General features: G+C 68.9%; 43 protein-coding genes, 1 tRNA gene and 1 pseudogene (1 of these 45 only partly in view). 28 read left to right on the forward strand and 17 right to left on the reverse strand.

Going from position 1 to position 57,671, the window contains the following annotated elements; genetic code table 11:
• Window positions 1–189, forward strand: partial view of an SRPBCC family protein gene (locus BM252_RS19590; protein ID WP_093389366.1) — the final stretch only. The gene continues 222 nt to the left of window position 1, outside the view; 189 of the gene's 411 nt are visible here — the last part of the coding sequence; the start codon falls outside the window, past its left edge; the stop codon is at window positions 187–189.
• Window positions 190–229: 40 nt separating this feature from the next.
• On the opposite strand, the gene BM252_RS19595 is transcribed toward BM252_RS19590, so the two are convergent.
• Window positions 230–1,858 (reverse strand): M28 family peptidase, encoded by a 1,629-nt coding sequence (locus BM252_RS19595; protein ID WP_093389367.1) that lies wholly within the window; start codon window positions 1,856–1,858, stop codon window positions 230–232.
• 320 nt (window positions 1,859–2,178) lie between these two features.
• On the opposite strand from BM252_RS19595, the gene BM252_RS19600 reads away from it, so the two are divergent.
• From BM252_RS19600 to BM252_RS19635, 8 genes are all read left to right on the forward strand, one after another.
• The gene (locus tag BM252_RS19600) at window positions 2,179–2,988 is read left to right on the forward strand and encodes an SDR family oxidoreductase (protein ID WP_093389368.1); all 810 of its coding nucleotides are present in this window, start codon (window positions 2,179–2,181) and stop codon (window positions 2,986–2,988) included.
• Between the two features lie 131 nt (window positions 2,989–3,119).
• Window positions 3,120–3,491 (forward strand): hypothetical protein, encoded by a 372-nt coding sequence (locus BM252_RS19605; RefSeq protein ID WP_093389369.1) that lies wholly within the window; start codon window positions 3,120–3,122, stop codon window positions 3,489–3,491.
• Between the two features lie 227 nt (window positions 3,492–3,718).
• Complete coding sequence (locus BM252_RS19610) at window positions 3,719–5,977, forward strand: DEAD/DEAH box helicase (RefSeq protein WP_093389370.1); 2,259 nt, start codon at window positions 3,719–3,721, stop codon at window positions 5,975–5,977.
• A 300-nt stretch (window positions 5,978–6,277) separates the two neighbouring features.
• Window positions 6,278–8,113 carry a helix-turn-helix domain-containing protein gene (locus BM252_RS19615; protein WP_139236633.1) on the forward strand — a complete coding sequence of 612 codons (1,836 nt, stop codon included), beginning with the start codon at window positions 6,278–6,280 and terminating at the stop codon, window positions 8,111–8,113.
• Window positions 8,114–8,645: 532 nt separating this feature from the next.
• Complete coding sequence (locus BM252_RS19620) at window positions 8,646–10,235, forward strand: flavin monoamine oxidase family protein (protein ID WP_093389372.1); 1,590 nt, start codon at window positions 8,646–8,648, stop codon at window positions 10,233–10,235.
• Window positions 10,232–10,741, forward strand: coding sequence for a c-type cytochrome (locus BM252_RS31755; protein ID WP_245774347.1), 510 nt, complete (start codon window positions 10,232–10,234; stop codon window positions 10,739–10,741). Before BM252_RS19620 ends, BM252_RS31755 begins: the two co-directional genes overlap by 4 nt.
• 64 nt (window positions 10,742–10,805) lie before the next feature.
• The gene (locus tag BM252_RS19630) at window positions 10,806–13,271 is read left to right on the forward strand and encodes a TonB-dependent receptor plug domain-containing protein (RefSeq protein ID WP_093389373.1); all 2,466 of its coding nucleotides are present in this window, start codon (window positions 10,806–10,808) and stop codon (window positions 13,269–13,271) included.
• A 121-nt stretch (window positions 13,272–13,392) separates the two neighbouring features.
• A complete protein-coding gene (locus tag BM252_RS19635) occupies window positions 13,393–14,277 on the forward strand; it encodes an alpha/beta hydrolase (protein WP_093389374.1) in 885 nt (294 codons plus the stop codon).
• Here the strand turns inward: BM252_RS19635 and BM252_RS19640 are convergent.
• The 3 genes from BM252_RS19640 to BM252_RS19650 form a co-directional block, all read right to left on the reverse strand.
• The gene (locus BM252_RS19640; RefSeq protein ID WP_093389375.1) at window positions 14,271–14,663 is read right to left on the reverse strand and encodes a nucleotide pyrophosphohydrolase; all 393 of its coding nucleotides are present in this window, start codon (window positions 14,661–14,663) and stop codon (window positions 14,271–14,273) included. The genes BM252_RS19635 and BM252_RS19640 overlap by 7 nt on opposite strands.
• On the reverse strand, window positions 14,660–15,130 hold the full coding sequence (locus BM252_RS19645; protein WP_093389455.1) for a GNAT family N-acetyltransferase: 471 nt from the start codon (window positions 15,128–15,130) through the stop codon (window positions 14,660–14,662). Before BM252_RS19645 ends, BM252_RS19640 begins: the two co-directional genes overlap by 4 nt.
• Before the next feature lie 212 nt (window positions 15,131–15,342).
• Window positions 15,343–16,446, reverse strand: a complete 1,104-nt coding sequence (locus BM252_RS19650; protein ID WP_093389376.1) for a DUF4214 domain-containing protein — start codon at window positions 16,444–16,446, stop codon at window positions 15,343–15,345.
• Between the two features lie 213 nt (window positions 16,447–16,659).
• On the opposite strand from BM252_RS19650, the gene BM252_RS19655 reads away from it, so the two are divergent.
• On the forward strand, window positions 16,660–17,430 hold the full coding sequence (locus BM252_RS19655; protein ID WP_093389377.1) for a ParA family protein: 771 nt from the start codon (window positions 16,660–16,662) through the stop codon (window positions 17,428–17,430).
• Window positions 17,431–17,497: 67 nt separating this feature from the next.
• Here BM252_RS19655 and BM252_RS19660 read toward each other — a convergent pair whose 3' ends face one another.
• Window positions 17,498–18,706, reverse strand: a complete 1,209-nt coding sequence (locus BM252_RS19660) for a TIGR04552 family protein (RefSeq protein WP_093389378.1) — start codon at window positions 18,704–18,706, stop codon at window positions 17,498–17,500.
• 310 nt (window positions 18,707–19,016) lie between these two features.
• Window positions 19,017–20,252 (reverse strand): MFS transporter, encoded by a 1,236-nt coding sequence (locus tag BM252_RS19665; RefSeq protein WP_093389379.1) that lies wholly within the window; start codon window positions 20,250–20,252, stop codon window positions 19,017–19,019.
• 127 nt (window positions 20,253–20,379) lie between these two features.
• Between BM252_RS19665 and BM252_RS19670 the strand changes: the two genes are divergently transcribed.
• A complete protein-coding gene (locus BM252_RS19670) occupies window positions 20,380–21,294 on the forward strand; it encodes a LysR family transcriptional regulator (protein WP_093389380.1) in 915 nt (304 codons plus the stop codon).
• A 70-nt stretch (window positions 21,295–21,364) separates the two neighbouring features.
• Here BM252_RS19670 and BM252_RS19675 read toward each other — a convergent pair whose 3' ends face one another.
• On the reverse strand, window positions 21,365–22,945 hold the full coding sequence (locus BM252_RS19675; protein WP_093389381.1) for an isocitrate lyase: 1,581 nt from the start codon (window positions 22,943–22,945) through the stop codon (window positions 21,365–21,367).
• 520 nt (window positions 22,946–23,465) lie between these two features.
• Between BM252_RS19675 and BM252_RS19680 the strand changes: the two genes are divergently transcribed.
• From BM252_RS19680 to BM252_RS19695, 4 genes and pseudogenes are all read left to right on the forward strand, one after another.
• Window positions 23,466–23,732, forward strand: coding sequence for an AbrB/MazE/SpoVT family DNA-binding domain-containing protein (locus BM252_RS19680; RefSeq protein WP_093389382.1), 267 nt, complete (start codon window positions 23,466–23,468; stop codon window positions 23,730–23,732).
• Entirely contained in the window at window positions 23,716–24,111 is a 396-nt protein-coding gene (locus BM252_RS19685; protein ID WP_093389383.1) for a type II toxin-antitoxin system VapC family toxin, read from the forward strand. Before BM252_RS19680 ends, BM252_RS19685 begins: the two co-directional genes overlap by 17 nt.
• A 121-nt stretch (window positions 24,112–24,232) precedes the next feature.
• Window positions 24,233–24,429: pseudogene (locus BM252_RS19690) on the forward strand (VOC family protein); the annotation flags it as partial.
• A 218-nt stretch (window positions 24,430–24,647) separates the two neighbouring features.
• Entirely contained in the window at window positions 24,648–25,829 is a 1,182-nt protein-coding gene (locus BM252_RS19695; protein ID WP_093389384.1) for a GGDEF domain-containing protein, read from the forward strand.
• Between the two features lie 48 nt (window positions 25,830–25,877).
• Here BM252_RS19695 and BM252_RS19700 read toward each other — a convergent pair whose 3' ends face one another.
• Complete coding sequence (locus BM252_RS19700; protein ID WP_093389385.1) at window positions 25,878–26,546, reverse strand: PEP-CTERM sorting domain-containing protein; 669 nt, start codon at window positions 26,544–26,546, stop codon at window positions 25,878–25,880.
• 19 nt (window positions 26,547–26,565) lie between these two features.
• Window positions 26,566–28,743, reverse strand: coding sequence for a phosphocholine-specific phospholipase C (locus BM252_RS19705; protein WP_093389386.1), 2,178 nt, complete (start codon window positions 28,741–28,743; stop codon window positions 26,566–26,568).
• Window positions 28,744–29,222: 479 nt separating this feature from the next.
• Here BM252_RS19705 and BM252_RS19715 point away from each other — a divergent pair, with 479 nt between their 5' ends.
• Both BM252_RS19715 and BM252_RS19720 read left to right on the forward strand, forming a co-directional pair.
• Window positions 29,223–29,561, forward strand: a complete 339-nt coding sequence (locus BM252_RS19715) for a hypothetical protein (RefSeq protein WP_093389387.1) — start codon at window positions 29,223–29,225, stop codon at window positions 29,559–29,561.
• A complete protein-coding gene (locus BM252_RS19720) occupies window positions 29,548–29,856 on the forward strand; it encodes a CcdB family protein (protein WP_093389388.1) in 309 nt (102 codons plus the stop codon). Before BM252_RS19715 ends, BM252_RS19720 begins: the two co-directional genes overlap by 14 nt.
• A gap of 84 nt (window positions 29,857–29,940) precedes the next feature.
• On the opposite strand, the gene BM252_RS19725 is transcribed toward BM252_RS19720, so the two are convergent.
• Window positions 29,941–30,016, reverse strand: a tRNA-Phe gene (locus BM252_RS19725).
• A gap of 149 nt (window positions 30,017–30,165) precedes the next feature.
• On the opposite strand from BM252_RS19725, the gene BM252_RS19730 reads away from it, so the two are divergent.
• The gene (locus BM252_RS19730) at window positions 30,166–31,587 is read left to right on the forward strand and encodes a M20/M25/M40 family metallo-hydrolase (protein ID WP_093389389.1); all 1,422 of its coding nucleotides are present in this window, start codon (window positions 30,166–30,168) and stop codon (window positions 31,585–31,587) included.
• 187 nt (window positions 31,588–31,774) lie between these two features.
• Here the strand turns inward: BM252_RS19730 and BM252_RS19735 are convergent, their stop codons facing one another.
• Window positions 31,775–34,129 carry a S9 family peptidase gene (locus BM252_RS19735; protein ID WP_093389390.1) on the reverse strand — a complete coding sequence of 785 codons (2,355 nt, stop codon included), beginning with the start codon at window positions 34,127–34,129 and terminating at the stop codon, window positions 31,775–31,777.
• 132 nt (window positions 34,130–34,261) lie between these two features.
• Complete coding sequence (locus BM252_RS19740; protein ID WP_093389391.1) at window positions 34,262–35,626, reverse strand: MFS transporter; 1,365 nt, start codon at window positions 35,624–35,626, stop codon at window positions 34,262–34,264.
• Window positions 35,627–35,829: 203 nt separating this feature from the next.
• Between BM252_RS19740 and BM252_RS19745 the strand changes: the two genes are divergently transcribed.
• Together BM252_RS19745 and BM252_RS19750 are read left to right on the forward strand one after the other, a co-directional pair.
• A complete protein-coding gene (locus BM252_RS19745; protein WP_093389392.1) occupies window positions 35,830–37,371 on the forward strand; it encodes a M20 family peptidase in 1,542 nt (513 codons plus the stop codon).
• Between the two features lie 98 nt (window positions 37,372–37,469).
• Window positions 37,470–38,519: a DUF4214 domain-containing protein gene (locus BM252_RS19750; protein WP_174900591.1), complete on the forward strand. Its 1,050-nt coding sequence runs from the start codon at window positions 37,470–37,472 to the stop codon at window positions 38,517–38,519.
• Here BM252_RS19750 and BM252_RS19755 read toward each other — a convergent pair.
• Complete coding sequence (locus BM252_RS19755; RefSeq protein WP_245774348.1) at window positions 38,498–39,064, reverse strand: hemerythrin domain-containing protein; 567 nt, start codon at window positions 39,062–39,064, stop codon at window positions 38,498–38,500. The genes BM252_RS19750 and BM252_RS19755 overlap by 22 nt on opposite strands.
• 510 nt (window positions 39,065–39,574) lie before the next feature.
• Between BM252_RS19755 and BM252_RS19760 the strand changes: the two genes are divergently transcribed.
• The 7 genes from BM252_RS19760 to pepN all read left to right on the forward strand — a co-directional run bounded on the left by BM252_RS19760 (window position 39,575) and on the right by pepN (window position 49,696).
• A complete protein-coding gene (locus BM252_RS19760; RefSeq protein ID WP_093389394.1) occupies window positions 39,575–40,276 on the forward strand; it encodes a methyltransferase in 702 nt (233 codons plus the stop codon).
• Window positions 40,273–41,514 carry a sulfotransferase family protein gene (locus tag BM252_RS19765; RefSeq protein ID WP_093389395.1) on the forward strand — a complete coding sequence of 414 codons (1,242 nt, stop codon included), beginning with the start codon at window positions 40,273–40,275 and terminating at the stop codon, window positions 41,512–41,514. Before BM252_RS19760 ends, BM252_RS19765 begins: the two co-directional genes overlap by 4 nt.
• On the forward strand, window positions 41,511–42,347 hold the full coding sequence (locus BM252_RS19770; protein ID WP_093389396.1) for an arginase family protein: 837 nt from the start codon (window positions 41,511–41,513) through the stop codon (window positions 42,345–42,347). Before BM252_RS19765 ends, BM252_RS19770 begins: the two co-directional genes overlap by 4 nt.
• A gap of 92 nt (window positions 42,348–42,439) precedes the next feature.
• Window positions 42,440–43,474 carry a MerR family transcriptional regulator gene (locus BM252_RS19775; RefSeq protein ID WP_093389397.1) on the forward strand — a complete coding sequence of 345 codons (1,035 nt, stop codon included), beginning with the start codon at window positions 42,440–42,442 and terminating at the stop codon, window positions 43,472–43,474.
• Window positions 43,475–43,546: 72 nt separating this feature from the next.
• On the forward strand, window positions 43,547–44,563 hold the full coding sequence (locus tag BM252_RS19780) for an NAD(P)/FAD-dependent oxidoreductase (protein ID WP_093389398.1): 1,017 nt from the start codon (window positions 43,547–43,549) through the stop codon (window positions 44,561–44,563).
• Window positions 44,564–44,753: 190 nt separating this feature from the next.
• Complete coding sequence (locus tag BM252_RS19785; RefSeq protein ID WP_093389399.1) at window positions 44,754–46,838, forward strand: S9 family peptidase; 2,085 nt, start codon at window positions 44,754–44,756, stop codon at window positions 46,836–46,838.
• 134 nt (window positions 46,839–46,972) lie between these two features.
• A complete protein-coding gene (gene pepN / locus BM252_RS19790; protein ID WP_093389400.1) occupies window positions 46,973–49,696 on the forward strand; it encodes an aminopeptidase N in 2,724 nt (907 codons plus the stop codon).
• Window positions 49,697–49,906: 210 nt separating this feature from the next.
• On the opposite strand, the gene BM252_RS19795 is transcribed toward pepN, so the two are convergent.
• The 3 genes from BM252_RS19795 to BM252_RS19805 all read right to left on the reverse strand — a co-directional run bounded on the left by BM252_RS19795 (window position 49,907) and on the right by BM252_RS19805 (window position 55,012).
• Entirely contained in the window at window positions 49,907–53,137 is a 3,231-nt protein-coding gene (locus BM252_RS19795; RefSeq protein ID WP_093389401.1) for a S8 family serine peptidase, read from the reverse strand.
• 30 nt (window positions 53,138–53,167) lie between these two features.
• Window positions 53,168–53,935: an NF038120 family PEP-CTERM protein gene (locus BM252_RS19800; protein WP_217429935.1), complete on the reverse strand. Its 768-nt coding sequence runs from the start codon at window positions 53,933–53,935 to the stop codon at window positions 53,168–53,170.
• Between the two features lie 642 nt (window positions 53,936–54,577).
• The gene (locus BM252_RS19805; protein ID WP_093389402.1) at window positions 54,578–55,012 is read right to left on the reverse strand and encodes a hypothetical protein; all 435 of its coding nucleotides are present in this window, start codon (window positions 55,010–55,012) and stop codon (window positions 54,578–54,580) included.
• Between the two features lie 304 nt (window positions 55,013–55,316).
• On the opposite strand from BM252_RS19805, the gene BM252_RS19810 reads away from it, so the two are divergent.
• Complete coding sequence (locus BM252_RS19810) at window positions 55,317–55,991, forward strand: acetyltransferase (protein ID WP_093389403.1); 675 nt, start codon at window positions 55,317–55,319, stop codon at window positions 55,989–55,991.
• On the opposite strand, the gene BM252_RS31440 is transcribed toward BM252_RS19810, so the two are convergent.
• Window positions 55,969–57,555, reverse strand: a complete 1,587-nt coding sequence (locus tag BM252_RS31440) for a glycosyltransferase family protein (RefSeq protein ID WP_093389404.1) — start codon at window positions 57,553–57,555, stop codon at window positions 55,969–55,971. The genes BM252_RS19810 and BM252_RS31440 overlap by 23 nt on opposite strands.
• Window positions 57,556–57,671: the final 116 nt, after the last annotated feature.

Consider the following 57,671-nt stretch of genomic DNA (forward strand, 5'->3'; position numbering starts at 1 on the left):
GTCGCCTCGCCACTGCCGGTGACCAACTACCAGGCCACCGTGCAGGTCGGCCCCGGCGAGGCCGGCTGCCTGGTCGAATGGTCGAGCACCTTCTACGCGGCGGCCGAGGACGAGGAGCGCATCGGCGCCGCGCTGCGGCAGATCTACCAGGGCGGCCTGGACGACCTCAAGCGCGCGCTCGGCGCCTGAGGCGGGCGCGCCTCGGCTCTTCGGCTACTCACTCAGCTATTCAGCGCTTGACCTTGCCGAAGGCGTCGCCCGCCTTCCAGCTCGGCCGGGTCGCGCCGTTGGCCAGCGCGTAGCCCAGGTTGAGGGTGAACTGGGCCTGCTGCAGCATGCCGCTCAAGTCCCAGTCGGCGTGGTACTCGTCGCTGACCTGGTGGTAGTCGTTCTTGAAGGCGACCAGGCGGGCGGCCGACTTTTGCGGCGCGTCGACGAAGTCGAAGTGGCCGTCGCCGGAGAACACCGCCGAGCCGACGTTGAAGGCCGGCACGCCGGCCTTGGCGAAGTTGAAGTGGTCGGCGCGGAAGTAGGCGCCCGACAGGTCGGGAATGGTCGGCGCCAGCTTCAGCCCCATCTTCTTGGCCACCAGGCCGGCGCTGGCGTACAGGCTGCTGCGCTCGGCGCCGGCGACGCCGATGTCGCGCGTCTTGCCGACGAAGTTCATGCTGTCCAGGTTCAGGTCGGCCAGGGTGTCCTTCAGCGGCCAGGCCGGCCGCGCCACATAGGCCGCGCTACCCAGCAGGCCCTGCTCCTCGGCCGCCGGCCACAGGAAGATCTGGCTGCGCTTGGCCGGGCGCTTGACCGCCTCGGCGGCCATGGCCAGCAGCGCCGCCGCGCCGGAGGCGTTGTCGATGGCGCCGTTCCAGGTGTGGTCGCTGGCGTCGTCGCGCCGCGTGCCCTCGTCCATGCCGAGGTGGTCCCAGTGCGCCGAGTACACCACCGCCTCGTGTTTCAGCCTGGCGTCGCTGCCGGGCACCACGCCGAGCACGTTGAACTGCTCGACCTGGCGGATGGTGCTGCGCAGCTCGGCGTGCACGGCGATGTTCAGTTCGACCGGGGTGAACTCGCGCGTTTCGGCGCGCGCCCGCATGGCGTCGAGGTCGTGGCCGGCGGCGGCGAACAGGGCGCGCGCGGCGTCCTCCTGCAGCCAGCCCTCGAGCGGGTTGCCGGCGCCGGCCAGGTGGAAGCGCTCGTGGCTGAAGCCGTTGGCCGGCACGCTCCACGGGTAGCTGGCCGAGGCCGTGGTGTGGATCAGCAGCACGCCGGCGGCGCCCTGGCGCACCGCCTCCTCGAACTTGTACAGCCAGCGGCCGTAGTAGGTGTAGGCCTTGCCGGCGAAGCGGTTCGGCTCGGCCTCGGTCGGCTGCGGGTCGTTGACCATCATGACCAGGATCTTGCCCTTCAGGTCGACGCCCTTGTAGTCGTCCCAGCGCTCCTCCTCGGCGCGCACGCCGTAGCCGACGAAGACCAGCGGCGCGTCGAGCCGCACGTCGCTCTTGCCGCCGGCGGTGCCGAAGACGATCTCCTTGCCGGGCAGCGGCGTGATGCTTTGGCGGCCGGCCTGGAAGGTGACCGCGCTGCCGGCCAGCAGCTTGCTGCCCTCGATGCGCACCGCCTGGCGGTAGCCGCCGGCCAGCAGCGGCTTGAGGCCGATCAGCGCCGCCTGGGTCTCCAGGTAGCGCACCGCCAAATCGCCGCCGCGCTGGCCGGTGCCGCGTCCCTCGAACAGGTCGTCGGCCAGCAGCGACAGGTGGGCGCGCAGCGGCGCCTCGCTCAGCGCGGGGGCTTGCTGGGCCAGGACGGCGCTGCTGGACAGGGTCAGGCCGACGGCGAGGGCTAACAGGGAAGGGCGCATGGGGACTCCGAGATGTGTGGTTGGCGAACGGCGGCCGACGGGGCCGCGACGGGTTTGTCGATTGCCGCCCCGGTGCCGTGACCGTGGTGGCGCGCCTATATTACTGCATTCGGGCCGCTTGTCGGGCGCCCTGGCCACCCGCCGTTCTTCACCCCTACCCCGGGACGCGGAAGCCGGGGTCTGACCCCTTTCGGGGTCAGACCCCTCTGCTGGAGGGGTTCGGCTCGCCATCCAATCAGAATGTGAAGAAACCGATAATCCGCACCGCCGCGGGCGATTCGGGTAGCATCGGACGATCATTATTCGACACGGGGGAGAGCATGCGCGTCATCGTCATCACGGGAAGTTCGGACGGCATCGGCGCCGAAATGGCGCGCCAGCTGGCGCGCCGCCACGGCGCCGGCGTGGCGCTGGTGCTGGCGGCGCGCAATCTGGAACTGCTGCAGCGGGTCGCCGCCGACTGCGCCGCCGCCGGCGCGCAGACGTTGGTGGTGCCGACCGACGTGTCGGTGCAGGCGCAGTGCGTGGCGCTGGTCGCCGCCACGGTGGCGCGCTTCGGCCGCATCGACGCGCTGGTCAACAACGCCGGCCGCTCGGCCCACGCGCTGTTCGAGGAGGTGCGGGACCTGGGCTGGTACGAGGAGCTGATGCGCATCAACCTGTGGGGCAGCGTCTGGTGCACCCACGCCGCGCTGCCCTACTTGAAGCAGTCGCGCGGCAGCATCGTCGCGGTCTCCTCGCTGGCCGGCCTGATCGGCGTGCCCGGCCGCACCGCCTACAACGCCAGCAAGTTCGCCATGGCCGGCTTCTTCGAGGGCCTGCGCGCCGAGCTCAAGCCGGCCGGCGTCAGCGTCACCATCGCCTACCCCGGCGTGGTGGCGACGCAGATCCGCCACCGCGGCTTCAACGCCGCCGGCGGCGCGCTGGGCAGCAGCAGCCTGAAGGAGGACAAGGCCATGTCGGTGGAGCAGTGCGCCGGCTTGATCATCGCCGGCATGCAGGCGCGCCGGCGCGAGGTGGTGATGTCGGCCAAGGGCAAGCTGGGACGCTGGCTCAAGCTGATCGCCCCCGGCCTGGTGGAGAACATGGCGCTGGCGGCGCTGAAGGACGACGTCAAACCGCAGGCCTGAGCCAGTTGTAAGCGGATGTAAGACTCGGTAAGCGGATGTAAGCCTCGTCAACGCGGTCCCTGTGGGCCGCGTTTTTCGCTCATGACACGGGAATTGTCCCGGCCACTCAACAACAGACAAGGATTACCACCATGAGCAAAATCATCGCTACCCTGATCGCCTCCCTGTTCGCCACCGCCGCCTTCGCTCAAGCGCCAGCCGCCAGCGCACCGGCCGCCAGCGCACCGGCCGCCAGCACCCCGGCCGTGGCCAAGGCCCAGGCCAAGGAGACCAAGGCTGTGGCCAAGGCCGACGCCAAGGAAACCAAAGCCGTGGTGAACGCCGAGGCGAAAGAAGCCAAGACCGTCGCCAGCGCCAAGGAAGACGTGGCCGGCGCCAAGGCCGACGAGAAGGTCGCCAAGGTGAAGGCGCACAGCAAGGCCAAGAAAGCCAAGGCCAAGGCCCACGCCGAAGCCGCCAGCGCCGAAGCCAAAGCCGCACCGGCAGCCGCTCCAGCCAAGTAATCCAGCGCTTGTGAATCGAGCAGACAGGGTCCCGCGAGGGTCCCTGTTTTTTCTTGTGGCGGGCTCGGCGAGCGGTGTCGACCTGCCAATTCTGCTGTTTTGATAGCAAAATAGGCGGAAAAACGGCGTTTTCTGGCGAACTTTGCGCCTGTTTGGCCGGGAGAGAGTAAACTACGCACAAATTTCTTTCGCAATTAGGCGATTCGAACATACTTGTGAGTGACGCCATGTCTGAAACACCCATTTCCCTTTTCTCCGACCTCAACCTCAGCGAGCCGCTCATCAAGGCCCTGAAGGATGTCGGCTACGAGTCGCCGTCGCCGATCCAGGCCGCGACCATCCCTCTGCTGCTGGACAACCTGGACGTGCTCGGCCAGGCGCAAACCGGCACCGGCAAAACCGCCGCCTTCGCGCTGCCGATCCTGTCGCGCATCGACATCAAGCAAACCTCGCCGCAGGCGCTGGTGCTGGCGCCGACCCGCGAACTGGCGATTCAGGTGGCCGAGGCCTTCCAGACCTACGCCGCGCACATCCCCGGCTTCCACGTGCTGCCGATCTACGGCGGCCAGAGCTACGGCCCGCAACTGTCGGCGCTGCGCCGTGGCGTGCACGTCGTGGTCGGTACCCCGGGCCGCGTCATCGACCACCTCGACAAGGGTTCGCTCGACCTGTCCAAGCTGAAAACGCTGGTGCTCGACGAGGCCGACGAGATGCTGCGCATGGGCTTCATCGACGACGTCGAACGCATCCTGCAGGAGACCCCGGACTCGCGCCAAACCGCGCTGTTCTCGGCCACCATGCCGTCGGCCATCCGCCGCATCGCCAACACCTACCTGCGCAACCCGAAGGAAATCACGGTGGCCGCCAAGACCGGCACCGCCGAGAACATCCGCCAGCGCTACTGGCTGGTGTCGGGCATGCACAAGCTCGACGCGCTGACCCGCATCCTCGAGGCCGAGAACTTCGACGGCATGATCATCTTCTCGCGCACCAAGCTGGGCACCGAGGAACTGGCCAGCAAGCTGCAGGCGCGCGGCTTCTCCGCCGCCGCCATCAACGGCGACATCCAGCAGGCGCAGCGCGAGCGCACCATCCAGCAGCTCAAGGACGGCAAGATCGACATCCTGGTGGCGACCGACGTGGCCGCGCGCGGCCTGGACGTCGAACGCATCAGCCACGTGGTCAACTACGACGTGCCGCATGATCCGGAAAGCTACACCCACCGCATCGGCCGCACCGGCCGCGCCGGCCGCAGCGGCGAGGCGATCCTGTTCATCACCCCGCGCGAGAAAAACCTGCTGAAGGCGATCGAACGCTCGACCCGCCAGCCGATCAGCATGCTCGAACTGCCGTCGATCCAGGCCGTCAACGACGTCCGCATCGCCAAGTTCAAATCGCAGATCAGCGACACGCTGGCGCTGGGCGAGCTGGAACAGTTCCAGTCGCTGATCGAGGACTTCGAGCGCGAACAGAACATCCCGGCGATCGAGATCGCCGCCGCGCTGGCCAAGATGGCGCGCGGCGACGTGCCTCTGCTGCTGGACAAAAAGCAGCAGGCCGCCAGCGCCGCCCAGTGGGAAGAGCGTCCTGTGCGCCAGGCCAGCTTCGACCGTCCAGAGCGCGGCGACCGCTTCGATCGTGGCGATCGTGGCGATCGCGGCGACCGTCCGGACCGCAGCGAGCGTTTCCCTAAAAAAGAGCGCATCGTGCGCGCCGCCGATCCAGGCATGCAGACCTTCCGCATCGAAGTCGGCTACCAGCACGGCGTCAAGCCGGGCAACATCGTCGGCGCCATCGCCAACGAGGGCGGCATCGACTCGAAGAACATCGGCCGCATCGAGATCTACGACGACTACAGCGTACTCGACATGCCGAACGACCTGCCGAGCGACGTGATGGAGCACCTGGGCGCGATCAAGGTCGCCGGCCAGCTGCTGCGCATCAGCCGCGACGGCGAAACGCCTAGCGCGGCACCGGCCGCCGCCGTGCCGTCGCAGCGCAGCTTCGCCGCGCCGGCCGCCGCGCCGCGCGCCGCCGCCGCACCGGCCGCGCCGCGTCCAGCCGCCTCGCCGCTGGCCAAGGCCGTCCAGGTCGAGCCGACCGACTTCGACGCCGCACCGAAGAAGAAAAAGGAAAAGCCGGGCAAGGCCCTGCTGCCGATGACCGCCTTCCGCATCGAGGTGGGCAGCGACCAGGCCGCCACGCCTAGCAACATCGTCGGCGCCATCGCCAACGAGGCGGGCCTGGAGGCCAAGCACATCGGCCGCATCGAGATCTTCGACAGCTACAGCATGTTGGAACTGCCGGCCGGCATGCCGGACGACGTCTTCCAGCACCTGGGCAAAGTGTGGGTGGGCGGCCAGCAGCTGCGCATCAGCCACGCCGACAAGATGCCGCCGGAGTCGGCCAAAGCGACCCCGCCGAAAAAGCCCGCACCTGGCGCCAAGAGCGACAAGTTCAAGTCCAAGGGACCGAAGTCGTATTGATCGCGCGTCGGTCGGCTAAATAGAAAGGGAGCTTCGGCTCCCTTTTTTTCGACCGTCGCCGGCGCACGGCGGCGGTGCGCCGGCGGCCGCGCCGCACCACAACAAGGCCGTTCCGGCGCGCGCGCAGGCGTGCCGCCGCCCGGCGCAGGGGGCGGCGGCCGCGCGGGCCGCTGGCCCGCTTATTGCATCGTCAAGTTCATATTCCCCGAAAACAGGCATCGATGACCGTGCCGCCGCGTTGCGGCGCGCCGTTCCCACCATTGGAGCTCGTGATATGAACATGTTGAGGAATTGCCGCTGATGCCGGCGCCGCTGACCTTGCGCCGCAACGACCTGCTGCGCTACGCCGCGCCGCCGGCGCGCACCGTGCGCCTGCTGTGGATAGACGCCGAGCAGCGCCACGGCTATGTGTTCGACGTCGCCGCCACCTCGGCCGAGGTGGAACCGGTCGCGCTGGCCCGGCTGGCCGACGACGTGCGCGCCGGCCGCGCCGTGGTGCTGGCCGACGACCCCTATCTGGTGGTGGCGCAGCCCGAGCTGCTGCCGGCCAAACACCTGCAACTGCGCGAGCAGGCCTGGCGCGTCGTCGAGGGCTTGACGCGGCGCGAGCCGGCCATTTTCCTGGCGCGCCTGCGCGGCCAGCTGATCGCCGAGGCCACCGCGCTGCACGGCGTGTCGCATCCCACCATCTACCGCTACCTGCGGCGCTACTGGCAACGCGGCCAGACGCCCAACGCGCTGCTGCCCGACTACGCCAACTCCGGCGGACGCGGCAAGGAGCGGGCCGCCTCGGAAGGCGTCAAGCGCGGCCGGCCGCGCAAGGCCGGCGCCGATCCAGGCCTGAACGCCGACCTGGCGCTGCGCCGCGTGTTCCGCGTGGCGACGGCGCTGTACGCCGCCGAGCACGCCAAATTCTCGCGCCGGGGCGCCTACCGCGCCATGCTGCGCGACTTCTTCGACGGCCGCCGCATTGACCTCGACAGCGGCCGCGTGCTGCCGGCCGGCGCGACCATCGCGGTGCTGCCCAGCTTCGGCCAGTTCAACTACTGGCTGGAGCAGGACGACGACCGGCCGCCGCAGCTGCGCCCGCGCGTCGGCAAGGCCGACGCCGGCCACGCGCCCTTGTCCGTCGCCGACGCCGATGCCGACGGCACGGCGCCGCCGGCGGACTTGGCGGCGGCACCCGGCCGGCCCGGCGCCAGCTACTACGTCGAGGCGGTGCGCGCCGAGCTGCTCCTGGTGTCGCGCGCCGACCGCACGGTGTTGGCGGGCCGGCCGCTGTTGTATGTGGTGAGCGACTGCTTCAGCGGCATGGTCGCCGGCGTCTACGCCAGCCTTGAGCCGGCCGGCTGGGACGGCGCCATGCTGGCCCTGGCCAACTGCGGCGCCGACAAGCAGCGCTACTGCGCCGGCCTGGGCCGCGCCATCGACGCCGCCGAGTGGCCGGTGTGGCACTTGCCGGAGACCTTGCTGGTGCAATCGGCGCTGGGCGCCGGCTGGAACGACGACACGCTGCTGCACAACTTCAACGTGCGCTGCCGGCCGGTGGCCGACGGCCCGGCCGACTGGAAGGCCACGCTGGCGCGCCGTTTCAAGCTGCTGGCGCCGGGCGAGGAGGGCGGCGCCAACCGGCTCGACGGCGTGCTCGATCTGCGCCAGTTCAACCGCGTCGTGCTCGAGGCGGTACTGCACCACAACCGCCGTGGCGGGGCGGCGCGCAAGGACGCGCCGGCGCCGCGCGCGCTGTGGGATTGGGGCCTGCGCCATCGCGGCGCCGGCCTGAAGAGCTATCCCGAGCAGCTGCTGCGCTGTTGCCTGCTGCCGCTGGCGACGGCCAGCGTGACGGCCGACGGCATCCTGCTGCGCGGCCGGCTGTACACCTGCGCCCGCGCCATCGAACAGCGCTGGTTCGAGCGCGCGCGCCAACGCGGCCGATGGCAAGTGCGGCTGGCCTGCGACCCGAGCGACCTCGAGCTGGTCTATCTGCTCGACGCCGCCGCACCGATGCAATTCCACGCCTGCCATCCACTGCTTGGCGACGCGGCGCCGGCGCATGCTGCGGCGGAGGTGGCCGAGCAGCGCTCGCCGCGCCAGCCGGCGCGCGGCGCCGATCTGCCGCTGCTCGCCGCCGGCTAAGCGCGAGCATCACCGGCGCCGGCTTGGCCGGCGCGCCTGCCTGTGCGTCCCACGCTTGCCGCATTTTCCCGCCCCTCCCGCTGCAGTCCTTTTCCCCGCCTATCCAGCGTTTTCCGAATCCCGTGCACGCTGTCCGACAATGTGCACATCCCCTGCCATTTTTTCAGTGCGTGCATCGCCATGGTGCGGTGCATCAATCGCTCACGGCCGCGCGGCCGCCGGGCACCCCTGAAGGCGCGCGCAAGCGTCGCCGCGCGGCGGAAAAACAAAGTCTGTGGCGGTTAAATAAAGATTGTCGCTGCCGGCCATGTCGCCGCGCGCGGCAGCGCCGGCCCGCAGCGCCAAGCCGGCGCAGGGAAACGACTTTGTTTTCTGCGCCCCTGGCTAGCAGGAAGCTAGTTTATTTTACCAACCAAGAATAACCAGCGACCTGTTAGTTTTTGTGAGTTTGTGGCACAGCGATTGCTAGAGAAGGCTTATGGGATCAGCAGTTGTCCCACGGATTTTTCGGCAACTCAATGTGAGGAAGCAGATGGATAGTGCAAACAAGACGTCGTTCACCCGCAGGGATTTTTTGTACCGCGCCGCCGCCGTCGGCGGCACCGGACTGCTGCTCAACACCATGAACGCCTGGGGCATGGGCATCGCCTCCACGGCCGCCGCGCCGCCGCAGTTGAGCGGTAGCGGCAAGGGCAAGCGCGTGCTGATCCTGGGCGCCGGCCTGGCCGGCATGACCGCCGCCTTCGAGCTGGGCAAGCTGGGCTACGACTGCCAGATCATCGAGGCGCGCGCCTTCGCCGGGGGGCGCTGCCAGACGGCGCGCCAGGGCTTCACCCTGCAGGAGCTGGGCGGCGAGGCGCAGACCTGCCAGTTCGACCGGGGCGAGTACATCAACCACGGCCCCTGGCGCATCCCCTACCACCACCAGTCGACGCTGCACTACACCCGCCTGTTCGAGGTGCCGCTGGAGGTGATGGTCAACGATAACGACCACTCCATCGTCTACCTGGAGGACGCCGGCCCGCTGTCGAGGCAGCGCCTGCGTCCGGCCGCGCTGAAGGCCGATCTGCGCGGCCACACCGCCGAGCTGCTGGCCAAGTCGGTCAAGAACCACCAGCTCGACGCCGAGCTGAGCGCCGACGACCAGCACCTGCTGCTCGACTATCTGGCGCACGAGGGCCAGCTGGCCGGCGCCGACCTGCGGTACAAGGGCCGCAGCGGGCGCGGCTTCAGCGTCAACCCCGGCGCCGGCCAGCTGCCCGGCGCCGGCACGCCGTCCGACCCGCTCGGCTTCAAGCAGCTGCTGGCGTCCAAGGTGGGCAAGGTGTACAGCGCGGTGCAGGACTTCCCGATGCAGAACACCATGTTCCAGCCGGTCGGCGGCATGGACCAACTGGCCAAGGCCTTCGAAAAGCGGATCGGCAAAAAGGTGCGCTACCAGACCGAGGTGACGAGCATCCGCCAGGACGCGGCTGGCGTCAGCGTCACCTTCAAGGACACGCGCAGCGGCAAGGCCGGCAAGCTGGCCGCCGACTACTGCCTCTGCACGATTCCCTTGTCGGTGCTGCGCAATATCGACACGGATTTTTCCGACAAATTCAAGCAGGCGGTCAAGGCGGTGGCCTACGCGCCGGTGGGCAAGATCGGTCTGCAAATGAAGCGGCGTTTTTGGGAAGAGGAGGATCACATCTATGGCGGCCACGTACTCACCGATCTGCAAGGGATCAATACAATCTCCCTGCCTTCTACCGGATGGCAGAAGAAAAAGGGCGTGCTCCTCGGTTATTACAACTACCAAACCGCCGCCATCGAAATGAGCGCGTTGACGCCGGCCGAGCGCGCCGAGTTCGCGCTCGCCGCCGGCCAGCAGATCTTCCCGGCCTACCGCGCCTCGTTCGAGGCGGCCTTCTCGGTGGCCTGGCACCGCGTGCAGTACAGCCTGGGCGGCTGGGCCGAGTGGAACGAGAAGAACCGCGCCAGCGCCTATCCGCTGCTGCTGGAGGGCGAGGGCAGGGTGCTGCTGGCCGGCGAACACATGAGCCACCTGACCGGCTGGCAGGCCGGCGCCATCGAGTCGGCCTGGCAGCAGATCGCCCAGCTGCACGAAAGGGCCGGGGCATGAGCCGCCGCCAGCATTCCCTGATCGCCGCGCTGCTGCTGGCGGCCGGCTGCGCCGGCGCGGCGGGCGCCTCGGCGCAAGCGGCGGAGAAAACTCCGACGCAGACAGCGACGCAGACAGCGACGCAGACAGCGACGCAGGCAGCGACGCAGGCAGCGACGCCAACACCACCCCGGCCGGCCGACGGCAAGGCGCTGTTCATGAAGAACTGCGCCGCCTGCCACCAGGCCAGCGGGCGCGGCATCCCCGGCGCCTTCCCCGCGCTGGCCGGCAACGCCTTCGTGCAGGGCCGCGCCGGCGAGGTGGCCGCCGTGCTGTTGAAGGGGCGCGGCGGCATGCCCGACTTCAGCGACAGCCTGAGCGACCGCGACATCGCCGCCGTGCTCAGCTTCGTGCGCTCCAACTGGGGCAACACCGGCGCGCCGCTGGCCGAGGCCGAGGTGCTGGCGCAGCGCGACGCGCTGCAGGTCGACCACTACAACAACGGCCAGATGTCCAACAAACACTGAGCCGCACACAGCGCGCACTTCTCCGGGCACTACTTTTTGATGGTTCATTTTGACGAGGAAAACTATGCATAAGGCCTTACTGAAATCCGGCGCCGCCGTGATGTTGCTGCAATCCGGGCTGGCATGCGCGGCGCCCGACGAGGCGCCGGCGGCGCCCGCCGCCACGGCCACCGAGGCGAGCGTGGCCAGCGCCGCCGTCAGCGCGGTGATCGTCACCGGCACCCGCGCCAGCGGCCTCAAAGTGGAGAACAGCGCCTCGCCGATCCAGGTGCTGGACTCGGCCTCGCTGCAGCGCACCGGCCAGCCCGACCTGATCCAGGCGCTGGCGCAGAACCTGCCCTCGTTCACCGCCCAGGCGGTCGGCGGCGACACCGCCAACCTGACCCTGTCGGCGCGGCTGCGCGGCCTGAGCCCGAACAACACGCTGGTGCTGATCAACGGCAAACGGCGCCACGGCACCGCCAACCTGGCCGTGCTGGGCGGCCCCTACCAGGGCGGCGCGGCGGCCGATTTGAACTACATCCCGGTGGCGGCGATCGACCACATCGAGGTGCTGCAGGACGGCGCGGCGGCGCAGTACGGCTCCGACGCCATCGCCGGCGTCATCAACATCATCCTCAAGTCCAACAGCCGTGGCGGCACCGCCAGCGTCACCGGCGGCGGCTATCCGGACGGCGGCGGCCGCACCGGCAGCGGCTCGGTCAACATCGGCCTGGCGCCGTTCGACAAGGCCTACCTGAGCATCACCGCCGAGTCGAAGTACCACGGCCACAGCGACCGTGGCGGCATCGACCCGCGCGTCAACGACCCGGCCAACCTGAAGGCCATGCCGCTACTGTTCCAGACGCCCGGCTACCCCAATGTCAACCACATCTCGGGCGACGCGCAGTACCATCTGAACGTCCTGGCCGCCAACTTCGGCCTGGAGATCGACGACGACACGTCGGTCTACGCCATCGCCACCTTCGGCAAGAAGGACGCCAGCGCCTTCGAGAACTACCGCATGCCGAACCGCCTGCCGGCGATCTATCCGCTGGGCTTCTCGCCGAAGGAGACGCTCAAGCAGCAGGACTACGCGCTCACCGCCGGCGTCAAGGGCAAGCTGGCCGGCTGGAACCTGGACCTGAGCAGCACCTACGGCAACGACACCAGCAAGATCGGCGTGACCGGCTCGGCCAACGTCTCGCTGTTCGCCGACACCGGCTACACGCCGACCGTGTTCAGCGCCGGCGAGTTCATCGCCAGCCAGCTGACCACCTCGCTCGAGGGCAGCCGCGAGTTCGCCGTCGGCTGGAGTTCGCCGCTCAACGTGGCGATGGGCCTCGAGCACCGCGTCGACAAGTACGAGATCGTCGCCGGCGACGCCGCCGCGCGCTACAAGGAGGGCTCGCAGTCCTACCCCGGCTTTTCGCTGACCGACGCCGGCAGCCACCGCCGCACCAACCAGGCGGCGTATGTCGACTTCAGCGCCTCGCCGGTGAAGGACTGGCTGCTCGACTTCGCCGCCCGCTACGAGCACTTCAGCGACTTCGGCAACGCCAAGGTCGGCAAGCTGACCAGCCGCTACGACTTCACGCCCGACGTCGGCCTGCGCGGCACCTTCAGCAACGGCTTCCGCGCGCCGACCCTGGCCGAGTCCTACTACTCGGCCACCAACGTGTCGCCGCGCAGCGCCTTCGTCCAGCTGGCGCCGAACTCGGCCGGCGCCGCGCTGGTCGGCATCAACGGCCTCAAGCCGGAGCGCTCGACCAACCTGTCGCTCGGCCTGGTGCTGAACCCGGCGCGCAACCTGACCATGACGCTGGACGCCTACCAGATCACCATCCGCGACCGCATCGTCGGCAGCGGCCAGGTGTTCGGCTCGGGCAACGCGGTCAACTCGCCGGCGGTGGTGGCGGCGATCCTGGCCAACGGCAACGTGCTCGACCCGACCGTGTCGCAGACCGGCATCAACATCTTCTCCAACGCCGTCAACACGCGCAGCCGGGGGCTGGAGTTCGTCAGCACCTTGTCGAGCAACTTCGGCAGGGGCGGCAAGGTCGACTGGTCGGTGGCGGCCAACTACAACCAGGTCAAGGTGACCAAGGTGAACCAGGCGCCGCTCCAGTTGCAGCCGCAAACGCTGCTCGACCCGGCCGCCATCTCCGACCTGGAGACGGCCTCGCCCAAGATGCGCGTCAACCTGGGCGCGTTGTGGAGGATAGGCGCCTGGACCATCAACCTGCGCGAGACCATCTACGGCAAGTCGTCCGAGATGGAGCTCAACGAGGCCGGCACCGACTACTACCAGACGCAGATCTCGACCAAGGCGATCACCGACCTGGAGCTGGGCTACAAGCTCAACAGCGCGTGGAGCCTGGCGCTGGGCGCCAACAACCTGTTCAACCAGTACCCGAACCAGAAGAACGCCAAGCTGCTCAGCGAGCAGCGCGCCGGGCTGGACAACGCGGCGGTGTCGGTCTACCCGTCGTTCTCGCCGTTCGGTATCAACGGCGGCTACTACTACGCGCGCGCCAACTACAAGTTCTAGCCGCGTCGTGGGGGGAGGGGACCGCGCCCATCCGGCGCGGTTTTTTTTTGCGCCGCGCATGTGCGCGGCGGCGCTTGCGTGTAGCATGCGAGGCTGCCCACCCCACTCCGAAAGGAAGCGCATGCCGCAGCATCCCGAGCAATTTCCCGCCGCCGCACAGGTGACGGCGCCGCTGAGCCTGCAGGATTATCTGGCCTTGGGCGGCCGCCGGCCCGACCGCCACATCGCGTACGGCGACGCGCCCTCGCAGTTCGTCGAGTTGTTCATGCCGGCCGGCGCCGGCCCCTTCCCGCTGGTGGTGCTGATCCACGGCGGTTGCTGGACGGTGGAGTTCGGCGGCATCGCGCAGATGCACAACATGGCCGAGGCGCTGAGCCGGCAGGGCATCGCCGTGTGGAACGTCGAGTACCGCCGCGTCGACGAGGCCGGCGGCGGCTACCCCGGCACCTACCGCGACGTGGCCGAGGCCATCGACCTGCTGCGCGACGTGGCGCCGCAGCACGGCCTCGACCTGGGCCGGCTGGTGTTGCTCGGCCATTCGGCCGGCGGCCACCTGGCGCAGTGGGCGGCGGCGCGCGCGCGCCTGCCCGAGGCCAGTCCGCTGTATGTGGCCGAGCCGCTGCCGGCGACGGGGTTGATCAGCCTGGGCGGCCTGGCCGACCTGCGCCGCGAGGAGGCGCTGATCAAGAGCAGCTGCGCGCGCGACATGGTGCAGCTGACCGGCCTGCCCAGCGCGGCGCGGCCCGACGTGTTCGCCGACACCTCGCCCGGCGAGCTGCTGCCGGTCGGCCTGCCGACGGCGCTGATCCACGGCCAGTTCGACACGGTGTCGCCGCCGCGCGCCGGCGCCGACTTCGCCAAGCGCGCCCGCATCGCCGGCGACAAGGTCGAGTTCATCGTGCTGCCCGGCGCCAGCCACTACGACGAGGTGGCGGCCGGCTCGCCGGCCTGGCTGATCGTCGGCGCGCGCATCCGCGCCATGCTGGGCCTGGCGCCGGCTCAGTAGCGGTCGGACTTGCGGGCGTCGCCGCGCACCACCTCGGCCGGATATTTTTCGCCGTTCAGCGCGATCTTCTCCAGCGCCGCCTGGCGCAGGTCGACCTGGCACTGGTCGGCCAACTGCACCAGGTAGAGCAGCACGTCGGCCAGCTCCTGGCGGATGCCCTCGCGGGCGGGCGCGTCGAGTTCGGCGTCGGCGCCGGTGGCCAGCCACTGGAAGTGCTCGGCCAGCTCGGCCACCTCGACCGACAGGGCCATCGCCAGGTTCTTCGGCGTGTGGAACTGCTCCCAGTCGCGGGCGCGGGCGAAGCGGCGGGTCAGCTCGCGCAGTTCCAGCAGGCTGTCGGCCGGCAGGGCGGCGGCGGACGCCGGCGCGGACGGCGGCGCGCTCACGCCGCCTCGGCCTGGCCGGGCGCCGGCTTGCGCATGAAGACGCTGAGCGGATCGTCGAGGTAGTCGCCGTAGGGGCCGCAGCGCTGGTAGCCGTGGCGCGCGTAGAGCGCCAGCGCGGCCGGTTGCGCCGGTCCCGTCTCGAGGGCGAACTGGTGGCAGCCGCGCGCCCGCGCCGCCGCCTCGAGCTGGCTCAGCAGGGCGTCGGCCAGGCCCGTGCCACGGCCGGCGGGGCGCAGGTACATGCGTTTGAGCTCGCCGTATTCCGGCCCCAGCACGATGGCGGCGCAGCCGAGGGCGGCGCCGGCCTCGTCGCGGGCGACGGCGAACAGCACGTGCGGCTGCTTGAGCGTGGCCAGGTCCAGCGCGTACACCGATTCGGGCGGATACAGCGTCAACTGGTAGGCGTCGAGTTCGGCGATCAGGGCGATCACGTCGGCTTGGTCGGGGGATTCGAAGGCGATGGGCATGGCGGTGGTGGCGGATGGCGGTGGCGGCGGCGCGGCGGCGGCGCGGGCGGCCCGGCGGGCGGCGCCGTCCATGCTAACACCGCCGCCAGCGCAGCGCCAGCACCGCCTTGACGCTGCTGTCGAGGGCGCTGCGCTCGATGTGGCCGAGCAGGGCGGGGCCGAGACGATCAGCGCGATCTCGGCGCGGCCGGCGCCGGCCGGCGTTGCGCCGCCTATTCGTAGGGCGTGTAGGTGAAGCCCTGGCCGATCACCGCCGCCACCTGGGCCTGGTTTTCCGGACTCTGGCTGAAGGCGGCGAGCACCTCGGCCTGGCTGTGGCCGGCCGCCATGATGCCCTTCCAGAAGTCCAGTCCGCCGCCGTCCGGGGCGCGGTGCAGCACGTTGGCGTACATTTTGACGATGAACTCCTCCGGCGCCAGGTCGGCGCCGTTGGCGTTGATGAACTCCGGGCTGGTGACGAAGGACTGGGCCACCTCGGTCAGGCTGTGGCCCTTGTCGAGCGTGGCCATCCAAAAGCCCAGGCCGCCGGCGTCGGGTTCGCGGTCGAAGGCCGCCTGGTACAGCCGGTAGGCCTGGCCGCCGGTGGCGTCGCCGCCGACATCGTAGGCCACGGCCACGTCGTCGAAGCGGATCCGTTCGACGTTGCTCAGGTCCAGGTCGGCGTCGTTGCCGACCAGGTGCATGCCCTTGGCGTCCTGGCTGAACAGGTAGCTGTCCTGGGTGAAGTGGACCCGCACCGTGTCGGCGCCGGCGCCGCCGTCGACCGTGCTGTGGGCGCGCGGATCGGTGTCGATCAGCTCGGCCGCCGCCGTGCCCTTGAGGACGTGGTGCGGCGTGTCGTACTCGATCAGCGACCACAGCTTGTCATGCTGGCTCAGGTCGTTCCACTGCGCCGCCGAGCCCAGCGCGCCGTCGCCCTTCGGCCAGGCCTCGAGCGCCAGCGCGGCGCGGTGCTGGCCGTCGGGCGCCAGCGTCGGGTCGGTGAAGTTGTCCGGCTCCTGGCCCCAGGGGCCGTAGCCCCAGTTGTTGTAGTCGAAGGCGCTGCCGTCCTGCCAGTGCCACTCGGCGCCGGCGCCCTGGTCGCTGCCGCCCAGCCAGAGGTAGGCGGCGGCGCCGCCGTCGGCCGCCGTCGGCGCGGCGCGTCCCTTCAACAGGGCGGTCACGGCCTGGAACACGGCGGCGTTCTCCTCCTCGCTGCCGAGGCCGGCCAGGTGGCCGCCCTGCGCCTGCGCCATGGCGGCCGCGTCGGCCCAGTTCAGGTCTTGCTGCACCAGTTCGTAGCGGTGGTTGCCGAGGTTGAAGGTGGGGTTGCTCATGGTGGCGGATCCTGTTTAAGTTTTGTGCAATCTTACTTAAATTGGAACTTATTGTCTAATGGAAATCCAACGGCGGCGCCGGCGCGCGCCCGGCGCACCGCTGTCGCGGCGCAACAAGTGGGCGCGCCGGCGGCGCCGGCGGACGGAATGCCGCTATTGCAGCGCAGCATTCTGCTAGAATCGACGCTATCATTTATTTAACGGGCGGGCCGGATGAAACGGGTGATCTTCAACCAAAAGGGCGGCGTCGGCAAATCGACGATCGCGGTCAATCTGGCGGCCATCGCGGCGCACCAGGGCAAGCGCACCCTGTTGATCGACATCGATCCGCAGTGCAACGCCAGCCGCTACCTGCTGGGCCAGGCGGCCGGCGAGCTGGCGCCGACCGTGGCGGCCTACTTCGAGCAGATGCTCAGCTTCAGCATGTTTCCCAGGCCGGCCGCGCAGTTCGTCCACCCGACGCCGTTCGAGAACCTGTCCATCATGGTGTCGAACCCGGAGATCGGCGACCTGCAGTCCAAGCTCGAGTCGCGCCACAAGATCTACAAGCTGCGCGACACGCTCAACGAGCTGGCCCAGGACTACGACGAGATCTTCGTCGACACGCCGCCGGCCTACAACTTCTTCACCCAGTCGGCGCTGATCGCCGCCGACCGCTGCCTGATCCCCTTCGACTGCGACGACTTCTCGCGCCAGGCCCTCTACACGCTGGTCAACAACGTCGCCGAGATCCGCGCCGACCACAACCCGGCGCTGCAGATCGAGGGCATCATCGTCAACCAGTTCCAGCCGCGCGCGCTGCTGCCGCAACGGATGGTCGACGAGCTGCTGGCCGAGGGCCTGCCGGTGCTGGCCAGCAAGCTGTCGAGCTCGATCCGCATCCGCGAGTCGCACGAGCTGAACCGGCCGATGATCCACCTCGACCCGCGCCACAAGCTGAGCCTGGAGTTCGTCGAGCTGTTCCGCGAGCTGCAGGCCGCCTAGGCCGGGCCTAGGGCCAAGGCCGGGGGCCAAGGCCGGGAGCCAAGGCCGGGGGGCAAGGCCGGAACGCCTAGGGCGCGCCGGCGCCGCCGCCGTGCGCGGCGATCCAGTCCAGCAGGGCGCGGCCGAACACGCGCAGGCGCGCCGTGTCGACCTGGCGCCGCTTGTAGGCGTCGTGGCTGGCCGGCCCGCTCAGGCTGCGCTCGTGGCTGGCCTGGTCCATCAGCTGGATCTCGTACTCGAAGAAGAAGCCGATGTCGTAGTCCTGGCCGGCGCCGCCCTGCTCGCCGCCACGGTAGGCCAGCTCGGCCGGCGCGTGGGCGGCGCCGGCCTCGCCCTGCAGGTGGATCATCTTGCGCACCGTCACCTGGATGCTGGCGAAGCCCTCGCCGCTGTGCGGGTTGTCGCTGCGCGTCTGCGGCTGCGCCAGCGCCGCCATCTCCTGGTCCATCCGCTGCAGCAGCGCCGCCGGATAGTCCGCGCTGTGCTCGAGCGCGGCGCGGTACTTGGTGAACACCTGCTTGGCCGCGTCGAGGTCGAGCAGGGTGTTGCGGGTGCGCTGGGAGTCGACGTTGGTGACCGACAGCAGGTGGGCCCGCTGCAGCGAGCGCAGCGCCAGCAGGCATTCGAAACGGGTGGCGAAGGTCAGCCGCACGCCGAGGTGGTCGTAGATGTCGGCGGCCAGGTAGGCGGCCTTTTGCAGCAGCTTGAGCAGGATGCTGTTGCGCCCCTTGTTGCGCTTGCGGTCGTAGTGCAGCAGCGGTAGGCAGACCTCGCCGTCGGACAGGTAGTACTGGCCGCCGTCCTGGCGGATCACCTCGTCGAGGCTGGCGAAGACTTGCTCGCGGATGGTGTTGAAGTGGCGCAGCTTGAGGTTGTTGTCGATGTAGAAGATGCCGTGCATCACCTTGAGCACGGCGCAGGACCACATGCGCAACATGTCGGCCTGCTGGCCGCGCTGCGAGGCGTACACCAGCAGCTGCAGCGGGTCGGCCGGGGCCGCCACCTCGGGCGGGATCAGGCGCTCCTGGCCGGCGGCGAGGAAGGTGGCGACGATGAACTCGAGCGCCTCCTGGTGGGCGCGGGCGATGATGGCGTGGGCGGCCGGCTGCTCCAAGTCGAAGCCGTACTCGCGGGCGAACTGGCGGGCGTCGTGCAGGTTGCGCAGGGCCAGCTCGCCCAGGTCGATCGCCGAGACGCCGCTGGCGATGGCGTTCAGATAGTCCCAGTTGAGCGAGAAGCGGCGCTTGCTCTTGAGCGTGGCATGCAAAGCGGTCATGGTCGCCCAGTCGAATGGAGAGCGGCGGCGCCGCCGCCGCGATCCGCCGCGGCGGCGTGCGCCGGCCCGCGGCGCCGGCGCCGTGGTAGTCGAGCCAGTATTGCAGCCGGCCGAATTGTCGTCAATCAATACTACATGCCCGTCGGCCAAGCGCGCCGGGGCGCGGCGCTTTGTTGTAATTTTGAACGACTGCGCGCGCCTCGGGCGGCGTGCGCGGCGGCTCGGGCCGCCTTGCCAGCGCCGCCCTACTTGTCCCGATCGATAGCGCCGCGTGCCGGCCGGCGGCGCCAGCCGGGCGGGCGGCGGCGGACTAGCCCGCGTCGCCCGGCGCCGCCGTGGCGCGCCGCGTGCCGGCCGATTGGCCGAGTTCGCCGAACCAGAGCGGCAGCGCGAGGGCGGGGAAGGCCATCCCGGCCAACATCGCCGCCTGCCAGCCGAAGCGCGCGTAGAGCCAGGCGCCGAGGGCGGAACCGAGCGCGCCGCCGGCGAAGAACAGCGCGAAGTAGAGGCCGTTCAGGCGGCTGCGCTGCTGCGCCGGCAAGCCGAAGATGGCGCGCTGGCCCAGCACCAGGTTGGCGGCCACCGCCATGTCCAGGACGATGGAGGCGGCCACCAGCAGGGCCAGCGCGGCGTGGCGCGAGTCCGGCGCGAACAACGGCAGGGCGCAGCCTGAGATGCCCAGCAGCAGCGCGGCGGCCGTCGCCGGCAGCGTGTGGCCGGCGTCGGCCAGGCGGCCGGCGAAGGGCGAGGCGACGGCGCCGGCCATGCCGACCAGGGCGAACAGGGCGATGCCGTTCTGCGACAGCTGGAACCGCGGCCCCGCCAACAGCATCGGCGCGACGGTCCAGAACAGGCTGAACGAAGCGAACAGACCGGCGTGGTAGGCGGCGCGGCGGCGCAGCAGCGGGGTGGTGGCGAACAGGCGCCACATCGAGCCGATCAGCTCGCTGTAGCCCAGCGTCGCGGCGGGCACGCGGCGCGGCAGTTGGCGCCACAGCACGGCCGCCAGCAGCAGGATCAACAGCGAGGCGCCGCCGAACACCAGCTGCCAACCGGCGTAGTTGGCGACCAGGCTGGCGGCGGGGCGCGCCAGCATGATGCCGAGCAGCAGGCCGCTGACCACCTTGCCGACCGTGCGGCCGCGCGTCTCTTCGCGCGACAGGTGGGCGGCGAACGGCACCAGCACCTGGGCGGCGACCGAGCCGACGCCGACCAGCAGGGCGGCGGCGAGGAACTGCCAAGCCCGCGTGCTGGCGGCGGCGGCCATCAGCGCCAGCGCGGTCAGCAGCAGGGCGGCGGTGACCAGGCGGCGGTTCTCGACCAGGTCGCCGAGCGGGACGATGAACAGCAGGCCGAGCGCGTAGCCGAGCTGGGTCAAGGTGACGATCAGGCCGGCCGCGCCGCTGGACAGGCCGGTGGCGGCGCTGATCGGGCCGACCAGGGTTTGCGCGTAGTACAAATTGGCGACGATCAGGCCCGACGCCAGCGCCAGCAGCAGCACCAGGCGGGGTGAAATGTCGGGGTCTTTGGATGGATGCGGGGTCATGGCTTTCCTCGTTTGGGTGGGGGGGGGGTGAGCGAACCTGGCCAGTGTAGGGAAAAGCGATTGCAAGATAATCAGTGCAAAATAGGTCTATACTTTTCGTATTTTGTGAACAATTGACGGAGGCGGCGTGGACAAGATCAAGGCAATGCAGACCTTTGTGCGCATCGTCGAGGCGAACAGCTTCACCAAGGCGGCCGAAATCCTCCTGCTGCCGCGTTCGGCGCTGAGCGCGACGATGCAGAAATTGGAGGCCTTGCTGGGCACGCGCTTGCTGCAGCGGACCACCCGGCGCATGGCGCTGACGGCCGACGGCGCCGTGTACTACCAGCAGTGCGTCGACATCCTGGCCGCGATCGACACCGTCGAGGCGTCGCTGCGCGGGCGGGACGCCGAGCGGCCCCGGGGCAAGCTGCGGGTCGCGCTACCGGGCACGCTGGGGCGCAACGTGGTGGTGTCGCGGCTGGCCCAGTTCCATGCCGCGTATCCCGAGGTCGAGCTGCTGCTCAGCCTGGGCGACGGCCTGGTCGACGTGGTGCAGGAGGGCATGGACTGCGCGCTGCGGGTCGGCCATCTGCAGGATTCGGCGCTGATCGGGCGGCAGATCGGCAGCATGCGCTTCCTCAACTGCGCGGCGCCGGCCTATTTGGCGCGCCACGGCACGCCGCGCGACATCGCCGATCTGCGCCACCACCACAGCGTGGTGCATTTCTCCGGCCGCACCGGACGCCCCTTCGATTGGGACTGGCTGGAGGACGGCAAGCCGCGCAAGGTGGCGATCGGCGGGCCGGTCGCCGTCAACGACGCCGACGCCTACCTCTCGTGCGTCCTGCAGGGCCTGGGGCTGGCGCAGGCGGCGGCCTACCAGGTGCGCCAGCATCTGGCGCAGGGCCGCCTGGTCGAGGTGCTGGAGCACGCCGTGCCGAGCGCCTTGCCGGTCTCGCTGCTGTATCCCCGGGGCCGCATGGCGCTGCCGCAACTGAACGTTTTCGCCAACTGGCTGACGGCGCTGTTCGACGCCGATCCGGACTTGCGCCTCGGCTGAGCGCGGAAATGAAAAAAGCCAAGCTGGGCAGCTTGGCTTTCGGGGTGTGCTCACACCGGGTGAGGATTTTTTAGAACTGGTTCATCGTGTTGTCTTTGCCCGATGCCTTCAGTGCCGCTTCGCCGCTGAAGTATTCCTTGTGGTCGTCGCCGATGTCCGAACCGGACATGTTCTGGTGCTTGACGCAGGCGATGCCCTGGCGGATTTCCTTGCGCTGCACGCCGGCGACGTAGCCGAGCATGCCCTGGTCGCCGAAGTAGTCCTTGGCCAGGTTGTCGGTCGACAAGGCGGCGGTGTGGTAGGTCGGCAGCGTGATCAGGTGGTGGAAGATGCCGGCTTCACGTGCCGCGTCGGCCTGGAAGGTGCGGATCTTCTCGTCGGCCGCCTTGGCCAGTTCGCTTTCGTCGTACTCGACACTCATCAGCTTGCTACGCTCGTAGGCGGCAACGTCCTTGCCTTCGGCCTTCATGCTGTCGAACATCTGTTGACGGAAGTTCAGCGTCCAGTTGAACGACGGGCTGTTGTTGTAGACCAGCTTGGCGTTCGGGATGACCTTGCGGATCTCCTTGACCATGCCGCCGATCTGGGCGATATGCGGTTTTTCGGTTTCGATCCACAGCAGGTCGGCGCCGTTCTGCAGCGAGGTGATGCAGTCGAGCACGCAACGCTCTTCGCCGGTACCCGAGCGGAACTGGAACAGGTTGCTTGGCAGGCGCTTAGGACGCAGCAGCTTGTCGCCGCGCTTGATGACCACGTCGCCGTTGTTCATCGATGCGGTCGACACTTCCTCGACGTCGAGGAAGGAGTTGTACAGGTCGCCCAGGTCGCCCGGCTCGCGGGTCACGGCGATCTGCTTGGTCAGGCCGGCGCCCAGCGAGTCGGTACGGGCGACGATCAGGCCGTCGTCCACGCCCAGCTCGAGGAAGGCGTAGCGCACGGCGCGGATCTTGGCCAGGAAGTCCTCGTGCGGCACGGTGACCTTGCCGTCTTGGTGGCCGCATTGCTTCTCGTCGGACACCTGGTTTTCGATCTGGATGCAGCAGGCGCCCGCTTCGATCATCTGCTTGGCCATCAGGTAGGTCGCCTCGGCGTTGCCGAAACCTGCGTCGATGTCGGCGATGATGGGCACGACGTGGGTGATGTGGTTGTCGATCTGGCTCTGGATGGCTTGCTTGGCGGCGCCTTCGGCGGCGTCCAGCTGGCGGAACAGGCCGCCCAGCTCACGTGCGTCGGCTTGGCGCAGGAAGGTGTAGAGCTCTTTGATCAGGCCGGCGACGGCGGTCTTCTCGTGCATCGACTGGTCCGGCAGCGGGCCGAACTCGGAGCGCAGCGCGGCGATCATCCAGCCCGACAGGTAGAGGTAGCGGCGGTCGGTGCTGTTGAAGTGCTTCTTGATCGAAATCATCTTCTGCTGGCCGATGAAACCGTGCCAGCAACCCAGCGACTGGGTGTACTGGGAAGGGTCGGCGTCGTAGGCGGCCATGTCCTGGCGCATGATCTTGGCGGTGTACTTGGCGATGTCCAGACCGGTCTTGAAGCGGTTCTGGGCGCGCATGCGCGCGGCGGACTCGGGGTTGATGGCGTTCCAGGCGCTGCCTTCTTTGTCCTTGAGGCCGGCGACGGCTTTGATATCGTCTTGATATTGTGACATGTGATTCTCCTAGATAATAAAACAAAATTAATAAAGTAATATTAAACGCCGCTAAATCCGCTCAGCCGCCACCGACTCGGCGCTGAAGTAAAAGCAAAACTGCATGGATTAATGATAGACGTCTTTTTGGTTTGCGCCAACTCTTATATAAGACATATAACTTAAATTAATTCGTTTATTTTCAATGACTTAAATCTTGTTTTTCGCGATGTGGGATGAATTTTCAAAAAATGGAATGAGGGGGCGTATTTTCCACAGGGGGGCGGTTTCACATTGTGGAGTTCGATTTCGGAATTGGGGATATCGAGGAAGTGGCGCTCCTCCGCGCTGAGCGCCGGTTTCGCGTAGGCCAGCAGTTTTGGCCAGCCCGGCTGGAAAAAAATCACCGGTGGGATCGAACCAACGGCACGAGGATTGTTAGATCCTCGGTACGGCCTACTTCGCTACTAGGCCAAGCCCGTTTTGATTGTAAGGCGTAGTTGCATTACACTTTGATGCACCGGTCTAGGAGGATGACATCATGGCGATACTGACGGTTACCGCACGCGGGCAAGTTACCTTAAGAAAAGAAGTGCTCCAGCATTTGGGCATCAAGCCCGGCGACAAGATCGAACTGGACTTATTGCCTGATGCCAAGGGAATGCTGAAAGCTGCCCAGTCCGGCGCAAGCATAGCTGGCTTTGTCGGTTTGCTTGCGGGCCGGACAAAGAAAGTTGCGACTTTGGAGGAAATGAACGAGGCAAGCGCGCAGGGCTGGTCGGGGGATACGCGTGAAGTTGACCGTTGATACGAACGTCCTGGTTCGAGCTGTCGTGCAGGACGACCCTGTGCAAGCGCAGAAGGCGGCGGCGGTCTTGTTGGATGCGGCATTGATCGCGGTGACCCTTCCCACGCTGTGTGAATTGGTTTGGGTGTTGCGCAAGGCATATGGCTTGCAGATTCTGGATGTCGCGCGGGCGATACGTGCGCTGATAGCCACGGCAAACGTAGAAATGAATCGACCCGCTGTGGCGGCCGGGCTGGCGGTGCTGGAAGCGGGAGGGGATTTCGCCGACGGCGTGATTGCCTACGAGGGGAGTTGGCTTGGTGGCGAGACCTTTGTTTCCTTCGATAAGAAGGCGGTCTCGTTGCTGGTGGCACAGGGCCAATCCGCGCGTCTGTTATAGGTGGGTATTGGTGGCGCAACGGGGGGCAGGGCATGCCCAACGATGGGATAGTGCAGCATAGCGATCCGCAGAGCGCGGACTTCCGGCCTGGCCAGCCGGTGGCAAATAGAGGAGAGTGACGATGAAGAAGAACACGATCTGTCTGTGGTATGAGCATGACGCGGAGGAAGCCGCGCACTTTTACGCCCGCACCTTTCCCGACAGCACAGTCGGCGCGATGCAGTGCGCGCCGTCCGATTTTCCGGGGGCAAAGCGGGTAAGCTGCTCACCGTCGAGTTCACGGTGTGTGGTGTGGCCTGCCTCGGCCTCAACGCGGGGCGAAACCGCCGCGCAGTGATGTTGCGGCAAAACCGGTACATATTCAGCGTTTTACGATAATAAAGGCGAATGCTCAGGTGACATCGGCGTCCACATCGAATACGATTGCTGCGAGGCAAGAATTGTATTTGATTATCATCCATTGACGACCGGCCGTTCCAAGCAATGAAGGCGGTTTCACCGAACGTTCCCGTTGAGGCGATGTTGAATAGGCACTCATGAATCAGTTTTCCGAAATGATCTGGCACCGTTTGACGGGGTTGATGCCAGGCGAGCTGACGCAAGGCGAGCTGGGTTGGCTGTTTTCTCCACACACCCATCTGTCCTTGCTGGCACGACGCCGGGCTATCTTGATCGTCAACCGGGTCCGGCTGTTCGCCTTCCTGTTCGCCGTGCTCACCCCGATATGGAGCGTGGTCGACTTCGTCGTGTTCCCCTTTCCCCTGTGGGGCCAACTGGCGCTGATGCGCTTTGCCGCCTGCGCCGCGTTTGCCAGCCTGCTGTTCTACTATCGTTCCAACGGCGACCTGTTCAACGCGTATCGGGCGATTGCCCTGCTGTTCGCGATCCCGACGTTGTTCTATGTCGCCTCGCATACCCTGCTGACGTCTTACCAACTGACCGGAATGTCCGCCGCGATCGGCGCCGGTTATGCCTTCCTACCCTTCGTTCTGTTGGCCGGACTGGCCGTGTTCCCGCTCGCCATCGTCGAGAGCTTCATCATCGCCAGCCCCATCCTGATCTGCCAGACCGTGTCCGGCTACCTGCGCTGGACGGTGATGGACTGGCCGACGTTCGCCGGCGCGTTCTGGCTGCTCGTGCTGATCACCGGCGTGGCCTCGCTGGCCGGCATTTGCCAGCTCGCCTTCATGATCGCCCTGGTGCGCCAGGCCATCCGCGATCCGCTGACCAACGCGTTCTCGCGCAGCAGCGGCACCGAAATCATGGACCTGCATTTCACCATCGCCCAGCGCAACAAGGAACCGTTCGCCGTCGCCTTCCTCGACCTGGATCATTTCAAGCACATCAACGACCAGTTCGGCCACGAGGCCGGCGACCGCACGCTGATCGCCATGACCGAGAGTGTCACCGAGCACATGCGTCACGGCGACGTGCTGGTGCGCTGGGGCGGCGAGGAATTCCTGCTGATCATGCCGCGCACCATGCTCGATCAAGCGGCGACGGCCATCGACCGGCTGCGCAAGGCCGGTTTCGGCGAGCGCCCGGAAGGCGGCCCGGTGACCGCCAGCATCGGCATCGCGGAGTGGAGCGCCGACCGGGCGGCCGACTGGAAACAGCTGGTCGAGATCGCCGACCAGCGCATGTACGCCGCCAAGCAGGGCGGCCGCGACCGCGTGGTCAGCGGCGAGCCCTGCCCAGTCTCGGCCGTTGGGGCCTGAAGGGCATCAGCGGCGTTCGCGCTGCTGGTCGACGTCGTACGACCCCAATTACGCCATAGGCGCGCGCCTGTTGCGGCGGAGCGCCCCGACCAACATGCCCAAGCCCAGCACGAACATCGACGCCGTGCCCGGTTCCGGTACCGGGCTCGCGATGAAGGACAGGTTGTCGGCGTAGCCATCGTTGTCGTTCGAAGCGAGACGCTCCATCGACAGCCAGAACGACAGCTTGCTGGTGCCAGCAGGCATGATTCCGACGGACTCTCGGTAGTACAGGCCTGTCTGGTTGCCGCGATCTTGCGGGGTGACGGGGCCGATCGAGGCGTTTCCTAGCGCATTGTTCGCCGCATCGAGAAACTGCACAAAGAACAGTGCGTTGTCGCCCTGGGCGGCCCAGCCGCCGAGCCATCCGCTCAGGGAATAGGAACTGGTATGGGCCGTCGGCACGCCGAAGTCCAGGGTCTGAGAGCCCACTGCATACTGCCCGAGGCCGGCGAACATCTTTGTTCCGCGATCGACCGGGCCAGGCTGGGTGGGCAGCACCCAGTTGTTGCCATAGTCCACCGACTGGACCATGTCGTAACCCGTGTAGCCGGTCCAGCCGCTCACGCCTGCTTCGGCATCGCCGTTGACAATGAGGTTCTGACCGTAGATGACGTCAGCCTTGCCACTACACGCCACGGCGAACAAGGCCGCGGCAACGAAAAATTTGCACTTCATGAAAAGCTCCTTAAAAAAATCAAATGACGCGGTACTGGTCGAGTTGCGCTGCCCCGCGCATCGCCGGGTCACTGATCGACGGCAAGCCGTTTTCCAGATGGCCGGCGAAGCGGCGCAACCAGCCCGGCGAGCCAGCCACACGCAGGCTGTAGTCGTACCAGTTGGAACTCGATGCCAGGGGAAGCCGGACGGCGCTCCTCGAGCGTGCGACGACGCGCACTTCCAACGGCTTGTTCGCGTAATACTTGTTGGCGGTGAGTAAGAAGGTGCATGGCTGCGCGCCATTGTTGACCAGGTCAATGACCAGTTCGCCGGCGCTGCGTTCGGCGCGCAGGCTCATTTCCGGCCATGCGGCGTTGCCGTCACCGCGCACGTCCCCAACGATGTGGCGATGAAAGCCGTTCGGTCCCAGTACCCAGAGATCGTAGGCGGATGCGGTGTTCCAGCGGCCTTTGAGCTGTTTGCCAGGTTCGACCGTATAGCGGCGCGGGACCTGCTCCAACGCCAGGCGGTCGTACACATGAAACACCGCCCCGGCTTCGCCCAGGTTGTCGAATCTGAGCTCCACCTGGCCGCCTCCGAGCGGCACCTGTGCCTGCACCTGGAGTTCGTAGGGCAGGGCGCGTGCCGGACGCACGCCGGCGGCCTGGACGGGTGCCGTCAGGCTGGTCGGCGTTGCGGGTACCTTGGTGTTTGGCAGGCTCAGCGCCATCGAACGCCGCGCAGCCGTTTCCGGCAGCAGTTGCGTGAAGCCGTTGTCGTTCGGGTTGGCGAAGTCGAAACAGGACAACAGGTTGCCGCTCACCGCGCGGCGCCATGGGCTGATCAGCGGCTCGCGCACACCGAAACGCGCCTCGATGAAACGCACCACCGATGTGTGGTCGAAGACCTGCGAATTCACCCAGCCGCCCTTGGTCCACGGCGAGATGACGTACATCGGAACGCGCGGCCCGAGACCGTAGGGGCGATGGTGCGTACGTGCATCGGCGCCGTTGAGCACGTGATGGTACTCGCCGGTCGTGTCGACGGTCGAGGCACCGGCGAGCTGCGCCTGCGCCGGATTGCTGTTGTAACTCGTGTAGGCAGGGACCGCCGGCGGTGGCATGTGGTCGAAGAAGCCGTCGTTCTCGTCGAAGTTGATGAGCAGGACCGTCTTGCTCCAGCTCTCGGGATTGGCGGTCAGGGCGTCCAGCACGCGCGCGATGTAGTCGGCGCCCGACGCAGGACTCGAGGGACCCGGGTGTTCGGAGCCTTCGGCGGTCGCGACGACCCAGCTGACCTGTGGCAGGCGGTTGGCCAGCACGTCGGCCTTGAGCAGGTCGATGTCACGCGTCGTGGTGCCGCGATCGCGCAGGGATTGCGAATAGCCCGGCCGGCGATACCACGCGTTGCGGAAAGAGCGGAATCCCGCCAGCGAGTTGTCGGTGAAGTTGTCCGCCATGTTCTGGTAAACCTGCCAGCGGATACCGGCCGCTTCGAGTCGCTCCGGATAGGTGGTCCACAAGTAGTCGGTGGACATGTCCGGATTGAAGTCGTCGCGGCTGTTGTCAGTCGATGGGCCGCCTGCGGCCGCCAGGGGATCGTTGTGGCCGCTGAACAGAAACAGCCGGTTCGTGTTGGTACCGGTCTGGGTGGCGCAGTGGTAGTGGTCGCAGATGGTAAAGGCACGCGCGAGCGCGAACTGGAAGGGAATGTCGGCGTCGGCGTAATAGCCCATCGCGTGGTTCTGCTTGACCGTGCACCAGTCGTTCATACGTCCGTGGTCCCACGCCAGCTGGGCGTCGAGCCAGGCATGTGGCGTCCCGGCCACGCGCATGACTGGAAAGTTCTGCACCGTGTTGAGCCGGAACGGCGCGATGGCGCTGCCCTGGGGCCAGTTGGGCCGGCCAGGCACCGGCGCCCCTCCGACAGAGCGCTGCACGAAGACCGATTTGCGATTGAATAGATTTTGCCGGTCCATCACCGGAATCGGAAAGGGATCGCCGAATCCCCTGACCCCTTCCAGGGTGCCAAAGTAATGGTCGAAACTGCGGTTCTCCTGCGTCAGCACGACGATATGCTCAACATCTTGCAGGCTGCGAGTGCGCTGGTTGGCGGGGAGGGCCAGCGCCTTTTGGATGGACGGTGGAAAGGTCGCAAGCACGGCACTTGCGCCGGCCGACTTGCCCATTTTGCGGAGGAAGTCACGTCTGCTCATGCATGCACCGGCGTGCGTGCGAGCGCGAAATTGAAAGTATGCATTTGGTTGATCCAGGTCGATTGTCAGGGAAATATGAAAACTGAAGTCAGGCAAGGCAACAACTTACTCAACAATGATGAAATGTTGATGACATGGCATGCAATTTGATAGCAATTCACTTGTTTCGGTAACAATCCTGGCGACGCCTGCAGGCAGATGAGCGCCGAGCAATGGCGCTGGCTGGTGGCGGGCGTGGACTGGCAGCGCCTGTCGGCGCCGCCGCCGGCCGCATGGAAGTTGTAGGGGCTGTTAACCAAAGACGCCAAGCCGCATGGCTTGGCGCTCTGTTTGACACTGTCCTTGGTGGCCCGGGGGCGGAATCGAACCGCCGACGTAAGGATTTTCAATCAAGGCGTCGACGCTCGTCGGCTGTTGGGCGCGAGTTGTTGACATGCTTTTGATCGTGCAGCATGATTGCATGAAAGTATGGAGGCGATATGCTAAAGGAAGTTGGTGCCAGCGGCCAAATATCGCTGGGAAAGAAATATGCCGGCAAGTTGTTTGACGTCATCCTCCATCCCGGCGACAGATTCGAACTGATACCGGTCCGTATCGTGGCGACCGCGCCCCCCCAGGTGCCGCAGATTCTTCAAGTGCCTGATGGGTGGGTGCCCCCCGGAGGTTACAACGGTTGCACGCAATGGGCGCTGGACAACCGCGTCGCGCTGGAGCACTACGCACGCCAGAACGAGGAAGAGGGGACTGCCGCGGAACAGTTGCAGCGGTTTCTGGCTGAGCATCCGGAAATGTTAACTGGCGATCATGGCGAGATTTGACATATTCGTCAATCCGAACAAGGCGGCCCGCCATCGCCTGTACGTCGACGTGCAGAGTGATTTCGTTCGGCTCAACACGAGGTGGTGCATACCACTTTCTCACTATGTGCCGCCCAGAGCAATCGTGAATGGTGTGCAAGCCTTGATCGAGGTCGATCATCAAGAATATGTGATGGACACGCCCAACCTTCTGGCAGTGCCGGCGATTCTGTTGCGTCAGCAGGCGGGGCGGCTGTCAGCGAGCGATCAGTTGATCGCAGAGTCGTGCATTGAATTCATGCTACGCGGGTATTGAATGCTCCTGGATGTTGGGAATTTCTGTTCTGCAAACGAAAACGCCAACCTGCATGGGTTGGCGTTTTGTTTTTGACACTGTTCTTGGTGGCCCGGGGCGGAATCGAACCACCGACACAAGGATTTTCAATCCTCTGCTCTACCAACTGAGCTACCAGGCCAAGGAGCGAAATTATAACGGGCCAAGGCCGGGTTTGGCTAGTCCCCCGTGCAATTTGTTATTCCTGCAAGGAAATTCACTGATTGACACTATTGCATACCCGGTATAAATTTTGTCGCTTCGGCACGACACTCACACAAAGGAAGCGACATGAAACAAGCCAAGCGGTTGCTGGCGGGCGTGGTATTGAGCGGACTCGGCCTGTCCCAGCCGGCCGGCGCCGAGACGGCCGCGCTGACCCCGGCGCAGCGGCAGTTGCGCGAGATCTACCAGGAGCTGGTGGAGACCAACACCACCGACTCGGTCGGCTCCTGCACCAAGGCGGTCAGCAAGATGGCGGCGCGGCTCAAGCGGGGCGGCTACCGCGACAGCGACATGCAGATCCTGGCGCCGCCGGGCGCGCCGCAAAAGGGCAACCTGGTGGCGCGGCTGAAGGGCGACGGCAGCAAGAAGCCGCTGTTGCTGCTGGCCCACGTCGACGTGGTCGAGGCCAAGCGCGAGGACTGGACGCGCGACCCGTTCAAGCTGGTCGAGGAGAACGGCATGTTCTACGCCCGCGGCGCCGGCGACGACAAGGCGATGGCGGCGGTGTTCGTCGAGAACATGATCCGCTTCAAGCGCGAGAAGCTGGCCGCCAAGCGCGACCTGATCCTGGCGCTGACCTGCGACGAGGAGATCATCCCCTCGAAGTACGACGGCGTCGACTTCCTGCTCAAGCACCACCGCCCGCTGATCGACGCCGAGCTGGCCCTCAACGAGGGCGGCGGCGGCATGCTCGACAAGAACGACAAGCCGCTGCGCCACAGCGTGCAGGCCGGCGAGAAGATCTTCCAGAGCTTCCAGCTGGAGGTGACCAATCCGGGCGGCCACAGCTCGGTGCCGCCGCGCGACAACGCCATCGTCCGCCTGGCCGACGGCTTGTCGCGCCTGGGCAAGTTCGACTTCCCGTTCACCTTGTCGGACATCACGCGCAGCTACTACCAGCGCATGGCCAAGGTGGAGAGCGGCCAGATGGCGGCCGACATGCTGGCCATCCTCAACGATCCGCCGGACAGCGCCGCGCTGGCGCGCATGTACGCGGCCACGCCCTTCCACAACGCCCAGGTGCGCACCACCTGCGTCGCCACCATGCTCGACGGCGGCCACGCCAGCAACGCGCTGCCGCAGCGCGCCCGCGCCGTGGTCAACTGCCGCATCCTGCCGAGCGAGAACATCGAGCAGACCCGGCAGACCCTGCTGCGCGTGCTGGCCGACGAGAAGATCGCCGTCACGCCCATCGGCGTCGGCGTGGTCAGCCCGATCCCGCCGCTGACGCCGTCCTTCATGGCGGCGGTGGAGCAGATCAGCGAGGCGATGTGGCCGGGCGTGCCGGTGATCCCGACCATGTCGACCGGCGGCACCGACGGCCGCTTCCTCAACAACGCCGGCATCTGGACCTACGGCGTGAGCGGCATGTTCAGCGGCCCCGAGGGCAGCGGCGCGCACGGCTTGAACGAACACATCCGCGTCAAGTCGCTGTACGACGGCCAGGAGTTCCTGTATCGGCTGGGCAAGCGCATCGCCACGGAATAGGGCGACTCGTCGTCTTGTAATGTAAAACGGGGCGGCCCTGCAAAGGCCGCCCCGTTTTTTACTGGGACTCAAGGTGCCGGGGATGCCGGCAAACCCCGGCGGCGAAGAGCCAGGGTCAGACCCTGAGGGTCTGACCCTAGATTGTGCCGTTGGGGTTTGCAGGCGTTCCGCTGATCCGTGCGGACGCCTACTTCAGCGTGCGCTCAAACAACTGGTAGATGCGGCGGTACTCGTCGTACCAGCTCTCCGGCTGGACGAAGCCGTGCTTTTCCAGCGGATAGCTGGCCAGTTCCCAGTTGTCCTTCTTCAGCTCGATCAGGCGCTGCGCCATGCGCACCGAGTCCTGGTAGAACACGTTGTCGTCGACCATGCCGTGGGCGATCAGCAGGTTGCCGCGCAGCTTGTCGGCGTACTCGATCGGCGACGACTTCTTGTAGGCCTCCGGATCGAGGTCGGGCGTGTTGAGGATGTTCGAGGTGTAGCCGTGCTCGTAGGTGGTCCAGTCGGTCACCGGGCGCAGCGCGGCGCCGGACTTGAACAGCTCCGGCTCGCGCATCAGCGCCATGAAGGTCATGAAGCCGCCGTAGCTGCCGCCGTAGACGCCGACGTTCTTGACGTCGCCCTGGTGCTGGGCGACCAGCCAGTTGACGCCGTCGACATAGTCCTCCAGCTCCGGGTGGCCCATCTGGCGGTAGATCGCCGTGCGCCAGTTGCGCCCGTAGCCCTCGGAGGCGCGGTAGTCCATGTCGAGCACGATGTAGCCGCGCGCCACCAGCAGGTTGTGGAACATCTGCTCGCGGAAGTAGTTCGGGTAGCGTTGGCTGACGTTTTGCAGGTAGCCGGCGCCGTGGACGAACATCACGATCGGATACTTCTTGCCCTGCTCCAGCTTGGCCGGACGGTACAGCTTGGCCCAGACCGGGTCGGCGCCGTGGGTCGACGGCACGGCGACGATCTGCGGCTGTATCCATTCGCGCGCTTTGAAGGCGGCCGTGCGGGTGTCGCTCAGCACGCTGGCCTTGCCGCCGGCGGACGGCACGGTGGCCACCTGCGGCGGCAGGTAGCTGGTCGAGTAGCGCAGCAGCACCTTCTGGCCGTCGGGCGACAGGGAGAAGCTCTCCACGCCGCCCAGCGCGGTCACTTCGCGCAGCGCGCCGTCCTTGCTCGACACGGCGCACACCTCGTAGGTGCCGGGCAGCTTGGGGTTGCAGACGAAGTAGGCGCTGGCGCCGTCGGCGGTCCATTCGGGCCGCGAGGCTTCCCACTTGCCCTGGGTCAGGGCGCGCGTCTTGCCGTCGGCCGTTTGCGTGTACAGGTGGGAGTAGCCGCTTTCCTCGGACTGGAACCACAGCGTGCTGTTGTCGGGCAGCCAGCCGAAGTCGTTGCCGCGGTAGTTGATCCAGGCCGCGTCCGTCAGGTGGTGCAGTGGTTTGAGCTTGGCGCCGGCCAGGTCGACGCCGGCGATCCAGCGGTCCTTGTTGTCGAGCGAGCGGACCATCACGGCGACCTGCTTGCCGTCGCCGCTCCACTGGATGGTGCCGTCCTCGGGCTCGATGTGGACCGGGCGGCTGCCCTTCAGCGGCTCGAGCTTTTGCGCCGCGCGCAGCGCGGCCAGCGGGTCGGTGGCGATGCCGGGCAGGCCGTCGTAGGACAGCTCGGTGATGGCGCGGCTGCGCAGGTCGACCAGGTGCAGCTTTTGCGCCAGCGGACCGTCGCGGCCGACGCGCTTGCGCTGGTCGTCGTATTCCTCGTAGCCGGACTCGGTGACGTATTTGGCCAGCTTGCCGACGCGGCCGCTGTCGGCGCCCTTGACCGAGGTCACCACCAGCAGGTGGCGGCCGTCCGGCGACAGCGCGCTGCCGGCCAGCACGACCTTGTCGCCCAGGTAGATCGGCAGCGGCGCACGGGTGGCGTCGGCGGCGCGCTCCTGCTGGCCGCGCAGGCGGTTGGCGTCGCGTTCGTCCTTTTGCCGCGCCAGCGTGGCGATCAGGCGCAGCTGCAAGTCGCGCAGGCCGTTGGCGTCGGGCGCGGCGTCCGGGTCCTTGTCGGCGCGCAGCATGGCCAGCGGCGCCACCAGGCGCTCGGCGCGGCTCCAGCTGAACCAGTCGTTGCCGACGCGGAACTGGACGTGGGCGCCGTCGGCCGAGTACTGCGGCTCGGCGGCCGGCGTGTTGCCGCGCAGGATCTGGGTCAGCGCGCCGCTCTTCAGGTCGCGCTCGAACAGGTCGCCGTTGCGCAGCAGGATGGCGCGGCTGTGGTCGCGGTTGTAGACCGGGTTGGGGCTGTCGAGCTTGGCCAGCCGGCCGTCGTCGACCAGCTGGTTTAAGCCGGCGCCGGCGCCGGCCTGGTAGATGTCGCGCAGCGGCGAGCCGGCGCGTTTTTGCTTGAAGTAGACCTGGCGGCTGTCCCAGCCCCACCAGGCGGCCTCCACCGGGGTGCCGATCCAGTCGGGATGGGCCATCGCCTGGTCGAGCGTGATCGGGGTCTGCGCCGAGGCCGAGGCGGCCAGCAGGCTTGCTAACAGGGGAAGGGCAAAACGCATGGGTAGGGTCGCTTTGAAGATGGGTGAACGGGAGCGCGGGATCGCCGCGCGAGCCAGATTCTAGCCCATGTATGTCGCGAGGGAAACAATCGTTCTGTAACAGGGGCGCCGCTGGCGGCGCGCGGAATCGCCTCAGGAATGGGCGGCGTTGTCGGGGTGCTGGCGGCGCTGCGCGCTGTGGCCGCCCGGCATGGCGCGCATGGCCAGCAGCAGCAACAGGCCGGCCAGCAGGTACAGGCCGATCAGCACCTGCAGCATGGCGCCGGCCTGGCCGTGGGCGCGCAGCAGGCCGATCAGGGCCGGCCCGGCGGCGGCGCCGAGCATGCCGCAGCTGCTCAGCAGGGCCAGGCCGGCGGCCGCCCGCGCCGGCGCCAGGTACTCGGTCAGGATGGTGGTGAACAGCGGCGCGGCGGCGGCGGCGCCGAGGGCCGCCAGCGAGATGCCGGCCAGCGAGCGCGGCAGGTCGTTGTCGGCCGCCAGCACCAGGCCGAGGCCGCCGGCGGCCAGCAGCATGCAGGCGACGAAGTGCCAGCGCCGCTCGCGCCGGCGGTCGGAGTGGCGGCAGATCAGCAGCATGCCGGCGATGCCGGCCAGGTTGGGCAGCACGCTGTACAGGCCCAGCTGGAGCGGGTCGCGCAGGCCCCAGCCCTGCATCAGGGTGGGTAGCCAGAACACCAGCGCGTAGCCGGCGCCGCCGAGCACGAAGGTGGCCAGGGCCAGCAGATACAGCAGGCGGTCGCGCAGCAGCGCGGCCAGGGCGGCGCGGCCGGCGCCGGCGGCCGGCGCGGCGGCGGCCTGGTCGGGGTCGAGCTCCTGCTGCATCAGTTGCAGCTCGGCCGGACTGAGCCAGGCGGCGTCTTCCGGGCGGTCCGGCAGCCAGGCCCAGGCCAGCAGGCCGAGCAGCACGGCGGGCAGGCCCTGCAGCAGGAACAGCCATTGCCAGCCGAGCAGGCCGTGCCACTGGTCGAGGTAGCGCAGGACCAGGCCGCACAGCGGGCCGGCCAGGGTGCCCGAGAGCAGCACGGCGCTGCCGAACACGGCGATGGCGCGGCCGCGCCGGGCGGCCGGGAACCAGTAGGTCAGGTAGAGGATCGCGCCGGGGTAGAAGCCGGCCTCGAACAGGCCCAGCGTGAAGCGCAGCACATAGAACTGCAGCGGCGTGCGGACGAAGGCGCCGGCCGCCGCCGCCAGGCCCCAGCACAGCATGATGCGCAGCAGCGTCTGGCGCACGCCGACCCGCTCGAGCAGCAGGTTGCTGGGCACGGAAAAGAGGAAGTAGCCGAGGAAGAACAGGCCGGCGCCCCAGGCGTAGACCGGCTCGGCGAAGGGCAGCGTCTGTTTCATCTGCAACTGGGCGAAGCCCAGGTTGACCCGGTCCAGATAGGCCACCAGATGGCACAGCATCAGCAGCGGCAGCAGGTGCCAGCCGACCTTGCGGTAGATCGCGCCCATGCCGGCGGCGCCGCGCAGGTGTACGAGATTGCCGGGGCGGGCCATCAGAACGATGCTCCGGCGGCGAGGGCGGGGACGGTATGCAGGGAGACCTCCATGTTGCCGATATTAGCCGCACGATATTCAGCGCGCAAGCATTAGAATGGGCGGCGGGTATCGATACAACAACGCAGCAACACGGGCCGGCGTCGGCCGCCGCGCGGCGGCGCCGCCGCCTTCGCCGTTTCACCTATCCTGAGGGAACATAGATGAATCAAAGCAAGCAAGGAACCGAGGAAAAGTCCGGCCAAGTTCGCGCGCAGGGGGCGCGCAGGCGCTTGCTGCCGCGCCTGCTGGCGGGGCTGTTGGTGGCCGTGCTGGCGCTGGCCGGCGTGCTCGCTTTCAATACCCTGCGTAGCGAATCGCGCCAGTTGCGGGTGGCGCCGGCGCCACCGCTGGCGCTCGACGAGGCCGCCGCCGCCGGCCGCCTGGCCGCCGCGCTGCGCTGGCGCACCATCGCCAGCGCCAGCGACGCCGAGGCCAACGCCGACCAGTTCGCCGGCCTGCAGGCGCAACTGGCGCAGGCCTTCCCGCGCCTGCACGCCGCGCTCAAGCGCGAGGTGGTCGGCCACAGCCTGCTCTACACCTGGCAGGGCAGCGACGCCGCCGCCCAGCCGGCCCTGTGGATGGCGCACCAGGACGTGGTGCCGGTGGCGCCCGGCACCGAGGCCGACTGGCAGCAGCCGCCCTTCGACGGCGTGCTCAAGGACGGCTTCATCTGGGGCCGCGGCGCCTGGGACGACAAGGGCAGCCTGCTGGCGCAGATGGAGGCGGTCGAGACGCTGCTGGCGGCCGGCTTCGCGCCGCGCCAGACCCTGTACCTGGCCTACGGCGCCGACGAGGAGGTCGGCGGCGGCCGTGGCGCGGTGGCGCTGGCGGCGCTGCTCAAGTCGCGCGGCGTGCGGCTCGATTACGTGCTCGACGAGGGCATGCTGGTGACCGAGGGCATCCTGGCCGGGCTCGACAAGCCGGCCGCGCTGATCGGCGTGGCCGAGAAGGGCTATGTCAGCGTCGACCTGGCGCTGGCCACGGCGCCGGGCCACTCGTCGATGCCGCCGAGGGCCAGCGCGATCGGCATGCTCAGCACCGCGCTGGCGCGGCTCGAGCGCAACCAGCTGCCGGCCTCGATGGGCGGCATGGCGCAGGAGATGTTCGCCACCCTGGCGCCGGAGATGGGCGGCCTGCAGCGCGTCGCGCTGGCCAACCTGTGGCTGTTCGGCCCGCTGCTGCAGCGCCAGCTGGAGCAGAGCGCCAGCACCAACGCCATGCTGCGCAGCACCACCGCGCTGACCATCGTCCACGCCGGCAACAAGGACAACGTGCTGCCCGGCGTGGCCGACGCCACCGTCAACTTCCGCCTGCTGCCCGGCGACAGCGTGGCCGGCGTGCTCGAGCACGTGCGCCGCACCGTCGACAACGAGGCCATCCGGCTCAGCGTGCAGCCGGGCCAGTCCGAGCCGTCGGCCGTGTCGCGTACCGACACGCCGCAGTACCGCGCGCTCAACCGCACCGTGCGGCGGGTGTTCCCGGGCACGCTGGTGGTGCCGGGCCTGGTGCTGGGGGCGACCGACTCGCGCCACTTCGCCGCCCTCAGCGACAACATCTACAAGTTCTCGCCGGTGCGCGCCGGTCCGGCCGACCTGGCGCGCTTCCACGGCACCAACGAGCGCATCGCCGTCAAGAACTACCTGGAGATGATCGGTTTCTATTACGATCTGTTACAAAATGGCGGGGCCGAAACGCGCAGATAAGCGGCTTTGTGGGAATTGGAAAGAATCGCTCGGCTTCCCGATGGTTACTATTGAAATGTTTTGTGAATAATAACTTTAATATGGAAAGCGACCCCGATATGACCTCCACCGACATTCCCGTTTCCCTCGCGCCGCCGGCCGCCGTCGCCGACTTCCCGGTCACGATAGACTACTTCCTGCCGCATCCGTCGAACGCCAAGTATGTCGCCGGCACACCCGGCAACGACGTGCTCGACGGCGGCGACCTGCCCGAGTACTTCGCCGCCGGCGGCGGCTACGACCGCATCAACGGTGGCGGCGCGGTCGACACCGTGGAACTGCGCAACAGCCATGCCGTCTACACGCTGGCCGTCGGCAGCGGCGCCGGCAGCGAGATCGTCAGCTCGCGCGCCGTGGCCGGCGACGTCGTCGCCCTGCGCAACGTCGAGCGCCTGCAGTTCACCGACTGCACGGTGGCCCTGAACGCCGGCGGCGCCGCCGAGGAGCCGCTCGAGGCGGCCTATGTGGCGCTGGCGGAGACGCTGCACGTGGCCTACTACGGCCGGCCGGCCTACCACGGCACCCTGGAAGTCATGGCCGAGCACTTGAAGGCGCTGCATGCGCCGCTCGGCAGCACCGCCGATTTCCTCGCCGCCGCCAAGCCGGGCAGCGCGCTGGGCGGTATGCTCGACAGCCTGGCCGGCAGCGCCGAGTCGGCCGCCTTGTACCGGGGCGACAGCAGCCAGTTCGTCGGCGCGATTTATCAACAATTTCTGGGCCGGGCGGCCGACGCCGGCGGCCTGGCCTACTGGAGCGAGGCGATCGACTCGGGCCGGCTGAACCGTTCGGTGGCGGTCCTGAGCATCCTCGAAGGCGCCGAACGGCTGGGCGGCGACGACGCCGCGCTGGTGCACAACCGCGTCCTCGCCGCCATCAACTTCAACCTGGCGCAGGACACCGCCGGCGATTACTTCTCCTACGCCACGGGCAACTTCGTCGAACTGACCCGCGCCATGCTGGGCAAGGTCGACCAGCACACCAACGTGCTGGCCTTCGAGGGCACCGTGCTCGACACGCTGCAGAAGATCGTCGACGGGCCGCACAACATCGCGCATACGCAAGGGGCGGTGGAGCTGGTGGGCGTGGCTCAGGCGCCCTGGGCGATCTGATAGAAGCCGCTCTGCTGGCGCAGCGGCAGGGCGGCGTCGAGCCGGGCCTCCTTCTGGTCCTGCACCAGGAACATGCTGCCGATCTCGAACCAGTCGTCGCTGGAAATGACGCGCTGGGCCAGCGGCAGCAGCTCCTGCTCCTCCTTGTCGAGGCGCTTGAGCAGGTTGTGGCAGTACAGGTCGATGGTGCGGCAGAGGAACTTGCCCTGGGTGGCGCTGCGCCGCATGGCGCGGCGCAGGCATTTGCGCACGGCGCGCAGCATGGCGTTGCCCAGCCGGCTGAGCGATTCCAGGTCGGCCAGCAGCGGGCCGGCGTCGCGGCTGGCGTTGCGCACCGCCGGCATCAGGCAGGCCTCGACCTTGCGCTGGTGGCGCGCCTCGGCGAAGCGGGTCAGCTCGTTGAGCTGGGATTCGATGAACACAGGATCGATCTCCTGCGGTTTGCGGGCGATCGACTGCACGTGCTGCAGCAGACGCGAGATGAAGTGGCGTTCCTTCTTTTGTTCGATGGATAGTGTCAACAAGACATAGGTGGCAGTCAGCATAGCGGTTCCCGGATGTCGTCCAACTCGGATGCGCGGCATGCCCGTGCGCCTCCGTGAAAAATGCTTCACCTTAGCGCGCCGGCGGGCTCATAGAACGTCTCTTTACAATTGTTCACAACTGTCCGCGAGGCATCAACATCAAGACATTGGCGGGGCCGGGCTCCTCCGGGGCGTTGCCATTTCCGGCAAGGAAAAGCTCTTGTGCGAGCGTCAAGCCGGGTCTGTTTTTGCAAAATGCAATTCGCCGAGCTGACAATTATGCCACCGTTTTGGCATTTGAAAACAGCGCTTTGTTGCCACTTTGTTGCCAAATCCACGCAGCAGACGCCGCACCCTTGCGCTTTGTCGCCATGCAACTTGATAGTGTTGCGCAACAGTTGCGTCCGGCAAGTTTGGCCCGCCAGCGCGGCGCGGAATAGTTGTATTGTTGATAGCGGGCTGTTGTTGTCCAGCCATCGCTGCCCCCGGTGTTGCGCAGCCAACGTGGTTCCTTCCAAAGAGGTGATAGAGATGAACAGTACGGCAAGCTACGACGTCAGCCAGATCGACCGCTGGCAAAAAAACCGCCAAAAGGCCTTCAAGGCGATCCCCGCGACGGGCAAGACCATCAAGTACCTGGGCAAGGAGTTCCTGGTCTACCCGAACACCTTCTGGCCGTTCACCGACAGCCAGCCGCTGGTGCGCACGCTGAAGGTCAAGCCGGGCGAGAGCACGCTCGACGTCGGCACCGGCTCCGGCGTGATCGCCGTGTTCTCCTGCTACGCCGGGGCGGCCAAGGTGACGGCGGTCGACATCAACCCGGCCGCGCTGAAGAGCGCCAAGCACAACGCCCGCCTGCACGGCTTCGACAAGATCATGCGCGTCAAGCGCTCCAACCTGTTCGACCAGCTGCAGGGCGAGACCTTCGACGTGATCACCGCCAACCTGCCGTTCCGCGACAAGGCGGCGCCCGACGTGGTGGCGCGCTCGCAGTGGGACACCGACTTCCAGACCAACACCCGCTTTTTCCAGCAGGTCGGCGCCCACCTCAAGCCGGGCGGACGGATCTACTTCGCCCACTCCAATTTCGGCGCCGTCAAGCAGATCCGCCAGCTGGCCAAGGAGAACGGCTTCTCGGTGCGGGCGATGGGCAGCGCCAGCGCCGACAAGGCCGCGACGAAGACCTTCTTCGTCTTCCTGATCAAGCCGCTGCGCCGGGACCTGGACGCATGAACCAGGTGCTGGCGGCGGTCAACCGGCTGCGCCAGGTGGAACCGGTGGCCTGGCGCGCCGAGGTGCGCGAGGTGGCGGTGATCCTGACCAGCTCGCGCTCGGGCTCGACCCTGCTCAAGAGCGTGCTGGCCGAGCATCCGCGCATCGCCTCGCTCGACGGCGAGATCGAACCCTACCTGGTGTTGAGCGAGAACGGCTTCGGCCACGGCGCCGACAGCGACGCGCTGGCCGAGTTGCGCAACCCGGAGCGGCTGGCCGACCACGTCTTCGACGACCTCAGCCTGCCCGGCGCCGAGCCGGCGCCGCCGGACTGGCTGCGGCGCCGCTGGGCCAACCGGCTGCTGTTGCAGTTCCCCGCCTACTTCGCCGACAGCCTGCGCCACCGCCGCATGCAGGACGCGCTGGAGCAGGCCCTGGCGCAGGCCGGGCCGTGGCCGGCCGACCCCGACGGCGCGCTGCGCCAGGCGCTGGTCCTGCAGGCGGTGTTCGCCCAGGCGCCGTGGCGGCGCCGCTACTACGACGGCCACGCCGGCAGCGTCGGCACGCAGTATTTCGACGAGCCGTACAAGATCGAGGAGCCGCCCTTCGTGCTGCCGCGCCACGGCCGCCGACCGTTCGCGCTGGCCGACGCGGCCGACAAGGTGCTGCTGTTCAAGGCGCCGTCCGACGCCTACCGCATCGGCATGTACGAGCAGCTGTTCCCGCGCGCGCGGGTGCGCTATGTGCACCTGAGCCGGGGCTACGCGCAGTCGGTCAACGGCCTGATGGACGGCTGGCTGTCGCCGCTGGGCTTTTTCTCGCACGACATGGCGCGCGCCGGCGTGGTGCTCGACATCGCCGGCTACTCCGACCAGCGCCCGTTCGGCCGGCGCTGGTGGAAGTTCGACCTGCCGCCGGGCTGGCGCGCGCTGCGCGGCGCGCCGCTCGAGCAGGTCTGCCTGCGCCAGTGGCTGGCGGCGCACCAGGCCATCCTGGCCGGCGGCGTGGCGACGCTGCGGGTGCGCTTCGAGGACTTCATGGCCGCGCCGGGCGCCGCGCTGGCGCGCATCACCGACTTCCTCGGCCTGGAGGCGATGGCGCTGCCGGCGCGCCTGCCGGTCAGCATGGCCACCGAGGCGCCGGCGCCGGAACGCTGGCGCAAGCGCGAGCAGGTCTTGTTGGCGCTGGGCCAAAGGGCCGAGGTGGCGGCCACCATGGCGGCGCTGGGCTACGGCATGGACGCGGGGGAGTGGCGATGAACAACCGTTTGTTGGTGCCCTATCTGATGGGCCAGCGGCGCGACGGCCTGGGCCGCCTGTGCGCGCTCGACCGCCATCCCTGGGACGTGCTGGCGGTGCCCGGCTGCGACGACACGCTGCTCACCGACAGCAACGAGAAGATGCGCCGCATGGGCCGCATCTACGCCGGCCTGGCCGACAGCGCCTGCCGGGTGCGGCGCGCCGGCCGGGTGCCGGTCAGCGTCGCCGGCGACTGCGTCTCGACGCTGGGCATGCTGGGCGGGCTGCAGCAGGCCGGCTGCCCGCCCGACCGCATCCTTTGGCTCGACGCGCACGGCGACTTCCACACCTGGGAGACCACCCAGACCCAGTACCTGGGCGGCATGCCGCTGGCCATGCTGGTGGGCCGGCGCGACCGCCGCCAGCGCGAGCGCGACGCCATCGGCGCGCTGCGCGCCGCCATCGGCGTGCAGCCCTACCGCGAGCAGCAGGTGGTGCTGAGCGACGCGCGCGACCTCGACCCGGGCGAGACCGAGGCGATCCGCGCCTCCGGCATCGTCTGCTGCGACATCGACCAGGTGCTCGACCAACTGCGCCCGGAGCAGAGCCTGTATCTGCACTTCGACACCGACGTGATCGACGCGCCCGAGGCGATGCCGGCGTTGAAGTACCACGTCAAGCACGGCCCCGGCCCGGCCGACATCGGCGCCTTGTTCCGCGCCCTGCGCGGCTTTCCGCTGCTGGCCGTGTCGGTCTCGGCCTGGCACGAGGAGCAGGACCTGGACAACCGCGCCGCGCTGGCCTGCCTGGAGCTGCTGGAGGAACTGGCGCCCGACGGAGTGAACCGCATTTGAACCGTTATTTGCCGTTTATTAGGCCGGATCGACGGATTGAACCGGACGCTTGCCGCTATAATCGGCAGCATTCGGTTCACTATCGGTTCATCATGACACAGACAACGCTCTCCCCAAGCACCCCGCCGCGCTCGACCGAGGCCGAGGCCGGCGCCTACCGCAGCGGCGTGGCGGCCCGCCTGGCCGGCCTGCCGGTGGAGACGCTGCGCGTGTGGGAGCGCCGCTACGGCGTCTCCGAACCGGCCCGCTCGGCGCACGGCCAGCGCCTGTACTCCGGCGCCCAGGTGCGCCGCCTGGCGCTGGTCAAGCAGCTGGTCGACCAGGGCCACCCGATCCGCGCGCTGGCGCGCCTGCCGCTGCAGCAGTTGCAGCAGCTGAGCGAACCGCTGGCGGCGCCGGCCCAGGCGCGCAGCATCCGCTTGGCGCTGGTCGGCGCGCCGCTGGCGCGGCGTCTGGCCGCCAGCGGCGCCGACGGCCTGGCGCTGCAACTGCTGCGCAGCTGCGCCAGCCTGGACGACGCCGCCGAGGCCATGCGCGGCCTGGCGCCCGACGTGCTGCTGATCGAGGCGGCCGAACTGGTCGACGCCGCGCTGCCGTTGATCGCGGCGGTGCGCCTGTCGGCCGGCGCCAGCGCGGTGGTGGTGCTGTACCGCTTCTGCTCCAGCGCCACCATCCGCCAACTGCGCGCCCTGGGCTGCCTGGTGGCGCGCACGCCGGCCGACCTGCCTGAGATCGTCATGCTGTGCCAGGCCGCGCTGGGCGCGCAGGCGCCGGCCGCGCGCGCGGCAAATGCCAACACCGCCGCCAACGCCGCCGCCATGGCCGCGCCGGTCGAGCCGGCGCCGCTGCCGGCGCCGCCGCCGCGCCAGCTGGACGACCAGGCGCTGGCCGCCATCGTCGGCGCCGTCAACAGCGTCAGCTGCGAGTGCCCGCGCCATCTGGCCGAGATCCTGCTGACGGTGGGCAGCTTCGAGCGCTACAGCGCGCAGTGCGCCGCGCGCGACCCGGCCGACGCCCGCTTGCACCAGGAGCTGAACCTGGCCGCCGGCCAGGCGCGCGCGCTGCTCGAGGCGGCCATGCAGCGCCTGGCCCGCGCCGAGGGGCTGCCGCTGCCGGCCGGCCTGTAGTCCGACGCCGCCCGCCGCCCGCCAGCGTCGTCGGACGGCGCCGAGCCCGACCACCACCAGACAGGAACCAGCATGTTTGAAAAACCCCACTTCGCCGTCGTCGGCGCCGGCCTGGCCGGACTCTCCTGCGCCACCGCGCTGCAACAGGGCGGCCTCGCCGCCACCGTGTTCGACAAGAGCCGTGGGCCGGCCGGCCGCATGAGTACGCGGCGCGGCGAGGGCTGGCAGTGCGACCACGGCGCCCAGTATTTCACCGCGCGCGATCCGGCCTTCCGCGCCGAGGTGGCGCGCTGGCAGCAGGCCGGCGCGGCGGCGTTGTGGACGCCGCGCCTGCAGGTGCTGGGCGGCGCCATGGCACGGCCGTCCGGCGCGGCCGGCGAGGGCGGCGCGGCCGGCCGGGACGGCCCGCTCGAACGCTTCGTCGGCACGCCGCGCATGACCGCGCCGGCCACCCTGCTGGCCGCCGGCCTGCGCCTGCATTGCGGCATGGCGGTCGACGCCATCGAGCGCGAGGGCGGCCGCTGGCACCTGTCGGTGGCCGGCGCGCGCACCTGCGCCGACGGCTACGACGGCGTGCTGCTGGCCGTGCCGGCGCCGCAGGCCGCGCCGCTGCTGGCGGCGGTTGCGCCCGAGCTGGCCGCGCTGGCCGCCGCCGCCGAGATGCTGCCCGGCTGGGCGCTGATGCTGCGCTACGACGCGCCGCAGCAGATGCCCTTCGACGCCGCCTTCGTCAACCAGGGGCCGCTGCGCTGGATCGCCCGCGACAGCAGCAAGCCGGGCCGCCACGGCGCCGAGAGCTGGCTGCTGCACGCCAGCGAGGAGTGGAGCGCGCAGCACCTTGAGCTGGACGAGGAGGTGGCGGCCGAGCTGCTGCTGGCCGAGTTCGCGCGGCTGGGCGGCGCCGCGCCGGCGGCCTGGAGCGCGCACCGCTGGCGCTACGCCCGCACGCTGGCGGCGCAGGACGCCGGCTGCGTCTGGCTCGCCGACGCCGCGCTGGGCCTGTGCGGCGACTGGCTGCACGGCGGCAAGGTCGAGGGCGCCTGGCTGAGCGGGCAGGCGCTGGCCGCGCGGGTGTTGGCGGCGCGCTAGCCGGCCGGCCCCGGCGGGCGCGGGCGGCGGCCCGGCTTGGCGGCCGAACCTGGCGCCGCACTCGCGCCCGGGCCACCGGCGCGGCCTGCTGAAAAAGCTATGCGGTTTTTCCACAGCACTGCCGAAGTTGGTATCATGTCCGGCTGCCGGCGCCGTGCCGGATTAATCACACAACGTCGGAGATAAACCAATGACATTACGTTTGCTGCTGTCCGGAGCCGCCATGCTGGCCGCCGTCGCGGGCGCCCACGCCGCCGCGCCGGGCGCGCCCCGTGGCTTCACGGTCGAGGATATGGTCAACATGGAGCGCGTCGGCAGTCCCCTGCTGTCGCCGGACGCCAGCAAGCTGGTCTACACGGTGCGCAGCACCGACCTGGCCAAGAACGGCAGCAACACCCAGCTGTGGTTGCTCGACCTGCGCGCCGCCAAGCCGGTGCCGCAGCGCCTGACCCAGGCCGCCGCCAGCAGCACCGACCCCGAATGGTCGCCCAACGGCGACGCCATCTACTTCCTGTCGGCGCGCTCCGGCTCGTCGCAGGTGTGGCGCCTGCCGCTGGCCGGCGGCGAGGCCGCCAAGGTCACCGACCTGCCGCTCGACGTCGACAACTTCCGCCTGTCGCCGCAGGGCGACCGCCTGGCGCTGAGCCTGGCCGTGTTCCGCGACTGCCCCGACCTGGGCTGCACCAAGGCGCGGCTGGACGCGCGCGCCGCCAAGGGCAAGACCAGCGGCGTGGTCTACGACCGCCTGTTCGTGCGCCACTGGGACAGCTGGGCCGACGGCCGCAACGCGGTGCTGTACTCGGCGCCGATCGACGCCAGCGGCAAGGTGACGGCGCCGCCGGTCAGCCTGAGCGGCATGCTCGACGGCGACGTGCCGTCCAAGCCCTTCGGCGACCACGACGAGTACCGCTTCAGCCCGGACGGCGCCAACATCGTCTTCGCCGCCCGCATCGCCGGCCAGAGCGAGGCCTGGTCGACCAACTTCGACGTCTACCAGGTGCCGGCCGCCGGCGGCGCGCCGCGCAACCTGACGGCCGACAACCCGGCCTGGGACAGCAAGCCGACCTATTCGCCGGACGGCCGCACGCTGGCCTGGCTGGCCATGGCCCGTCCCGGCTTCGAGGCCGACCGCTTCGAGCTGGTGCTGATGGATGTGGCCAGCGGCAAGCGCCGCAAGCTGGCGCCGCAATGGGACCGCTCGGTCGCCGACTTCCGCTGGACGCCGGACGGCAAAACCATCCTGGCCACCGCCGACGACGTCGGCCAGCACCGCCTGTTCGCGCTCGACGCCGCCAGCGGCAAGGTGACGCCGGTCAGCGGCAAGGGCTATGTCAGCGCCTTCGACGTGCAGCGCGACACCGTCGTGCTGGCGCAGGCCAACCTGGCCTCGGCCGCCCAGCTGTTCAAGCTCAAGCTCGGCGGCGACACCGAACACGCCACCCAGCTGACCAAGTTGAACGAGGCCGCGCTGGCCGACGTGCGCTTCGGCCAGTACGAGCAGTTCTCCTTCACCGGCGCCGACGGCGCCACCGTCTACGGCCACGTCATGAAGCCGTGGAACGCCGCGCCCGGCGCCAAGTACCCGATCGCCTTCCTGGTGCACGGCGGCCCGCAGGGCAGCTTCGGCAATTCCTGGAGCTACCGCTGGAATCCGCAGGTCTACGCCGGCGCCGGCTACGCCACCGTGTTCATCGACTTCCACGGTTCGACCGGCTACGGCCAGGCCTTCACCGACTCGATCAGCGGCGACTGGGGCGGCAAGCCGCTGCAGGACCTCAAGCTGGGCCTGGACGCGGCGGTGAAGAAGTTCCCTTGGCTGGACCGCGAACGCAGCTGCGCGCTGGGCGCCTCCTACGGCGGCTACATGATGAACTGGATCGAGGGCAACTGGTCCGACGGCTTCCGCTGCATCGTCAACCACGACGGCGTGTTCGACACCCGTGGCATGGCCTACTCGACCGAGGAGATCTGGTTCACCGAGTGGGAAAACGGCGGCAGCTACTACAACGTGCCGCAGAAGCACGAGCAGTTCAACCCGGTCCACCACGTCAAGAACTGGAAGACGCCGATGCTGGTGGTGCAGGGCGACCTGGACTTCCGCATCCCCACCACGCAGGGCCTGGGCACCTTCACCGCGCTGCAGCGCCAGGGCATCCCGAGCAAGCTGTTGATGTTCCCGGACGAGAACCACTGGGTGCTCAAGCCGGCCAACTCGGTGCTCTGGCACCACACCGTCATCGACTGGCTCGACACCTACACCAAGGCCAAGCCGTAAGCGCGGCGCATTGAGCGCGGGGCGGCGGGGCCGTCCGGCCGCGCCGCCTCCGCGCCATGCCCGCCACGCCCGCCGTTTGTCGGCGGGCGTTTTCACGTCCGCCGCGGCAACCCACACCACCACAGGAACACCACATGAACACATTCACTCCACGCCTGAGCGCCATCGCCTGCGCCGCCTGGATCGCCAGCGGCGCCGGCCAAGCCTGGGCGCAAGGCCCCGCCACCGCCACCCTGGCCGCCACCGCCACCACCACCGCCACGCCGGCGGCGCGCGCCGACAACCGCTACCTGGCCCAGGTCGACGCCGAGGCGCGCGCCGCGCGCCTGTCCAAGGTCGACTACGCGCTGCAGTTCACGCTGAGCGGCAAGGAGAGCTTCGCCGGCAGCAGCACCGTCGGCTTCGACCTGAGCGACGCCAGCGCGCCGCTGACGCTGGACCTCGACCAGGCCAGCATCACCAGCCTGCTGGTCAACGGCAAGGCCGTCGCGCCGCAGTACAACGGCTCCTTCATCACGCTGGCGCCGCAGGACCTGCGCCTGGGCCGCAACAGCGTGGTGGTGGTCTATGAACGTCGCCACAGCAGCAACGGCGAGGGCCTGCACCGCATGGTCGACCCGGCCGACGGCCGCGTCTACACCTACTCGCACTTCGAGCCGGCCGCCGCGCACCAGATGTTCGCCCTGTTCGACCAGCCCGACCTGAAGGCCAGCTACCAGCTCAGCGTGACCGCGCCGGCCGACTGGCAGGTGGTGTCGGCGATGCCCGAGCGCGCCGTCGCGGCGGTGGCGGGCGGCAAGCGCTGGGACTTCCCGGCCACGCCGCGCCTGTCGGCCTACAATTTCTCGCTGCACGCCGGCCCGTACAAGGTGTGGGAGGACCGCAGCGGCAAGTATCCATTGCGCCTGATGGCGCGCCAGTCGGTGGCCGGCCAGGTGGCGCCGGCCGACTGGTTCAAGTACACCCAGGGCGGCCTGGCCTTCTTCGAAAAATACTTCGGCCTGCCTTACCCGTTCGAGAAGTACGACCAGCTGCTGGTGCCCGACTTCCTCTACGGCGCGATGGAGAACGCCGGCGCCATCACCTTCGCCGAAAAGCGCTTCCTGTTCAAGGAGAGCATGACGGCGGCGCAGAAACAGAGCCTGGCCAGCGTGATCCTGCACGAGATGGCGCACCAGTGGTTCGGCGACCTGGTGACCATGAAGTGGTGGAACGGCCTGTGGCTCAACGAGAGCTTCGCCGCCTTCATGGCGACGCTGGCCACCGCCGAGTCGACCGAGTTCACCAACGCCTGGCAGTCGTTCTACTCGGGCGGCAAGCAGGCCGCCTACATCCAGGACCAGCAGGTGACCACCCACGCCATCGAGACGCCGGTGCCGTCGACCGCCAACGCCTTCGACAACATCGACGCCATCACCTACTCGAAGGGCGCCTCGACGCTGAAGCAGCTGCGCCACCTGCTCGGCACGGAGGTGTTCCGCCAGGGCGTGCACAACTACCTGGCCAAGTACAGCTGGCAGAACGCCAAGCTGGACGACTTCATCGGCAGCCTGGGCCAGGCCGCCGGCCGCGACCTGTCCGGTTGGACGCGGGACTGGTTGTACCAGGCCGGCGTCAACACGGTGACGGCGCAGTACCGCTGCGCCGGCGGCAAGGTCAGCGAGTTCGCGCTGCGCCAGGACGGCGCCAGCGCGGCCCTGCCGACCCTGCGCGAGCAGCGCGTGCAGATCGGCCTGTTCGGCCTGGAGAAGGGCCGGGGCAAGGGCAAGGGCGGCGGCCAGCTGGTGTTGCAGCGCCAGCAGGCCGTGACCTACAGCGGCGCGCTGACGCCGGTGCCGGAATTGAAGGGCGAGGACTGTCCCGACCTGGTCTACCCGAACTACGAGGACTGGGGCTACGTGCAGGTGCGCCTGGACGAGCGCTCCTTCCGCACCGCGCAAACCAGCCTGGGCAAGGTGGCCGACCCGCTGCTGCGCGCCATGCTGTGGCAGAGCCTGTGGGACGGCGTGCGCGCCGGCCAGCTGCCGCTGGCCGCCTACCTGCGCGCCGTGCGCGACAACGCGCCGGCCGAGCGCGACTACACGCTGCTGGGCGACATCGCCGGCAAGACGCGCCAGGCCAAGGCCTACGTCGACCTGATCGCGCCGGGTAGCGCCTGGCAGCGCGAGACCGGCGTGGCGCTCGAGCGCATGGCGCTGGCCGCCGCCCGCGCCGCCAAGGGCGACGACAACTTCCAGCGCCGCTGGTTCGGCCTCTACCTGGACGTCGCCAGCAGCCCGGCCGCGCTGGCCCAGCTGGCCGGCGTGCTCGACGGTAAGGACGTGCCGGCCGGCCTGCTGGTCGGCCAGGACCTGCGCTGGGACATCGTGGCGCGCCTGAACCGCTACGCCGCCGCCGGCAGCGCCGCGCTGGTCGACGCCGAGCTGGCGCGCGACCCGTCCGACGCCGGCCAGGCCGCCGCGCTGGCGGCCCGCGTCGGCCGGCCCGACGCCAAGGCCAAGGCCGAGTGGCTGGCGCAGATCGTCGATCTCGACAGCAAGCTGCCGTTCTCGCGCCGCCGCGTGGCGATGGAGAACCTGTACCCGGCCGAGCAGGGCGCGCTGGGCGAGGAAACGGCGCAGCAGCGCCTGGCGCTGCTGGCCAGCAAGGACCAGGCCGCCGGCCCGATCTTCATGCGCAGCTACGGCAGCCATTTGATCCCGGCCAACTGCACGCCGGCCAGCGTGGCGCGGCTGGAGCAGGCCGTCGCGGCGGCGCCGGCGCTGTCGGCCGGCAGCCGCCGCGCGCTGCTGGTGGCGCAGCAGGAGGACGCCCGCTGCGTCGCCATCCAGCGCGCCATGAAGCTGCCGCCGCGCTAAGCGGCAAGCCGGCGCGGCAAGCCGGCGCGGCAAGCCGGCGCGGCAAGCCGGCGCGGCAAGCCGGGGGACGCAGGCGGACGCGGGCGGCCGCGCCCGCCTTCAAATCATGAGCTCAAACGAAAAGGGCCGCACGGTGTACCGTGCGGCCCTTTTCTTGTGCAAGCTTTTGTGCGAGCTGGCGGCCGGCGTGCTGCCCGGCCGCCGAACCGCTTACTGCTTCGGCGCGTTGGCTTCCTTGCCCGAATTCAGCTGGGCCGTTGCCGGCAGCGAAGCCGGATCGGTGTCGACGCTGATCAAGGTGCTGGCAGTCTTGTCGCCGGACACCTGGTAGGCGATGGCGCCCAGGTAGCGGCCGCCGGCCGGCAGGTTGGACCAGCTCACCACCACCGAGCCGGTGCCGCCGAGAACGGCGCGGCTAGGCACCAGGGCGCGCAGATTGCCACCCGTGTCGCCAGGCTGCACGATCCAGGACGACAGCGCGTAGGTCGAGGTGTTCGGCACGGCCGGCGCGTAGCTGACCACGCAAACCTTGTAGTTGCCTGCCGCCGGCGCGCTCAGCGTGATCAATTCCTCCGAGCCGCCATTGCCGCTGTAAGCCACTTGCGTGCCTGCGGCGTTGACCATGACCAGATCCAGGTCGTCCTCGCCGCCACCCTGGTAGCCCGAGGTGTCCTGGTTGAACAGGGCGAAGCGGGCCGCCAGCGTGCCGGCCGGAATGGCCATGTTGTGCACCTGGATGCCGGCGCCGCCGCCGGCCGCGCATGCCGCCGAGACGGCGGCCGCATTGCCCTTGTTGGTGCCGGTGACGGTGGCGCTGCTGCGGCTGGCCGCCTTCAGACCGCCCTTGAGCGTGCTGAAGGCGCCGGCGAAGCCGGTGCCGATGGTGAAGGTCTTGTTGCCGGTCGCCAGTTTCGAGCTCAGGATGGACGGCGCCACGACCACGCGGGCGCGCGCCGTGACGGGGCTGCGCACCACATGGCTGCCGTCGGTCCAGGTCAGCGCACCATAGTTCCAGGCGTCCTGGACGGCGCTGGTACGGCGCAGCGTGACGCTGTACTTGGCGCTGGCGCCGGCGCCGATGGTCAGCGTCGACGGCGTGACCACGGCGTCGAAGCCGGGCACGGCGATCGTCGCCGTGTAGGTCGCGCTGGTGGCGCCGACGTTGGTGACGGTGCGTTCCAGCGTGACGTTGCCGAACACGCCGGAGGCGGTCAGCGACGGCAGGTTCAGGTTGTAGGCCGGCAGGCTGGCCAGGGTGGCGCAGGTGACGCCGACCGGGGTCACGCCGGAGCTGCACAGGTAGCGGTTGTAGTCGTTGGTCGAGATGTCGTACACCAGGCCGGGATCGGCGGCGCTCGACGGTTGCGCGAAGCCGGCGCCCTGGCCCCATGGCAGGCCGCCTTGCTGCATGCCGGACAGGGTGTTGACGACGTCGACGCCGGTGGTCATCAAGGCCGAGCGGATCATCGCCGGCGACCAGTCGGGGTGGCGCTGGTGCAGCAGGGCGGCCAGGCCGGCGATGTGCGGGCTCGACATCGAGGTGCCCGTCAGCAGCGACCAGTTCGGCCGGCCGGCGCCGCCGGTGGCGATCATGTCGTCGTGCTCGGCGACCGTGTAGTTCGGCGTGTAGCCGGCCAGGATCGAGGAGCCGGGCGCCGTCAGGTCCGGTTTGAGCACGTTCAGGTCGCCCTTGTTCGGACCGCGCGAGGAGCTGTCGTTCATCGCCGGCGCGGCCACGCTGAGGTCCTTGATGGCCTTCAGATCGTCCAGGCCGCCGCTGGCGCCGACGCCGTTGGCGCCGACGTAGGCACGGATCAGGTCGCCGTCGGCGCGGGTCACGTGCACGGTCGACAGGTCGTGCGACTGGTTGATGATGGTGTTGGCGCCGCCGGCCACGTTGGCGATGACGACGCCGGCCGCGCCGGCCGTCTTGGCGTTGCCGCTCTTGTTGACCAGCACGTTGGCGCCGCGGTCGCAGACCAGCAGCTTGCCGGCCACCTTGGCCGGGTCGAGCAGGGCCGGCACGTTGTCGAGCCCGCCGAAGCAGCGTTGCAGGTTCAGATCGTCGGGCGAGACGCCGGGCAGGCCGGCGTTTTTCGCCAGGATCATCGGCGCGGTCGGCGTGGCCGGATTGCTCGAGGCGCCGACATACTTGGCGCCGTTGCCCAGCGTGACGGTGCCGGCGAACATGCGGTCGTGGGTGGAGTTGCCCACCGTGGTCATCCAGGGGCCGAGGTGGTTGACCTCGTTGGCCGGGCCGCTGTTGCCGGCCGAGGCGGCGACGAACACGCCGGCGTCGACGGCGCCCTTGAAGGCCAGGTCGACCGGGTCGGCGATGCTGGTGCCGGAACCGCTGATCGAGTAGTTCAGCACGTTGACGCCGTCCTTGATGGCCTGCTCGATGGCGGCCACGGAATCGTTGCCGTAGCAGCCGTTGCCGTAGTTCGGCCAGCGCGGGTCGGGGCGGGTGGTGGCCGGATCGTCCTTGGTCCAGCACACCTTGTAGGTGGCGACGCGGGCGCGCGGCGCCATGCCGCTGACGCCGGGAACGGGCACGGTGCCGTTGTCCATGACGGCGACGACGTTGGCGTTGCCGCCGGCGGTGCTGGCGGTGTGGGTGCCGTGGCCGCCGTTGTCGCGCGGCGAGAGGAATTCGGCGGCGTGCAGCTTGAACGAGGGCAGGATGTTGCCGTTGGCGTCGGAGATGCTGCGGCGGAAGGCGCGTGCGCCGACCAGTTTATTGTTGCAATTGGCCGGACCGAAGGCCTGGCCCGATTCGCAACCGCCTTTCCAACTGGCCGGCGGGGCGCCGTACACCAGCGTGCCGGCGGCGTCGTGGGTGGCCACGCCGTTGCTGTCGACACGGTCGGCGAAGGAGGGGTTTTCCGGCCAGACGCCGCCGTCGATGATGCCGATGACGATGTCCTCGCCGGCGCCCGACTTGTTGAGGCCGCCGCTGGTGCCGCCCAGCTGGTCCCACAGGCCGCCGGCCTTGTTCAGACCGATGAAGCCCGGCGTGTAGTTAGTGTCGAGCTGGCGCGGCTGGTCGAGCGTGATGGCGGCGACGGCCGAGTTGGCCATCAGCTTGCGCGCCTCGGCGTCGGTCAGCATGGCCGAGAAGCCGTTGAAGACGAGGTGGTAGTCGTACAGGGTTTCCATTGCCGGCAGCGTCGCGACGACGGCGGCCTGTTCGGCTTCCAGGTGGCTGACGTAGGCTTGCACGCTGGCCGCCGAGACGTCCAGGCGGGTGCCGCTGGCCGGCTTGGTGGCGGCCAGTCCGGCCACGCCGCCGTTGTAGGAGGCGGCCGGTGCGCTGTTCAGTTGCACGATGTAGGGGCGGCGCGTTTCGTCGGCGCCGGCGCTGACGGCCAGGCCGGCGATCAGGGCGGCGACGGCCCATTTGATGGCGGAATGCGTAGGGATGAGGCGGGTCGATTTCATGTGGTCAATTCTCCGTGGTTCGGTCGGTGCTTAGCGTGCTTGGCGGGCGCGGCGGCGGGTGACGGCGCCGATGGCGGCCAGACCCAGGGCCAGCATGGCCCAGCTGCCCGGTTCGGGCACGGCGCTGACGTTGACGTTGTCCAGCGAAAACTGGGCCAGGTTGTCGGTCGGCGCGCAGGCGTTGCCGCTGCCGGTGTAGACGCAGGAGCCGATGGTCAGCGAGTCGAAGGCGGTCTGGGCGAAGACGCCGCTGTTGACGAGGAAGTTGCTGAAGTAGAAACGGTTGTCGGCGTGCTGGCCCGGCAGTTCATAGCTGGTGCTCAGCGCGACGCCATGCGACATGCCGGTCAGCGTGATGCGGCCGAAGGAGACGCCCGGGCTCGATTGCGGCAGGGGCGCGGTGAAGGCGGCGTCGAAGCTGTTGAGCTTGAAGGCCAGGCCGTCGACGCGGGCGAAATTGAGCATGCCGTCGTTGATGGCGAGATAGTAGTGGCTGTTGTTGCCGAGCGGGCAGTCGAGGGCGCAGGTGCCGTCCATTTGCGCCACGCCGACGCCGCCGTCGCCGCCGTAGGGGTCGATCGCCGTCATCTTGTAGCCCGATTCGATAAAGCTCTCGCCGGCGGCCAAGCCGCCGAGCAGGTCGGGCGATTCAAACGCGATGGTGGTCGTGTTGGCGGCTTGGGCCGCTGGCAACGACGCCAACACGGCCAGACCGATCAGCGAGCCGGTCAGAAGCTGTTTGAACTTGGCGGCGCCATTGGCACGAACCCCTTGCTGCGAATACTGGTGCGACGTCATACGATCTCTCCTTGTGATTTGAATGTTCCCGGGCTTGTTGTGGTGTTGTCCCGGTCTGCAGGGGGCGGCGTGGCGGTCGACGTTGGTTGACCGGCATGCCGCCCGCTTCCCGGCGCCGAATGGGCGGCAGGAACACCCAGTCCGCTGCTGACTGGATCTCGGGAAACTATATCGAAATGTCATGGAAATTGTTAGAAGTTTTGATAATATTTAATTCAGAAAACACAATATTACGGCGTGTAATATTTGTTTTCCTCTGGGATAAGGTGATGGATGTGGCATCCCAGCCGGTTTAGTGACTTGTCTCTAGCAAGTCGAAATGTTGAAAAAGTGATGTGAAAATGCGACAACATCGACGCCGGAAAATGGAAAATCCACCCGTGCGGGACGTGGCGGGGCCGGCCGGCGCAGCGGCGCCGTGTTTAAAACGGCGAAATTGAATGGTGTTGTCTTGGCCGACCCTTTGCCGCGCCGTCGCTTGGCGGTGCCGGCGTGCCGCCGGCTTCCAGCAGGGGCTGATTGAAGGCGAAGGTGGTCAAGGCGCTGCCGGCGCAGGGAAGGGAAACGGGCGCGCCGGCGACGCGCCCGCCAAGGGGGCGGCGGGTGGTATGCGGCGGCCTTTGTTGGTGGTGGCGCGGCGGCCTACTTGCTGTCGCGTCCGCCGATGCCGGGCGGGTTCAGCACGCAGCGCCCGGCGCGGCAACTGGCGCCGGGGTCCTGCACCGCCATGCAGTTCGACAGCAGGCCGGCCTGCTCGTCCTCCAGCTTGCTTTGCGCGGCGTGGCGCGCCGCCAGCGCGCGCAGGCGGGCGCCGTCATCGTGCTTGCTCGACCAGGCCAGGTAGCGCGCCGGCCCGCCGCAGGCCTTGCTGCCGATGGCGATGCTGTGGCAGTGCTGCGGGCCGTCGCAGGCGGCGTCCGCCGTCTCGGCCTGGATCTGTTGCCACAGCGCGGCGGCGTTGGGCGCGGCGACGTCCGGCGCCATGGCCGGCGGCGTGCCGGCGCAGGCGGCGCCGGCCAGCGCCAGCAGGGCGGCGCACAGCAGGCGCGGCAGGGAGGGGGGGGCGGCGGTTTTCATGAGCCCATGATGACCCAGTGCCACCGGCTTGGCAAGCGCCCCGCCTTGGCGCGCCGCCGCAGGCGCCGCGTCCGCGGCGTGTGGCAACGGGGTGCGGCGATCCGAGGCGCCGGGGCCGTGTGCCAGTTGACGCCGCCGCACGGCCGGCGTACATTGGAGCGCAGGCCGATCCCGGCAGTGCCCGAGGAGATTGCATGAGTTACCGTCCGCCAGCCAGTCCCGCCACCACCGCCTTCCCCGCCACCACCGCCTTCCCCGCCTTCCCCGCCGCCACCAGCGCCGCCATGGCGGCGCGGCGCGCGCCATGAGCCGGCCGCGCCTGGTGGTCTTCGGCACCAGCAACATCGTCTCCGACCTGTTCGACTGCGCGCTGGCCAACGGCTTCGACATCGGCCGCGTCGTGCTGCACCACGCCGAGCAGGTGGGCGAGCGCGACCGTTCGCTGGCCGAGCGGCTGGCGGCGCTGGCGCCGTTCGGCCAGACGCCGCAGGTCGACCACGTCGACCGCTTCGTGCCCGGCGCCGACGAGCTGTACCTGCTCGGCCCGACCACGCCCACCCGCGCCGAGCTGGCCGCCCTGGTGGCGGCGCGCTGGGCGCTGCCGTTCGCCACGCTGGTCCACCCCAGCGCCTACGTGTCGCCGCTGGCGGCGCTGGCGCCCGGCGTCTTCGTCGGCGCCAACAGCGTGCTCGGCCCCGGCGTGCGGCTGGGCGAGCACGTCTTCGTCAACCGCGGCGTGACGGTCGGCCACGACACCGTGGTCGGCGCCTTTTCGCGCCTGCAGCCGGGCAGCAACCTGGGCGGCCTGTCGACGCTGGGGTGCGGCGTCACCGTGGCGATCGGCGCCACCGTGCTCGAACGCCTGCGCATCGGCGACGGCGCCTTCATCGGCGCCGGCTCGGTGGTCACCGCCGACGTCGCCGCCGACTCGCTGGCGGTAGGCGTGCCGGCCCGCGTCAGGAAGCTGGCGGCGCCGTGAGCGCGGCGCGGCGCAACAGGTAGCGCTGGCGCGCCAGCTCGGCCGCCGCCAGCAGCGCCGGCCCGGCCCGCTCCAGGTCCATCTCCTGCTCGAAGCGCAGGCGCAGCGCGGCGCCGTCGCGCGCGCGCAGCGCGGCGTCGTCCAGGTAGGCGTCGAGGCGGGCGAAGTAGTCGTCCAGGTCGGCCGCCGCCAGCGCGCCGAGCTTGGCGCCGCCGTCGCTGCCGCCCAGCGCCAACACCGGCAGGCCCTGGGCCATCGCCTCGGCCACGCTGAAGCCGCCGCCCATGCGCGGCGGGTTGAGGAACAGCGCGCAGGCGGGCAGGATGTCGGCCACGCCGGCCTGTTGCGGCAGCAGGCGCAGCTGGCCGGCCGGCGCGCCGGCCAGCGCCGCCGGCAGCGCGCCGCTGCCGCCCACCAGCAACCACACCAGGTCGGCGCGGCGCGCCAGCAGCGCCGCCATGCGCGCCGCCCACGGCCCGGCGATCTCCTCGCCCAGCCGCGCCCCCACCGTCACCAGCGCCAACTGGCCCGGCGCCAGCCCCAGCGCCTCGCGCTGGCGCGCCGGCGCCGGCCGGTAGCGCAGGCGGTAGGGATAGTGCAGGCCCCAGGCCGGCGGCAGCGCCGCGCCCCACACGGCGGCGCCGGCACCCTCGCCGCAGTGCTCGGCGGCGGCGCTGAGCCAGACGTCGACCGGCGCCATCGGCGGCGTCGAGTGCAGGCACAGGCCGAGCACGGGGCGCGCCGCGTACAGCGGCGCCAGCAGCGGCGACTGCAGGCCGACGAACAGCACCAGGTCGGGGTCGAAGGGGCCGATCAGGGCCAGCATCGCGCACCAGCGCTGCGGCAGCGAGAAGGTCGGGTCGCTCAAGGAGGCCGACACGCCGGCCGGCAGCGCCGCGCGCAACCAGACCAGGTCGGGCGGCGTGCCGACCAGCTGGCCGGGGTGGCCCAGATAGTGTCCCTGTTCGAGCTGCACCTGGTCCTGCGGCGCGAACAGCTGCACCTGCAGGCCGGCCCGCTGCAGCAGCGCGGCGTGCTCGAGCGCCAGCACGGTGGGGGTGTGGGCGGCGCCGGCCAGGAACGGCGTCACCAGCGCCACCCGGGCGACGCGCTCGACGGCGCGCGACGCCAGCGGCGCGGCCGTCTGCGCGACCAGCTCGCGGCCCATCAAGGCCACCAGCTCGGGCGCGCGGGCCTGGCGCAGGCGGGCGACGAAGCCGGCCCGGTCGATGCCGTCGCGCAGCGCGTCGCCCCACTCGTAGGCGACAAAGGCGTGCAGGCGCTCGACGTCGAGCGGGGTGATCGACAGCGCCAGCGCGGCGGCCCGTTCGATGTGGCCGCGCTCGCCGCTCAGGCGCGCCAGCAGCGTGGCCTGCAGGAAGCCGGCGACGCCGTCGAAGGATTGCCGCGCCAGCAGCGCCAGCAGCGCCTGGCGCGCCGGCGCCGCCGCGCACTGCTCGTAGCGGTGGTACAGCTGTTGCCAGCGGCGGCCGTCGACGGGGCTGGCCAGCACCCTGGCCAGGGCGTCTTGCAGCAATAGTTGGTCGCGGGTCGGGTCGCTCATCGGGTAGGGGGGACGGTTGGCGGACCTCCATGGTAGTCGAGCGCGCGCCGCACGGGTTGGCCGGCGCGATAAAGCAGGCGCCGCTGCGCAGAAAACGACAACGCCAACCGTGGCGG

Origin of the sequence: Rugamonas rubra (assembly GCF_900114705.1) — a bacterium.
In the GTDB taxonomy this organism is placed as follows: Bacteria; Pseudomonadota; Gammaproteobacteria; order Burkholderiales; family Burkholderiaceae_D; genus Rugamonas; species Rugamonas rubra.

Excerpts from the sequence above, each read along its gene's own strand:
- BM252_RS19735 (WP_093389390.1), bottom strand. The coding sequence starts at position 34,129 with ATGCGTTTTGCCCTTCCCCTGTTAGCAAGCCTGCTGGCCGCCTCGGCC.
- BM252_RS19635 (WP_093389374.1), top strand. The coding sequence starts at position 13,393 with ATGCCGCAGCATCCCGAGCAATTTCCCGCCGCCGCACAGGTGACGGCG.
- BM252_RS19720 (WP_093389388.1), top strand. The coding sequence starts at position 29,548 with ATGGCGAGATTTGACATATTCGTCAATCCGAACAAGGCGGCCCGCCAT.
- BM252_RS19600 (WP_093389368.1), top strand. The coding sequence starts at position 2,179 with ATGCGCGTCATCGTCATCACGGGAAGTTCGGACGGCATCGGCGCCGAA.
- BM252_RS19595 (WP_093389367.1), bottom strand. The coding sequence starts at position 1,858 with ATGCGCCCTTCCCTGTTAGCCCTCGCCGTCGGCCTGACCCTGTCCAGC.
- BM252_RS19750 (WP_174900591.1), top strand. The coding sequence starts at position 37,470 with ATGACCTCCACCGACATTCCCGTTTCCCTCGCGCCGCCGGCCGCCGTC.
- BM252_RS19645 (WP_093389455.1), bottom strand. The coding sequence starts at position 15,130 with ATGCCCATCGCCTTCGAATCCCCCGACCAAGCCGACGTGATCGCCCTG.
- BM252_RS19785 (WP_093389399.1), top strand. The coding sequence starts at position 44,754 with ATGACATTACGTTTGCTGCTGTCCGGAGCCGCCATGCTGGCCGCCGTC.
- BM252_RS19655 (WP_093389377.1), top strand. The coding sequence starts at position 16,660 with ATGAAACGGGTGATCTTCAACCAAAAGGGCGGCGTCGGCAAATCGACG.
- BM252_RS19765 (WP_093389395.1), top strand. The coding sequence starts at position 40,273 with ATGAACCAGGTGCTGGCGGCGGTCAACCGGCTGCGCCAGGTGGAACCG.
- BM252_RS19780 (WP_093389398.1), top strand. The coding sequence starts at position 43,547 with ATGTTTGAAAAACCCCACTTCGCCGTCGTCGGCGCCGGCCTGGCCGGA.
- BM252_RS19665 (WP_093389379.1), bottom strand. The coding sequence starts at position 20,252 with ATGACCCCGCATCCATCCAAAGACCCCGACATTTCACCCCGCCTGGTG.
- BM252_RS19700 (WP_093389385.1), bottom strand. The coding sequence starts at position 26,546 with ATGAAGTGCAAATTTTTCGTTGCCGCGGCCTTGTTCGCCGTGGCGTGT.
- BM252_RS19800 (WP_217429935.1), bottom strand. The coding sequence starts at position 53,935 with ATGACGTCGCACCAGTATTCGCAGCAAGGGGTTCGTGCCAATGGCGCC.
- BM252_RS19650 (WP_093389376.1), bottom strand. The coding sequence starts at position 16,446 with ATGAGCAACCCCACCTTCAACCTCGGCAACCACCGCTACGAACTGGTG.
- BM252_RS19605 (WP_093389369.1), top strand. The coding sequence starts at position 3,120 with ATGAGCAAAATCATCGCTACCCTGATCGCCTCCCTGTTCGCCACCGCC.
- BM252_RS19740 (WP_093389391.1), bottom strand. The coding sequence starts at position 35,626 with ATGGCCCGCCCCGGCAATCTCGTACACCTGCGCGGCGCCGCCGGCATG.
- BM252_RS31755 (WP_245774347.1), top strand. The coding sequence starts at position 10,232 with ATGAGCCGCCGCCAGCATTCCCTGATCGCCGCGCTGCTGCTGGCGGCC.
- BM252_RS19615 (WP_139236633.1), top strand. The coding sequence starts at position 6,278 with ATGCCGGCGCCGCTGACCTTGCGCCGCAACGACCTGCTGCGCTACGCC.
- BM252_RS19805 (WP_093389402.1), bottom strand. The coding sequence starts at position 55,012 with ATGAAAACCGCCGCCCCCCCCTCCCTGCCGCGCCTGCTGTGCGCCGCC.
- BM252_RS19695 (WP_093389384.1), top strand. The coding sequence starts at position 24,648 with ATGAATCAGTTTTCCGAAATGATCTGGCACCGTTTGACGGGGTTGATG.
- BM252_RS19775 (WP_093389397.1), top strand. The coding sequence starts at position 42,440 with ATGACACAGACAACGCTCTCCCCAAGCACCCCGCCGCGCTCGACCGAG.
- BM252_RS19620 (WP_093389372.1), top strand. The coding sequence starts at position 8,646 with ATGGATAGTGCAAACAAGACGTCGTTCACCCGCAGGGATTTTTTGTAC.
- BM252_RS19675 (WP_093389381.1), bottom strand. The coding sequence starts at position 22,945 with ATGTCACAATATCAAGACGATATCAAAGCCGTCGCCGGCCTCAAGGAC.
- BM252_RS19660 (WP_093389378.1), bottom strand. The coding sequence starts at position 18,706 with ATGACCGCTTTGCATGCCACGCTCAAGAGCAAGCGCCGCTTCTCGCTC.
- BM252_RS19630 (WP_093389373.1), top strand. The coding sequence starts at position 10,806 with ATGCATAAGGCCTTACTGAAATCCGGCGCCGCCGTGATGTTGCTGCAA.
- BM252_RS19680 (WP_093389382.1), top strand. The coding sequence starts at position 23,466 with ATGGCGATACTGACGGTTACCGCACGCGGGCAAGTTACCTTAAGAAAA.
- BM252_RS19760 (WP_093389394.1), top strand. The coding sequence starts at position 39,575 with ATGAACAGTACGGCAAGCTACGACGTCAGCCAGATCGACCGCTGGCAA.
- BM252_RS19795 (WP_093389401.1), bottom strand. The coding sequence starts at position 53,137 with ATGAAATCGACCCGCCTCATCCCTACGCATTCCGCCATCAAATGGGCC.
- BM252_RS19610 (WP_093389370.1), top strand. The coding sequence starts at position 3,719 with ATGTCTGAAACACCCATTTCCCTTTTCTCCGACCTCAACCTCAGCGAG.
- pepN (WP_093389400.1), top strand. The coding sequence starts at position 46,973 with ATGAACACATTCACTCCACGCCTGAGCGCCATCGCCTGCGCCGCCTGG.
- BM252_RS19755 (WP_245774348.1), bottom strand. The coding sequence starts at position 39,064 with ATGCTGACTGCCACCTATGTCTTGTTGACACTATCCATCGAACAAAAG.
- BM252_RS19715 (WP_093389387.1), top strand. The coding sequence starts at position 29,223 with ATGCTAAAGGAAGTTGGTGCCAGCGGCCAAATATCGCTGGGAAAGAAA.
- BM252_RS19730 (WP_093389389.1), top strand. The coding sequence starts at position 30,166 with ATGAAACAAGCCAAGCGGTTGCTGGCGGGCGTGGTATTGAGCGGACTC.
- BM252_RS31440 (WP_093389404.1), bottom strand. The coding sequence starts at position 57,555 with ATGAGCGACCCGACCCGCGACCAACTATTGCTGCAAGACGCCCTGGCC.
- BM252_RS19745 (WP_093389392.1), top strand. The coding sequence starts at position 35,830 with ATGAATCAAAGCAAGCAAGGAACCGAGGAAAAGTCCGGCCAAGTTCGC.
- BM252_RS19705 (WP_093389386.1), bottom strand. The coding sequence starts at position 28,743 with ATGAGCAGACGTGACTTCCTCCGCAAAATGGGCAAGTCGGCCGGCGCA.
- BM252_RS19810 (WP_093389403.1), top strand. The coding sequence starts at position 55,317 with ATGAGCCGGCCGCGCCTGGTGGTCTTCGGCACCAGCAACATCGTCTCC.
- BM252_RS19770 (WP_093389396.1), top strand. The coding sequence starts at position 41,511 with ATGAACAACCGTTTGTTGGTGCCCTATCTGATGGGCCAGCGGCGCGAC.